A 45427-nucleotide genomic window follows, 5' to 3' on the forward strand; every position below is an offset into this window, starting at 1 on the left:
GTGCCGGTGAGGGCGTCGTAGACGGCGCCCACGGCCGGATGGGGCACCCCGGCGGGCAGGCCGGCCAGGGTCAGGCTGCGGCCGGCGGCGAGGCAGCCGGCCAGCAGGGCGCCGCCCAGGGCCGTGCCCAGCGCGGTCGCGGTGACGGCCCGGCGGCGGCGGACGGCGAGGGCGATCCCGCCGACGGCGAAGGCGACGGCCGCCACCGGCAGCCAGAACCCGGCGACTTCGAGCACGTGGAACCCCTTCCGGAGCGCGGTCAGTTCGCCCGCCGGGAGCACGGCGACCGCGGTGTGCTGCACCGGGATGCGCGCGGCGAGCGGCACATGGTCGTGGGTGAGCTGGCGTTTGACCCGGGCGGTGACGGGGGCCAGGTCGACGGTGACGTCGCGGTCGTCCACCCCGCGCAGGGCGCGCAGGACGGCGTCGTGGGTGACCTGGTTGCCGGTGTCCCAGGCCAGCCGGAAGGCCCGGGTCTGGGTGAAGGAGCGCACCGCGTCGCGCACGAACGGGCGTACGGGGCCGGGTACCGGCGGGACGTCCAGGTGCCGGCCCACCGCGCGCAGGATGCCGTCACCGACCGTGTCCGCCACGGCCTCGCGCACCGCCGGGTCGGCGGCGAGCGGCGCCATCGCGGTGACGTACCGGCCCGTGTCGGCGAGCCCGTACGCCGCCCAGGCCGCCAGCGCGCCGCACGGCACGAGGAGGCCCGACAGGGCGATCAGTACGGCCGACAGGGCGGTTCTGAGGCGTGGGGGCACGCTTCCAGGCAACGGCCTGCGGCGGCGGCGCGCGAGCGGGACGACTGCGTTCGGGCGGCCGGCGACCCGTTCGGCGCAGCCGTGTCCCGCTCTCCGGTGGAGGGTTCGCCCGAATGGGTGTTTCCTGGTGCTGGGGAGAAGCAGGCGGGTGCGGCCCCGTCACCGGGCCAACGCCCGCGCGGCGCCCGGCACTCGGCCCACCGGCGCCGGCCGTACCCGGGACGGGGACACCCCGTGACGCCCCGCACCGGCCGCGACGGAAAGCCCCCGGCGTCGCCCCCCGCGCGCCGGCCGCGGCGGCGGTTACCGGCCGCACCCGTCGCGGTGACGCCGGTCGGCACCGGACGTCGCGGTGACGCCGGTCGGCACCGGACCACCGGCGGGACCCCCTGTCCGGCTCCTCAGGGTCGTGGAGCCGGACAGGGACCGGGGATTCCCGTCCGGTGCGGAGGAGGGGGACACAGGGGAGTGCGGGGGCCCCGGCCACCCGGCCGGAGTCCCCGCACGGCGCGCTCAGCGGATCCGGTGTCCGAACGCGTCCTCATGCGTGTAGTAGCGGTAGAAGAGCACGGCGAAGACGGCCGCGGCCACCAGCACGGACAACAGCGCCGCGGCCACCACCGACACGCCGCTCTGGCTGTAGAGGAAACCGAACGCGCACCCGGCGAACACCGACCACAGCAGCGCGTGCACCTCCCGCCGCAGCCGCGGGGCCAGCGCCAGCAGGGCCGCGCACACCACCGCGAACACCAGCGCGCTCACGAGGCCGAGCAGCACGTTCCAGCCGGTGATCGGGCCGCCGAAGCGGTTGTCGGCCGCGACCCAGTAGCCGTAGACGAGCCCCAGTACGACCGGGACGGCCAGCCGGGCGATCCGGTGGGCGCGCGCGTCGAAGACGTCCGGCGGCCGCTGACGCACGTCGGTGTCGCGCCGCTCCGCCTCGGGCGTGCGGCCGGGCCGGGACATTCCGCCGGGTGCGGGTGCCGCTTGAGCCATGAGAGCACTCCTTCCTGTCCTCTCCCCCGTTCCGCCCCCGCCTTCCAGGGCACACCGGGGCGCACGGCCCGGCAACTCGGCCAGGAGGGTGAGAGCGCCCGGATGCGTGCCCATGGCCGCCGTGGTTCGCTGAAGCAATGGAGGGCTGCCCGCCGTGACGGAGATGGAGTACGGGCGGCAGCGCCCGCTGCTTCGGGTCCGCGGACGGAGCATCGCCTGGCTGCCGCCGCTGCTGCTGCTCGCCGGGGTCATCCTGCTGGACCTCAGTACCAGTGCGGATTTCCGGATCATCACCTGGATCGTTCTGGTCCCGGGCATCGCCGCCGCGATCTGCGGGGTGTGGACGACGGCCGCCTACAGCGTGCTGTCGCTGGTGACGTACGTCGCGGTCGACAGCGTCTGGCCCGACCAGTACCGGGCCGGGTTCGCCAACTTCCTCCTCGTCGCCCTCGGTGGTCTCCTCGCCACCCTGGCCGCGGCCGTGCGCGTCCGCCAGGAACGCAAGGTCCTGCACATCCAGGACATCGCCGAGACCACCCGGCGTACCGTGCTGCGCCCGCTGCCGGCCCCCTGGGGCGGCCTGGAGCACGCGGGGGTGTACCTGGCCGCCGACGTCGACGCCCGGGTCGGCGGCGACTTCTACGACATCCAGCCCGGCCCGCACGGCACCCGGCTCCTCGTCGGCGACGTGCAGGGCAAGGGACTCGGGGCCGTGGAGACCGCCGCCGCGCTGCTCGGCACCTTCCGCGAGGCCGGCTACCACGAACGGGACCTCGCGACCGTCGCCGCCCGTCTGGAGACCCGGATGCTGCGGCACCGCTGCCACACCAACGCGCTCGGCCACCACGACGGGGACCGCTTCGCCACCGCCGTGCTCATCGCCTTCCCCGAGGACAGTCCGGAGACGGTCGAGATGGTCAACTTCGGCCACGAACCCCCGCTCGCCGTCGGTCCGCGCGGCCTGCGCGAGCTGCCCAGCGGCGACGGTGCCCCGCTCGGGCTCGGTGACCTCGCGGGCACGCTGCCGCCCGTGCGCCGGGTGCCGCTGGCCGCGGACGAGACGCTGCTGCTGGTCACCGACGGGGTCACCGAGGCCCGTGACGGGCCCGGCGCCTTCTATCCGCTGGCCCGCGACATCGCCCGCGCGGTCGCCGACGACCCGCGCCGCACCGAACCCCGGCTGCTGGTCCGCCGGGTCCACGACGGCGTCCTGCGCCACACCCGGGGGCGATTGGAGGACGACACCACGGTCTTCGCGGTGCGGCGGGCGGAACACGCGGTGGGCGAACCCCCCGAACGGGGACGTTTGCGTGCCTGAAGCGCCGGTGAGCAGCGCCAGCGGCTACGGTGCTGGCTGGTAAGCGGATCCACAGGTGACAGGGGGAGGCACGATGCCCGGAACCGTGCTGCTGCTCGCGGCGTCGCCGCTGGGCCGGGGACGCCTGGTGGACGCGGCCGGTGTGCTGCCGGTGCTGGCCGCCGTCGCCCCCGCCGTGCTGTCCGGCGCCGACACCGCGAACGTGGTCGAACTCGCCGACCCGCTGGAACCGCAGGCCGTCCTCACCCGGCTGCGCGCCGCCGCCGCCACGTCCGGCCCGCTCACCGTGTATCTCACCGGGCAGCTGCACCTGGACCGCCGCCAGCACCAACCGCATCTGGCCCTGGCCCGCACCACCCCGGCGACGGTCCGCTACACGGCCGTGCCCTGGCACTGGATCCGCGAGGAACTGCGGCTGCGCTCCGCCGCGGACACCGCGCTCGTCGTCGACCTGCACGCCGACGCGGAGGCCTGGCGGTACGTCACCGAGCGCGGCCTCGACTCGGGCCCCAGCACCGCCGTGTACGGCCGCGTCGCCCCGCCGCCCGGGCGGCGGGGTCCGGCCGGGCCGGCGTACATGAAGACGGTCGCCACGCTGCTGCGCAGCGGCCACCGGCCACCGCTGGAGGTCCTGCACCGGCAGGTGCTGGAGCGCATCCCCGAGGAGATCCGCGGCAACGCGCTGCTGGCGGGCGTGGGCGGGGGCTTCGCCGGTGGCGTCATGGGCGGGGTGGCGCCCGCCGCGGCGGCGGCCGTCGTACCGGCAGGGGCCGGGCCGGCCGGCCCTGTGCCGGGCGTCGGCGCCGACGGGTTCCTCGCCGTACCCCGCCCGGGTGGCGGTCCCGGGGCCGGCGCGCACCCGGACGATCCGCACACGGCCATCAGCGACGCCGTACGGGCCGGGCGGCACGAGGAGGCCGACGCGCTGGCCGCGCGGCACGAGGAGGCCGCCGTGCGGGCGCACGGGGCCGGTTCCGAGCAGGCGCTGCACTGGACCGAGGTCCGGGCCGACCTCGCGATGTTCGCCGGGGACCCGGCGCGCAGCTGCCGGGCCTGGCTGGCGGTCGCCGCGGCCCGGCTGGCGGCGGGACAGGCGGCGGACGCGCCCGCCGTGGAGGCGGCCGCGGACCGTGCCCACCACCAGTGGGGCCGTATCGACGACACGGCGCGGGCCCGTGAACTCGGGCCCGCGCTCGCTGAGCTGCGCCTTCGGGTGCCCGGACGCCGGCGCGGCGCGCTGGAGAACGTCCAGCGCCAGCTGTGCCGGCTCCAGGCCACCCGGTAGCGCTACTTGGTGAAGGTGAAGTACTTCCAGGCGCCGTGTGTCGTGGAGTTCACGGTGTCACCGGAGGCGCTGTTGACGTACGACGAGCGGATCCGGAACCGCCGGCCGACGTCCTGGCCGTGGTCGCCGTCGATGCGGACCCTGGAGACGCCGTCGGAGCCCAGCTTGAAGTAGGCGGGGTCGCCCGGGTACCAGCGGCCCTGGTAGTACCCCTCGAACTCGAACTTCTGCGCCCGGCCCGGGTAGTACGGCATCTTCGTCGTGGCCAGCGGATCCTTGGTCCTGTGGAAGAAGTAGTAGGTGTGGCCCCACGCCGACTTCGACCTGTACTGGCCGGTGAGCGACATGGACACGCTGACCTTGGCGCCGACGGTGCTGGACGCGGAGGCGGACGTGTAGCGGGAGTCGCCCGAGAACTTCGCGGTGACCTTGGTGTCCCGCTTCAGGTCCAGGGTGACCGACAGGTTGCCGTCGGAGTCGACCGTGCCGGACTTCACCAGCTTGTCGGGCTTGTCGGGTCCGAACGGGTCGGCCCAGATCTGCACCGTGCGGTTCTTGTAGGTCTTGCCCAGGTGCGCGGTGAACCTGACGTCCTTGCCGTAGGCGTACACCTTGCCGTTGTTGTCGACGCTCAGCGCCGGCCTGGCGCGGGAGACGTCGACGGTGTCCGAGCCGGAGCCGGCCGCGTGGCCGTCGTCGCCCGCGTACGCCACCGTGTACGTCACCTTGCCGCCGGCCGGCGGGGTGTCGGTGAACGAGAACGTGCCGTCGGCCCTGGTGGCCGCCGCGGCCAGGGCCTTGCCCCTCGGCGACTCCAGGTCGGTGCGGGTCACCGCCAGCCTGCTGCCGGCGGGGAGGACCGCCGTGGAGGTGACCCTGCCCGTGACGGTGAGCTGCTTGGCGCGGGCGGCGGTGGTGGGCGCGTCCACGGTGACGGTGGTGGCCGCCTTGGCGGGCGCGGTGAGGACGCGCAGCGAGTAGGCGCCCAGGCTGTTGCGGGTCACCGCGAACAGCCGGGAGCCGTCCGGGGTCCAGGCCAGCCCGGCGGGGGCCAGCAGGTCGGAGCCGCTGCCCTGGCCGGTCCGGGGGAAGTCGTAGCTGCGCAGCGCCTCGCTGCTGCCCGGGCGGAAGATGTAGACGTCCGGGCTGTAGGAGCCGTCGATGCCGGCGGCGACCGTGCCGTCGGCGGCGATGGCGACGGAGTTGGGGTAGGCGTTCGTGACGTACTTGCCGTCCTCGTCGAGGTCGGAGATCCGGAACACCTGCTGGTAGTAGGGCGCGCCGCTGGCCACCACGACGTCCTTGCCGTCGGGGGTGACCTGGAGGTCGCCGAGGTTGTCGCCGGCCTCCCGGGTGCTCGCCAGCTTCGTGGCGGTGCCCGAGGAGACGTCGTAGGAGGCCAGCTCGACCGGGCTCTGTCCGACCGCGCCCGCGATCAGCGTGCCGGAGCCGGGCGCGGCGTCCAGCACCGGAGCCTGGTACCAGCTGCTGTCCTGGTCGAGCGTGACCTCGTGCTGCGCGCCGGTCAGGTCGACGGAGCCGATGTTGCCCGCGGCGGCGCCGCCGTAGCCGAACCACAGCCGGCCGCCCGCGAGGGCGACGCTGAGCGGCTTGTCGCCGACCGGGTACCGGGTGGTCTCGGCGTCGGTTCTCGTGTCGAAGACGGCGATGGTGTCGAGGTCCTGCACGGCCGCGTAGAGCGTGCCGGAGTCGGCGGACAGTTCCAGGCCGCGGACGCCGGAGAGGTTGGTGGCGAGCTGCTTGAGCGTCCTGCCGGTGTAGTCGGTGACCACGATCTTGCCGTTCAGCGGGTCGCTGACGAAGACCTGCTGGTGGACGGCGTCCACGACGATGTCACCGGTCGCCCTGACCGGCAGACTCGCGCTGGAGTCGGCGTGGGCCGCGGTGGCGGTGAGGGCCGCCGAGCTGAAGAGGACCGCCAGAGTGGTGGCAGCCGTGAGAGAGCGCTTGCGCACGCTGATTCGAACCCCCCGGAACGAATGGGAAAGGCATGGGTGCCGCGCGGGCACGGCGTTGCGTGAGCCCCCTGTGCATGAGCCGTGTGTGCCTCGCGTGGTGAGGGTGCAAAGAGTAGGTCATGCCTCTGACAACTGCGCCAGGGGCTGGGGGACTTCAGAGGATGCGGGCCCCCCGGCGAGGGGGCTCAGGGACGCGCCTGCCGGGGCGCCGCCGGTGCCGGTGCCGGGGCCGCCGTCCGCACCACCGGGGCCGGTGCGGAGGCCGGTGCGGGGGTCGCCGCCCTGGCCGGGCCGGCGTTGGCCGCGAGGAGGAGGGTCGTGGCGGCGACGACGGCCGCGATCACCCCCCGGGCGGGCGAGGACGCCCCGGTCGGGCGCAGCGGGGCGTGGGGGCGTGCGTAGGGTGCGGATGTACGTCCGGACACGGCTACCTCGCAACACGAAAGCGGCGTATCAAGCATGCTTGACCCGCCATTTAACCTAGGGGCTGCCGGAGCCGAACGGCAAGAGGCACCGGGCGAGTTGGGGGATGAGGCGCGTGCGGGAGAGGGACGACCCCGAGGTCATCGGACGGCGCGTGCAGCGGCTGCGCGCCCAACGGGGCCTGACCCAGCGGCAGCTGGCCGAACCCGCGTACACCCCGGCCTACATCTCCACGCTGGAGGCGGGGCGGGCGCGGGCCTCCGAGGAGGCGCTGAGGCATATCGCGGGGCGCCTCGGCGTGGCCTTCGAGGAGTTGACCACCGGCCGGCCCGCCCACCTCGCCACCGGCCTCCGGCTGCGGCTCACCGAGGCCCAGCGCGTCCTCGCCGACGGCCGGGCCGAGGAGGCGGGCGCGCAGTACGGGGTGCTGCGGGCGGAGGCCGAGGCCCACGGACTCGGCCGCGAACAGGCCGCCGCCCTGCTCGGGCTCGGCGAGTGCGCCCTGGAGACCGGCGAGCTGACCAGGGCACGGGAATGCTTCGAACAGGCCGAGAAGCAGCTGGCCGGCGAGGCCCTGCCGATGCGTGTGCCCGCCGTCCGCGGCCGGGCGGTCGCCCACTACCTCGCCGGTGAAATCCGTTACGCCGTCTACCTCCTGGAGACCGCCCTGGACGAGCTGAACCGCGGCGGACTGCACGACCCCGACGCCCTCCTGCTGCTCTACGCCGCCGTCATCGGCCCGTACATGGACATGGGCGCCCACGCCCGTGCCGCCCAGGCCGCCGAGTTCGCCCTCGCGCTCGCCCCGCGGGCCGGCGACCCCGCGCTGATCGCCCGCATGCACCGCTCGGTCGCCCGCACCCTGCTCGCCGAGGGCCGGGCCGCCGAGGCCGACGCCTCCCTGGCCAAGGCCGCCGAGCTGTACCGGCAGCTGAGCCTGCGCACCGAACTGGCCAACTGCCACTGGATGCGGGGCTACGTCTGCGCGCAGAACGGCGAACTCGAGCGGGCCGAGACCGAGCTGCGCCAGGCCCACACCATGCTCGCGGAGAGCCGGGCCGCCCTGTACCGCAGCCAGGCCGCGGTCGAACTCGCCGACGTACTGCACCGCCGGGGCAAGTCCGCGGAGGCTGCCGAGCTGCTCCGGGGCGTCGCCGGGGACTTCTCCTCCGAGCGCGGTGCCGTCCACGCCGCCGCCGCGCACCGCCTGCTCGGCATCATCGCCGAGGACGCGGGCGACACCGAGGCCGCCGAGGAGCACTACGTCCGCGCCCTCAGTCTCCTGGAACGCGCGGGTGCCGCCGGTGACCTGGCCGACCTGTGCCGCCTCCTGGGCGACCTGCTGCGCCGTACCGGCCGCTTCGAGGCGGCCCTGGACACCTACCGCACCGGCCTGGGCCACCGCACCGCCCCGGGCACCACCACCCTGGGACCCGCCCCTGCCCACCCGCCCCTGTGAGCCTCACACCTGGGCGCGGCCCTGCCTGCGGATGTCGGCCAGGCGCAGGGCGCCGACCTGCACGGCGGCCTGCGTCGCGTCGTTCATCACGTCGCCCAGACCACCGTTGGTGAGCGCGAAGGAGTCCTCACCCACCCGGACCGCGGCCAGGTCCAGCGTGAGCAGGCTCTCCTCGCCGTCCGTTGTCGTACTCGCCACCGTGATCCTCAGGCCCTGGCGCGCGTCCCCGACCTCGGGCAGCGGCGCGTCGGTCACCTGGACGTCCTCCACGGTCCCCAGCTCGGTGGTGGCCGTGAACCGCGCGCACAGTGCCGGCATCGTCTGCAGCCAGGCCAGCACGCCGTCCACGTCCGCCGGGCGGCGGGTGCCGATCTGGTAGCGGAGCTGGGCGTCGGTGTCGGCGTCGTCCAGGCCGGTGGCGGCGCGGGCCGGTCCGCCGAGCAGTTCGTCGCTGTAGAGGGCGTCCAGCAGCCGCTGGCACTCCCCGGCCGGGGTGGTCGCCTTCAGCAGCCCGTCCCGCCAGGTGGCGGCGCCGCGCGTGGGGGTCCAGGGGGCGCCGAGGTCGGTCTGCGTGAGGAGCGCCGCCTGCGCCTGTTCGTCGCTGAGCGTGGACCCGTCCGGGCGCGCGGACGATCTGGGGGTCGCGGTCGGCCGGTCGATGGTGGGCAGGGGGTGCGGAGCGGACGCGGGTTGGTGCAGAGCGAGGGCGGCGCAGCCGCCGGCGGTGAGGAGACCGGTGCCGATGAGGGACAGCAGGACGGCACGGGGGAGCCGGGCGATGCGGGTGGCTATCGCGGGGGTCATCGGTGCCTCCTGGGCTGCGTACGGCGGAACGCCTGCTCCCACGGCACCACCGCCCCGCCCCGCCCACCAGCGCTCCGGGGCCGTACGGGTGAGACGCACGCGGGAGGCTGCGCGGGGCGCGCCGGGACACCGCGCGGGGGCGCGCCCCGATGCCGTGCGGGCCGCGACGCGCGGGCCCGCCCCGGCCGACCGCCCGAGCGACCGGCCGCGCGGGGTGCGCCGGGTCGCCGTTCGGGTGGCGACGCGCGGGACCGTCCCGCGCGGTCGCCCCGGTGACCGAGACCGCCGCCCGGGCCGTGCGTGCCCGCTCGGGGCCGGCCGGCCGTGCGAGGTGCGCCGGGTCGTCGTACCGGCGTGGCCCCGGTCACGGAGACCGCCGCCCGGACCGCGCGGGGACGCCGTACGGGTGGCGCGGACGGCGGCGTGCGGGGGTGTCCGGGGCTGGCAGGCGTGGTCGCCCCGGTCACGGGGACCGGCGTCGCCCCCTGCTCACCGGGTCCGAGGACGACGGGGCCGGTCGTGCCGCCGGGGGCTGATCTAAGGTCGGCACGACGGAAGGAGTGCGCTGTGACCGGTGAGCCGATCCCCGTGATCATCGACTGTGACACCGGCGTCGATGACGCCCTGGCCCTGCTGTTCGCCGTACGGCACCCCGGTCTCGACCTGCGGGCGGTGACCTGCGTGGCCGGGAACACCGACGTCGACGGGGTGGTCCGCAACACGCTGACCGTGCTGGAGCGGGCGGGCGCGCCCGACATCCCGGTGGCGCGGGGCGCCGCCCGCCCGCTGATCGAGCCGGCCCGCTCGGCCCGGCACGTGCACGGCACGGACGGCATGGGCGACCTGGGCCTGCCCGCGCCCACCCGGGCACCGGCGGCCGTCGACGCCGTCACCCTGCTGCACCGGGAGATCCTCGGCTCCCCGCGCCCGGTGACCCTGGTCCCGACCGCCCCGCTGACGAACATCGCCCTGCTGCTGCGCACCCATCCGGAGGTGACGCGGAACATCGAGCGGATCGTGTTCATGGGCGGGGCCGTGGCCGTGGGCAACGCCACCCCGGTCGCCGAGTTCAACGTCTGGCACGATCCGGAGGCGGCGGCGATCCTGCTGACGGCCGGGGTGCCGATCACGATGTACGGCCTGGACGTCTTCCAGCAGGTGGTGGTGCCCGCCCCGGAGGTGCACCGGCTGCGCGCGAGCGACGAGCCCGGCACCCGCCTGGCGGGCGACCTCCTCGCCCACCGGCCGACCTCGCAGGGCGGACCGCCCGAGGCGGAGGAGGCGGGCGGCCTCGGTGACGCGGGCGCGGTGTGCGCGGTCGCCGACCCGCAGGGCATCACCACCCGGCTGCTGCCGGTGGAGGTCACCCTGGCCCCCGGCCCGTCCCGCGGGCAGACGGTCGTGGACCGCCGGCCCCGCCCCGGCGAGTCCGAGATCCACGAGGGCCGCCGCGAACAGACCCTCGTGGACGTGGCGCTGGAGGTGGACGTGGACCGGTACGTGCGGCTGTACCTGGAGACCGTCGGCCGCTAGGCCCTGTCTAGTCGGCGGTGGCCGGTACCCGTTCCGACCAGCGCTCCTCCACCCTGGCGAAGCGCCAGTACGTCAGCGCCGCCGCCCAGACGACGACGAACAGGCCGACGATGAGGTAGCCGACGTTGTCCAGGTCGAGGCCGGCGACCCAGCCGGTCAGGTCGTCGTGCAGGCCGAACTTCTCGTGCAGGACGCCGACCAGTTCGATGGTGCCGATGAAGAAGGCGACGGCGATGGACAGGCCGGTGATGGCGAGGTTGTAGAACACCTTGCGGACGGGGTTGGAGAACGCCCACTGGTAGGCGAAGTTCATGAACGTGCCGTCGAGGGTGTCGAACAGGCTCATCCCGGCGGCGAAGAGCAGCGGCAGGCACAGGACCGCGTACCAGGGCAGGCCGGCCGCCGCGCCCGAGCCGGCCATCACCATCAGCGTGACCTCGGTGGCCGTGTCGAAGCCGAGGCCGAAGAGGAAGCCGAGCGGGTACATCTGGCCCGGCCGGGTCACGGACTTGGTGAGGCGGCCGAGGAGCCGGTTCATGAAGCCGCGCGAGTCCAGGTGCTGTTCTAGCTCCTTCTCGTCGTACGCCCCGGCGCGCATGGCGCGGAACACCCGGAGGATGCCCACCAGCGCGAACAGGTTCAGGGCCGCGATGAGGTAGAGGAACGTGCCGGAGATCGTGGTCCCGAGGACGCCGAGCACCTGGTGGGTGCTGGATCCCTCGTTCATGACCTTCCCGGCGAGGGAGGTGCCGCCCGCGATGAGCAGCGCCAGCAGGACGACGACGCTGGAGTGGCCGAGCGCGAACCAGAAGCCCACCGACACGGGCCGCTTGCCGTCGGCCATCAGCTTGCGGGTCGTGTTGTCGATGGCGGCGATGTGGTCGGCGTCGAAGGCGTGCCGCATGCCGAGGGTGTAGGCGGTGACGCCGAGTCCGACGCCGAAGACGTCGGTGCCCACCCGGTAGTGCCGGGGGGCGACGAGGAGGAAGAGGATCCCGAAGGCGACGACGTGCAGGGCGACTATCACCGCCATCAGCCCCGCCGTCTTGACGGTGTCCTCACGTCGCCAGCGGAAAGACGCGGCGTCGGTCATCAGGTTCACGCTCCAGCACCTCGTGGATCACTTCGTGAGTGCCGTGGCCGGTCTCCTGGCTTACAGGTCCGCGTCCGCCGTTCCTGCCTTCCCGGTCGCGTACGACCAGTGGCCCGGCGGTTGCCGGACGGAACGGGAACTCCCTGATCACAGTGGCGAGGGCCGCGTCGATCTTGCATCGACTTCCCGAGCACCACGGCCCGCCCACCGTAGAGGGGCGGGCGGTCGTCTGCATAGCTGCGCACCTGCGCAGGTATTCAAGATCACATCGGTGCCTGCGAGGATGGCGTCATGCATCTCGTGCCTGCCGACCGAGCCGACCGTCGCACCATCGACGGTCACCGGGTGTGCGAGGCGATCGCCGCCATCGGCGACGCGGATCACCTGCGCACCTGGGCCGGCCGTTTCTCCCTCCTGGCCGACGCCAACCGGCTCGCGCTGCTGCTCGCCCTGCACCGCACCGGTCCGCTCGCCGTCTCCGACCTCGCGATCGCCACCGGCATGAACGACCCCGCCGTCTCCCAGGCGCTGCGGCTGCTGCGGGCGGCCGGGGTCGTGGCGGGGGAGAAGGAGGGACGGGTGGTGCGCTACCGGGTGGTGGACGCGCAGGTGCGCGGCCTGCTGGAGCACTGCGCCCCCTGACCGGCCGCGAAAAAGGTTCCCTTTCCGGGCAAGGTGGACAGATACAGAGTCCGTACCGTCGTCCGTCCATGGGAGCCCGCATGGCAGACCTCTCGTCCAGGAACCCCGACTGGTGGCGGCAGGCCGTCATCTACCAGGTCTATCCGCGCAGCTTCGCGGACGCCGACGGCGACGGCCTGGGCGACCTGAGGGGCATCACCGAGCGCCTGAACCACCTGGCGACGCTCGGTGTGGACGCTCTGTGGCTGAGCCCCTTCTACCCCTCCGAACTCGCGGACGGCGGCTACGACGTCGCCGACCACCGGGACGTCGACCCGCGCCTGGGCACCCTGGACGACTTCGGCGCCCTGGTCGCCGAGGCGCACCGGCTCGGCCTGAAGGTCGTCGTCGACCTCGTCCCCAACCACACCTCCGACCGGCACCCCTGGTTCCAGGAGGCGCTGCGCACCGCCCCCGGCTCCGCCGCCCGCGACCGCTACGTCTTCCGGGCGGGCCGCGGCGCGCACGGCGAACTCCCGCCCACCGACTGGCAGTCGCTGTTCGGCGGCAGCGCGTGGCGGCGGGTGCCCGACGGCGAGTGGTACCTGCATCTCTTCGCCCCCGAACAGCCCGACCTCAACTGGGACAACGAGGAGGTCCGCGCCGACTTCCGCACCACCCTGCGGTTCTGGTCCGACCGGGGGGTCGACGGGTTCCGGGTCGACGTCGCCCACGGCCTGGTCAAGGACCTCACCGAGCCGCTGCGGGACGTCGGCGACGTCGGCGCGTCCGGCGAGGAGGCCCTGCTGGTGGTCCCGCCCGGCAGCCACCCGTACTGGGACCGCGACGAGGTCCACGAGATCTACCGCGACTGGCGCAAGGTCTTCGACGCCTACAGCCCGCCGCGCACCGCCGTCGCCGAGGCCTGGGTGCCGGGCGCCCGCCGCGCCCTGTACGCCCGCCCCGACGAACTCGGCCAGGCGTTCAACTTCGAGTACCTGGGGGCGCCGTGGGACGCGGAGGAACTGCGGGACGTCATCACCGCCTCGCTGGCCACGGCCCGGGCCGTCGGTGCCTCCGCCACCTGGGTGCTGTCCAACCACGACGTCGTCCGGCACGCCTCCCGCCTCGTGCTGCCGCCCGGCACCGACCCGGCCGCCTGGCTGCTGTCCGGCGGCACGGCGCCCGCCGTCGACACGGCGGCGGGTCTCGTCCGGGCCCGGGCCGCGACCCTGCTGATGCTGGCGCTGCCCGGCTCGGCGTACCTCTACCAGGGTGAGGAACTCGGTCTGTCCGAGGTCGCCGACCTGCCCACCGAGGTGCTCCAGGACCCGATCTGGGAGCAGACCGGGCACGTCCGCAAGGGCCGCGACGGCTGCCGGGTGCCCCTGCCGTGGACGACGACCGGTCCGTCGTACGGCTTCGGGCCCGGCGCCGCCTGGCTGCCGCAGCCGGAGTCCTTCGCGGCGTACGCCGTCGAGGCGCAGGCCGGCACCGAGGGTTCCACGCTGGAGCTGTACCGCACCGCGCTGCGGCTGCGCCGCAAGCTGCTGGAGGGCGAGACGCTGACCTGGACACCCCAGGCGCCCGCCGGGGTGCTGGACTTCACCCGCGGCGAGGCCTGGCGCTGCGTCACCAACCTCGGCGCCGAGCCGGTACCGCTCCCGCCGGGCGAGGTCCTGCTGAGCAGCACCCCGCTCCCGGGCGGCGGCAGCCTGCCCCCGGACACCACCGTGTGGCTGGCCTAACGCACCGTCGGGCTAGGGGTCGCGCCGGGTGCCGGGCCGTTGCCGCCGCCGGCGATGCCGTCGATGTCCACCGGCGTGGAGGTGGCGGTCGGCGGCGGGGTGAGCACCACCTCCGGCTGGCCCGCGGCCGGGGGCGGCGGGGTCAGGTCGGTGTCGGGGAGCTTCGGCGGGGTCGTCTGCTGGAACAGGGTCTGGTCGAAGTCGACCAGGCCCGTCTTCTCCATCACCGTCATGTGGTCGAGCACGGTGTCGTTGGCCTGGTCGGCCAGGGCCCGCACCAGCGAGTTCTTGGTGGTGGACCGGATCTTGGCGATGGTGTTGAAGATCGCGCCGTGGGTCATGCGCAGGATGTTGGCGAAGTCGGTGTCGAACTGCTTGCCGCTGTCCGACTTCAGCGTGTTGACGAACCCCTCCTGCTGGGGGCTCGCGATGTTGGGCAGGGTGATGTTCAGCATGGGCGCGATCTTGCGGCAGGTGGTGTCCAGTGCCGCGTGCCCGTCGATCAGGTGCCGGCTGGCCGTGATCACCCCCTTGGAGCTGCCCTTCTGCAGCCCGATCTGCCCCACCGGGTACTCCCACAGCCCGGCCGCCCGCACCTTGACCACGAAGTCCCGGTCGGACTCGGTGAGCGGGCCCCACTGGGTGTTGGCGATGACCCGGGTGGGGGAGCTGGAGACGGTGCTCAGCCCGAGCATGCCCGGGTAGGCGAGTGCCGCGAGGGTCAGGGCCATCGCACCGCCCACGAAGAGAGTTCCCGTCGCGTTCCGCGAAAAGCGCACCGTGCCTCCTGTCCGGTCGTGGATCCGGCCCGCGGCGGGAGCGGCGGGCGGTGGGGACGTACAGCAGTACGGACGGGAGAGCGATTCGTCTCTGCGGCGCGGGTAAAAACTCCGCAGGCCCGTATCGCCGTACGGGGATTGCCAGGTGTTGGTGACCATGGCGAACGGTTGCCGAAACGTTGACCCTTCCCCGGGGGAAGCCCGGTGGACGCGGCCCTAGATTCGCCGCATGCCCCCACAACCGCCGCCCCGGCCCGCCCCGCTGCCCGTCCTGCCCTACCGCCGGCCCACCCGGGGCCGCGACTACTGGGTGCTGGACGACGTCCTGCCCGGCGTCGACGCCGTACGGGAGCGGTGTCTGGCGAAGGACGACTGGACCGAAGGGTATCCGTACACCTCCGAGAGCTGGCCCGGGCTGCGTGCCATGCCCGGCCTGGAACCGGGTGAACTGGCCCGGATCGAAAGGCTGGTGAAGAAGGCGACCGGCGCGAAGGACCTGTGGGTGCAGCGGGCGCCGGGCGGCGGCACCCTCAACCACAACTGCGTCCAGGTCGTCGGCGAGGGAGAGAGCGAACCCCGCCCGCACACCGACTCCCGCGCCCTGTGCCGGTACGCGGCCGTCCTCTACCTCAACCCCGGCGTGCCCGAGGACTGCGGCACCAGCTTCTACCGCCAGCACCTGTCCGGCGGCCGGCTCGGCGGGAACGTCGTCCAGGCCCCGCACACCAATCTCGTCGAGGCACTCGGCACCCGGTTCGTCGCCCCGGACGCCTTCGAGGAGGACGTCCGGGTCCCGCACCGGTACAACCGCCTGCTCCTCTACCACGCCAACCTCGTGCACAGCGCGACCGGTTACACCGGGCGCACGCTGGAGGAGAAGCGGATGACCGCGGTGTTCTTCTGGATGGCGTGAGCCGCCTGCCGCGGGTGACAGGATGAGGTGATGACCGAACGGGTGTACCAGGCCGGCGAGCGTCTTCCCGACTGCCGGTTCGTGGTGAAGACGGGCCGGCCGGCAGCCGGGGGGCTGCTCCTCGCCGGGGCCGCCTGGGTGGCGCGGGCCGTGTGGGAGGTGCGGCTGGCGCTGGCCGGGGAACCGGCGTCGGGCCCGCCGGACCAGGGCGGCGGGGAACACCGCCCACTGAACTCGCTGGAGAACTCCTACCACCTCGTCACCTCCATCGGGGGCGGCGCGGTGGTCCTCTGCGCACTGCTCTACCTGTCGTGGCTGGCGCGGGTGCGCGACAACGCGCGGGCGCTGTCGGGGGAGGAGCCCAAGTATGCGGGGATCTGGCTCTACCTCGGATGGGTCGTGCCGTTCGTCAACCTGTGGTTCCCCCGGGGGATCGTCGCCGACGCGTTCCGGCGCACGGCGCCGGGGCGGAGGCTGCCCGTCTCCGTCGACGTGTGGTGGGGGCTGTGGCTGGTCGGGATGCTCAGCGGCGTGGGACTCCTCTACGAGGACTCCACGGACGAGATCATCGCCCGCGCCTACACCGAGGTGTGGCCGCTGCTCGCGAGTGACGCGGCCGTTGTCGGCGCCGCCGTCGCCGGGGCGCTCGCCGTGCGGACGGTCACGGCCGTACAGACGGAGCGGATACGGGCGGTGCAGCGGGCGTCCACCACGCCGGCCGGAGCACCGCTCGCCACCTGGCCGCGGGCAGCCGGGCGGCGGAGCGGCGGGGTGCCGGATGGTCCCAGGGACTGATCCGGCCTCCGGGACCGCCACCCTGCGGGGAGTGACTTTGTGGGCCAATATGGTGATATTGGGCGCATCGCTCTTCCGAAGGGGGCCTCCATGGCTGTGGAAATCCCTCCGCTCGTCAAGCCGTCACGGCTCAGGAGCCGCGGCGGGCTGCTGGGCGAGTGTCTGGCGGAGTTCCTCGGAACCTTCGTCCTCATCTCCTTCGGCTGCGGCGTCGTCGCGATGGCCGTCGCCGCACTGCCCGGTTCGGGCCGGGCCGCCACCCCCACCACGATCTTCCTGGCGGCCGGCGACTGGCTGCTGGTCACCTGGGGCTGGGCGATGGCCGTCATGTTCGGTGTCTACGTCGCCGGCGGCGTCAGCGGCGCCCACCTCAACCCCGCGGTGACCCTGGCGATGGCCCTGCGCCGCGGGTTCGCCTGGGCCAAGGTCGTGCCGTACTGGTGCGCCCAGGTCATCGGCGCCCTCACCGGCGCGGCCCTGGTCTACCTCGTCTACCACAGCGCGATCAACGCCTTCGACAGCGCGTCGAAGGGGCCCAAGACGGGCGGGCACACCCTCGCCACGTTCTCGATCTTCGCGACGTTCCCGGCGCCGTACTTCCACGGCGGCGTCTGGGGGCCGCTGACCGACCAGATCGTCGGCACGGCCTTCCTGCTCATGCTGATCGCCGCCGTCATCGATCTGCGCAACCAGGCCGTCAAGGCCAACCTCGGACCGCTGATCGTGGGCTTCGTCGTCGCCGCCATCGGCATGTCGTACGGCGCGAACGCCGGGTACGCCATCAACCCGGCCCGCGACTTCGGCCCCCGCCTGTTCACCTACGCGGCCGGCTGGGACGGGCTGGCGTTCCCGGGGACCGTGCCCGGCGCCTTCAGCGCCTACTGGTGGATCCCGATCGTCGGGCCGCTGGTCGGCGGGGCCATCGGCATCCTCATCTACGACCTGTTCATCGGGGACGTCCTGGTCGCACGGGCGGAGATGGCCGAGCTGCCCGAGCCGGGACGCTCGACCCCGGTCGTCACCAGCGACGAGGAGTAGCCGACGACGGACGGCCGCCGCGCCCCGGCCCGGGCACGGCGGCCGTCCGCACGCGCACCCGGAGACCGGGGGCCCGCGGGGCCGGCGGTTCCGCCCCGGCCGGCGGCGCCCGTCTGCGATAATCGCCCTCCACGCCGGGGCGGGTGTGAACTCGCGGTGACCCAGGGGGGGTTGAGCACGATGAGCACCGGGCGTCGGCGGGCTCTGCTGATCGCGGTGCCCGCCTACCCGCAGCTGGAACAGGTGCCGGAGCTGAAGGACGACTTCCCGGCCCTGCCCTTCACCGCCAGGGACGCGGTGACCCTGCGCAACACGCTGCTGCGCAGCAACTACCCGCCGGAACACGTGAGAGTCCTCGACGAGGAGGACACGACCGACGGCGGCACCGTCCGGGACGAGCTGGGCCGCTTCCTGAACTCCTTGGAGGACGGCGACGTCGGCCTCGTCTACTTCGCCGGCCACGGCGTCCGGTTCGGCGGGACCGACTACCTCCTGCCGAGCGACACGCGCGCACGCTGGGGGCCCGACGGGCAGCGGACCCTGGGCCCGCAGGGGCTCATCGAGGTGGTGCCCGACGAACTGCTGGCGCCCCTGACCTCGACCGCCACGGTGATGCTCTGCTTCGACGCCTGCCGGAGCAGTGGCGGCACCCCTCCGGCCACCTTCGAGGGGGTCAAGGTCAGCCGCGACCGGGACAACGTCGTCATGCTGAGCGCCTGCTCCCCCGGCGAGGACGCCCTGGGGCACCCCGACAGCGGGAGTGTCCTGGCCAGGGCCCTGAGCGAGTCGCTGGCACCGGAGTCCTCGGCCCGTACGTTCGGCGAGGTGATCCGGCGCGTGCGGCGGCGCGCCCCTGAGATCGCGGCGAACTACACCGCCCGCAGGCCGCCCGACATCGACACCCGGTGGCTGAGCTTCGACGGGGCGGCCGGCTCCCACGCCGACGTACCGCTGTGCGAGGCGAGGACGTCCTCCGGTCCCTGGATGGACGCGGTCGTCCAGTCGGACCTGTGGGAGCGGACCGGGGGCACGGACGCCCAGCAGGCCAGGGCGAAGCGGCACCTCGCGGAGGTCGTGACCAAGGTCGGCGAGATCCGCGACGCCAAGCGGGCCGGGTCCGACCCGTGGGACGACCCCCTCGTCCAGGAACGGCTGATCAAGCGGCTCGGCCAGCTCCTGGAAGCCGCCGACGCGCGGCTGAGCCTGATCGAGACCGTGGTCCTCCTGGGCGCCCCGTTCCTGCGCGAGGCCGCGCTGGCCTGCGGACTGCTGGCGCTGCGCAACCTCCACCGGGACGGCCCGGACGACACCGACACTACCGGCGCCACCGCCCGGAACCTGCCCGCGGGCGGCTTCGCGTGGCACCTCGACCGCGACATGGGCGACGTACGGCGCGCCCACCGGCAGATCGAGGCGACCCGCCGGACGCTGCTGCGGCGCGGGCGGAAGGACGACGCCCGCAGCGTGGAGTACTGGCTGCGCCACCGCTTCCTCGCCGACTGGGACCTGCTGTGGGAGAAGCGCGACGACGCGGAGCTGGAGAGCCTGCGCCGCGCGGTCGACCTGCTGGTGCGGGCGGCGGAGAGCGCCGCCGACCTCACACTGGGCACCGAGGCCCGGGACAAGCTGCGGCACGCCGTGCTCCAGGTCGTCTCCCAGCTCGGCACCGGCACCCCGGCGGACACCGTGGCACCCGACGGCAGCGACTGGGAGACCGTTCTGTGCACGTATCTGTGCGGGGAGGAGCGGTGGAGCTGGCGCCCGCACGACCTGGCGGCGCTGCTGCACCTCGCCGGCCTCCTCGCCATCGACCCGCGCATGCTCGACGGCGTACTCATCGACCACCTGGGGCCGCGCGAGCCCACGCAGGTCCGGCCCGACGGCATCATCGGCGAGATCACCACGAACGACGGCTTCCGGCCCAGCACCGACGGATGGCCGGGGCACCCCGCCGCGCCCGTCCAGGGCCCGTCCACCCGCTGGCTGCTGGTGTTCAAGTGCGGCAACGCGGCCCTGTACACGGCGCTGGAACGGCTCACGACCCGGATCGTCACGGTGTCGGGGGCGACCCGGCGCAGCCAGGTCGCCATGCGGGCCGGCGACCTCCTCTCCGGCCTGCCCGAAGTGATCAAGACCGAGGGCCTGATGCCCAGGAACCACGGGTTCGACAAGCCGCCTCCCCGGTTCCGGCTGGCCGAGGACGAGGTCAAGCCGCTCATCATGGGCACCCAGCTGTACGGGGACCGGATGCTGGCGGTGCGTGAGCTGTACCAGAACGCCCTCGACGCGTGCCGGGTGCGCCAGGCACGGCGCCGCTACTCGGACCCCGCGCGGCGGACCGGCGACGAGACCGAGCGGGAACAGCTCGCCGGATGCCGCATCGTCCTCACCCAGGACGTCGACCCGGCCACGGGCCGGGCGTACATCGAGTGCGAGGACAACGGCGTCGGGATGACGGCCGAGGAGCTGAGGGACCTCTTCGCCCAGGCCGGCCGCCGCTCGGAACAGTCCTCGTCCCGGATGCGCGAGATGCGCCGGTGGCGCCGGCGCGGCATCACCACCGAGCTGAACAGCCGGTTCGGCATCGGCGTCTTCAGCTACTTCATGCTGGCCGAGGAGGTCGAGGTGGTCACCCGGCCGGTCAGCCTGTCCGGGAGCGTGCCCATTGAGGACGGCCACCGGGCCAGTGTCACCGCGGGCTCGGGCCTGATGCACCTGAGCAGGGAGCGGACGGGGCTGGAGAACGGGGGCACCAGGGTCCGGCTGTACCTGCACGACGAGCCCGACACGACGGAGGACCGACGCCCCTCCCTCGTCCAGGCGTTGCGCGAGTTCCTCATCTCCACCCCGCTGAAGGTGACCGCCCAGGAGCACGGCCGTGACCCGGTGACCTGGTGGCCGGGCGAGCTGTACGGCGACTCCTCGCTGCCGGGCACGCGCATCAAGGCCACCGAGGGCGTGTGGTGGGTGCAGGGCGCGGGCATGCTGCTGGCCGACGGACTCCTCGTCTCGGAGGAGGACGCGCCGGACGGCTACGTGGTGAACCTGCGCGGCCGGCACCGGCTGGAGCTGAGCGTCGACCGCAACCGCTTCCTCGGGTACGACGAGCACCGCGTCGAGGAGGACCTGGAGGCGGCCGTCCCGGCACTGCTGGGCAAGGCGTGGCGGCCGTTCCCGCTGGAGTGGCTGTGGAACCTGGCCGACACCCACCCGAGGATCGCGGAACAGGTCGTCGGCCGGCTGATGGAGGCCGACATGCCCGTGTCGCTCCCGGCGCAGCCGCGGCGCGACCACTGGACCCTGTTCCGGCGGGACCTCACGCTGGCCGGCGTCGGGTGTCTGCCCGTCGACGAGGCCGTCTACCGCACGAGCATCCCGGAGGCCGACCTCGGTGTGCGCTTCTTCGGGGCCTGGCGCGCCGGCGTGCTGGGCGTGGAGCAGGCGCCCGAGCCGGTCACCACGCCGGCGGGCTTCCCCCGACCGGAGCCCCTCGACGCGCTGCTGTTCCGCAGCGCACCGGGCAGCTCGTGGAGGGAACCGCTGCGCGCCGCCGGGGACACCGGCCGCTCGCTGCGGGAGGTGACCCGCAGACTGCGCCGGTACGCCGTCACGGGCGTGCCCGTACCGGAGGTCGCGGACATCCGTGCCCTGGACGACATCGTCCCGAGTCGTCTGGCCACCACCTTGTACGAGGAGTTCAGGGGCGCGAGGGGCCGGTCCCCCCGGGAGGGCGAGGAGGGCCGGGACCATGCCGTGCGGCAGGCGATGGTGCGCGTGTCGGCCGCCGAGAAGGTGAGCCTGGGGACTCTCGCGCAGCTCCTCGGGCAGTTGTCGGCCGTCGATCCGTCGGTACCCGCACCCCCGGACCTCGGGCCCCTGGGAACCCATCGCGTGGACGCCCGCGAACGGCGCGTCCTGCTGAACGACCAGGCCTCCGGTGCGCACCCCTTGGCCATCGCATTCCAGTTCTCCGGGCCGGTGCGTCCGGTGGACATCGCCTACCGGGCACACCGGACGGGTATCCCGTCGGCCGAGATCGAGGCGGTCGTGCGTCGCTTCGAACCGCTCGGTTACCGGCTCACCGGACCCGGGCTGCCCCACTCCCTGGACGAAGCGCAGCTCGACGCGCTCAGCCGGGATCTGGACGCGGAACCCCCCTTCCTCACCCCGGGTCCGATCGGTCCGCGGCACCTGGTCCGGCTGGCGGCGAAGCGGAAGGAGACCGTCGGGGCCACAGCGGACTGGCTGGCCGGCTGGGCGGGCCCGTTGGGCGTCGAGGTCGCGGCACCGGGCCCGCTCGCCTCGTTCCTGCCGCCCGACTGGTGCAGGCAGCTCCCGGCGGAGCGGGCTGCCGCCCGCGGTGACGGTGACGCACCCGGGACACCGCCGGTCACCACCTGGCAGCTGCTGGGGCGGATCGCCGATCTGGACGACCCCGCGTCGCGGCCACGGCACATCGCCGCGGTGGAGGCGCTCGCGGAAGCGGGCCTGGTCGAGCGCGGGGCGGTCGAGGCGGCCCGCACCTGGCTGTCCCAGCCCCGGTCCGCGCGCCCCCGGAGTCTGTGGGGGCACAGCTCGTTGTCGCTGGGTCAGCGGAGTTCGGGACACCCCGCCGGCCCGGCGCGCACCGGGCGCGACGCCCGGATCGGCCCCGCTTCGCTCATGGCTCTCGCGGCGGAGACCGGTGACGACCTCGGCACCACCGCGAAGAGAGTGCGGGACAAGCTGGCCCCCTACGGCTTCGACGTGCCGGAGATCCCGCACGACGCCTCGGGACTGACACCGGACGAGTCGGTGGTCGGTGTCCTGTCTTCCGGAGGCGGGACGTGGCGGAAGGGCATCTGGCTGCACGACCTGGTCGGATTCGCGCACGGTATGGATACCGACCTCGCCACCGCCGCCGCCCTCCTCAACGCCTACCGCTCCCTGGGCGCCCCCACCGTGCCCGTTCCCCCCGACGCCGTCCGGCCCCGCGCACACGGGGAGCGGGACGAGGCCGCCGAGAACGCGCTGCTCCAGCCCGCCCTGGAGCGGTCCTGGACACTGACGCCGCTCGCCCTGGTGGTGGCCGCCGGCCGGCTGGGCAGCGGGCTGCGGGACACGTACCGCAGGCTGCGGTCCTTCGTCATGATCGGGCTGGACGTCCCGTTCCCCGAGCCCGCGTGCACCCGCGTGCCCGACTGGCGGGACGTCGTCCTGCTCACCGCCCGGCTCACCGGCCGGGAACCCGTCCTGTCCGGTGACGTTCCCGGGGACCACATCCGGCTGGCCGCCGAGGAGACGGACCTGACCGCCGGTGACGTGCGCGCCCGGCTCCTGGACTACGCTCCGCTGTTCGGCTTCCGTCTGCCGCCGTACGAGAGGAGCTGACGTGTCGCACGTCGAGAAGGCGTACGAGGCCACGTACTGGCCGGACCAGCAGGCCGGGTTCGTGTGGGACTCCTCCGGGGGGCGGCTCGTCGTCTCCGGCAGCTGTCCGGCCTGCGCCGGCCCGACCGTGCACCCCGTCCCGGAGGTGATGCCCGGCGCGGTGACTCTGGGCCGGCGGCGCCTCAAGGTGGAGGTGCCGGTCCCGGACGAGGTGTACATGCAGTGCCGGTGCCTGCGGGCGCACGCCGGGGACGAGCAGGAGACCGGGGGCTGCGGCGCCGCCTGGATGGCGGTCCGCCCGGCGGGCACCGGCGCGTGACGGCGCCCGGGAGGAGGTACGCGCCCCTGGAACTGCGGCGCGCCCAGCGGCGGCTGGACGCGATGGTGGAGAACCAGGTGACGATCGCGCGGGCGCAGGCGGAGGGCTGGCGGAACTTCCTCACCCTCGCCACCGGGCTGCTCGCCGCCGTCCTGGTCCTCAAAGGCCGCGAGAACGTCGCCGAACTGCCCGCCGGTTACCGGACGGCGGTCGTCGTGCTGGTGGCGACGGGGCTGGTGGCGCTGCTCGTCGCCGCCTTCGCCGCCGTGTCGGCCGCCCACGGCCGGCCCGGTGACCGGCTGCCGTACGCCCATGCCGTGGCGCTGCTGGACTGGGAGCGCGGGGAGCGGGACCGGATCGCGAAGCGGATCCGGATCACGCGCTGGGCGACCGTGCTCGGGGTGTCGGCCACCGCGCTCGGGATCCTGGCCACCTGGGTGGCACCGGCACCGGACGAGCCGGCGCGGACGGTGCTGGTGCACACCCGCGGGCAGACGGTGTGCGGCGAACTCCTGGCGGCCGACGCCAGCGGTGTCACGGTCAGGACCGGGCAGGGCGGCCCGAGCGGCAAGGACGCCACGACGGTCCGTCACCTGACGTGGCAGCGCGACGCGGTGAGTGTGGCCCCCACCGACACGTGCTGATCCGCCCGCCGGCGCCGGGTCCCCTCACCGGTGACCGTGATCCCGCGTCGCCACGGTCGTGGTCACCCGTACGAGACCGGGCCGGCGGGGTGCCGAACCGAAACCGAACCGCACGGGCGGTACGACCGGGGCGAGCGGTCCGAGGTCCCGGCCGGCGAGGACCACGGTGGCCGACACGACCGGACGGAGGTCGAGCGCGCCGTACCACTCGCGCCGGCCGCCGCCCGCGCTGCCACGGGTGCGCACGCCCAGCAGCCGGGCGGGGAGGTACGTCACCAACGTCCAGGCGGGCCGGGCGGCGAGCCGCGCGGGCACGGCACGCAGGAGCAGGCCCGCCGGGCCGCGCCGGCCCGTGGTGAAGCACAGGGCCAGCGGCCCGGCCGCGACCGTCCACCGCGCCGCCTCCACCCGCACGGAGACGGGCGTGACCCGGACCTCGTCGAAGCGGTAGGTCGTGGCGATGAAGTCCGCGATCCGCCGGGACGGCGCGAGCAGCAGCCGGTGCCCGTCCTCCCGCTCGACCATGACGTCACTGAACGGCCCGAACGGCGACCGCGGCCAGTGCCCCAGCACCGCACGGGTGCCGGACGCCGTTCCCAGACCGGCGATCCAGCCGTCGAAACGCAGCATCGGCTTCCTCCCGGCCGAACGGCACGGTCGCTGGGCGCCGACGATCCCGGCAGGTCACGGCGGCTTCCGCCGTCACGCCGCGCTCCGGTGCGCCGAGCGGGCGTGACGTGCGTTCGTTCCTCCGCCGGGTACCCCGTCGGGGCAGGGCATGTGCGCGCCCTCGGCGGTGTGCGGCGATCGGGCGTTCCCGGTGGCGTCCGGGCGCCGGGACGGCCGGCATGGACCTTCGCACTCGCAGCGTTCGTCCCGTTCCTGGTCCGGCTCGACCCCACCGCCCCGGCCGCCGACCGCAGGCGGTACGCCGAGCCGGCCGTCGCCCGGGCCGCCCCGGGCCACCGACCTGTCCGGCCTGCCGCCCGCCTACCTCGCCACCGCGGGACTCGACCCCGACCCGCGACGAGGACATCGCCTACGCCCTGAGCCCGGCCGGGAAGCGAGCCGGGCTCCGGTCCGCGTCAGCCGGAGGCGGGACGGGTCACAGGCCGCTCCCGGGAGATATGGCCAGGTGCCACACCACGAAGTCGACCAGGGTGGAGATGGACTCCAGGCAGTCCAGGCCCAGGTCCTGGGCCGCCACGTCGACGCCGTAGCGGTCGGTGATGGCGGCCAGCAGGGTCACGCCGCCGAGGGACGACAGCGAGATCTCGGGGCCGAACAGCTTGGTGTCCGAGGGCAGTCGCTCGACGCGGGCCCGTTCCGTACGCGTGGCGTCGGCCAGCATCCCGCGGATCTCGCGCTCCACCCGGATCCGTCGTCCGCGCAGGGTGTCTTCGGTCATGGGGTCGTTCCAATCGGCAGCGGACGCACCTGCAACCAGGCGGGCCAGGGGGGCAGGTCGCCATGAAGGGTCCGGGACAGCGTCACCGTCGACGGCGCCGGACCGCCGCCGTCGGGGCCGGCCCGCAGGCCGGCCTGGCGGAACAGCAGCCGCAGCTCGGTGTTGGCCTCGGTCGGCCGGAGATCCAGCGCGAACGTGTCCGCGCCGGCCGACCGGGCCTGTTCCATCAGCCGGCGCAGGAAGGCCACGGAGGCACCCCGGCCGGCGATCCGGCAGGACAGCGCGAGCAGGGGCACGGACCACTCGGCGGGACCGGGCCGCACCAGCGCCATGCCGATGATGCCGTAGTCCCCGAACCGGTCGGTCATACGGGCCGTGAACAGCCGGTGGCCGCCCCGCTCGACCAGGGCCCGGACCCGCTCGCGGTCCAGGCCCGAGGAGTTCAGCCGGTGGGTGCGCTCGGCGAGTTCCAGTGCCCGTGGCAGTTCCGCACCGCCCGCCGCACCGGCCTCCATCCGCATCCCGCACCACCGCAGGAACTCCTCCCTGCCCCCCTCGAAGCGCTCGGCCGCCCGGCGGCGGGCCTCCTCGGTGCGGTAGAGGCCGGCCCGCGCGCGGGCCTCCGGGGTGACCGGCCGCCCGGCGAGGGCGTCCAGCAGCACGGGCACGTCCTGCGGGGCCGCCGTACGCGCCCCGGGCAGCAGGGCCTCCACCTCGGCCCGCTCGTACGGGGAGTCGTCGACCAGGAGCAGCGACCCGACCGCCACGCCCAGCTCCGCGGCGATGGCCCGCAGCGCGTGGCTCTTGTCCTGCCAGGAGATCTGCGGGGCCAGGAAACGGGAGGCGAGCCGGGGGTCCCGGGTGACGCGCTCCAGCACCTCGGGGGCGCTGCGGCTGGCGATGCTGCTGAGCACGCCGTGCCCGGCGAGCGTGTCGACCGCCGCCAGCATGTCCGGCCGGACCTCGGGCAGCCCGCTGTCGGCGCGTTCCAGGGCCACGCCGTCCCACAGGGTGCCGTCCAGGTCCCACACCACGCACTTGACGCCGTCAGCGCTCGGCATGGCTCGGATCCCGCCGTACGGCCGGCCGGCTGTCGTCCCCCGCCGGCAGGCGCAGCTTCATCACCAGGTTGGTCGGGGTGAAACCGAACTTCCGGTACAGGGTGCGCATCGGGACGTTGGCGACGTGCACCCGGCCGACGACCTCGGTGAGCCCCTGCCGCACGGCGAACTCCAGCCCCGAGGAGATCAGCAGCTCGGCGACCTCGGCCCGGCGCTCCACCGGGGCCACGGCCAGCGAACGGAAGTTCGCGTAGCGGTCGCCGGTCATCGTGTTCTGGTTGACGCTGACCCACAGCCAGCCGATCGCCGGACCGCCGGGCCGGTGGGCGACGATCATCCCTTCTCTGGACTTCTCCATCGCGCGCGCCAGACGTGTGCGGTGCCGCAGGGGATCGTCCACGGCGTCACCGCCGAAGGAGACACGCGCGATGTCGACCTCGAAGGCCCCGATCACCGGCAGGTCGGCTTCGGCGGCCTGCCGGGTGACGTAGGGCGCCGCCCGTTCCTCCAGCAGGAGACGCTCACCGGCGGTGAGGGGCTGCCAGGTCCGGCCGGCGGGGATGTACGGAGCCGGCACCTCGGCGAGGTCGAGTACGGCGGCCTCCTCGGCGAGGTCCGGAACGACGGCCTCCTCGGCGGGATCCGGGGCGGCGGACCGCTCCGCGGCCTCCGGCGCGCCCTGGGGCTGCGGGCCGCCGTCGGTGTCCTGGCCCGGCGCAGCCGGCTGCGGGGCCTGGTCCTCCGCCCCGACGGGCACCAGCGGGCCGGGGCGGAACGGGCCCTTTCCGCAGTTCGGGCAGCCCTCCGCGCGCAGCACGCCGACCGACGCCCACTTCGCTCCCGCGCCGACCCGGACCATCTCACCGCAGGCCACGCACTCGTACATCCGCTGCCGCGAGCGCTTGTCACCCGTGTAGAGGGGGCCCTGGTAGTCGCCCTCCTGGGAGGGCGAGGTCGCGCTCGTGGTCAGCAGATGCTGGAAGAATCCGACCCCGCCGAGAATTCCGCTGCCCTCGTACTCGTTGAAGTTGCGGATGTATCCGTTGGTGACGAGACCGAGCTCCATGATTTCGCGCTGCACCTGGAGCATTTCGTCCGGGCTCTTCCCGCCGAACGACAGGAAAATGCTGTGCGCCGGCCCCTGGCGAAGTCCCTCCACCGCACGCGAAAGAAACAGCCGGGCACCCTCGGGGGTGTACGGCGGATCGGTCATCGCGACATCGAACTGGCGGTGCAGTCCTTCCGGCAGCGGATTGCGCAGATCGTGCTGCACGGTCTCTACGCGGGTACCGAGATCCGCCGATACCCGCTCGATGTAACCGAGGATGTCGGGCGAGATGTCGACCACCGTGACCTGGTCCACGAGTGGTGCCCCGAGCACGTCCCCCACGACGGCGACCGCCAGCGAGATCAGGTCGTCGTCGCCGATCAGGAGCAGTGAACCGCCGGGCAGTGTGCCCGCCGACAGCAGCGCCAGGACCCGCCGCACCTTGGTCTCGGGGGTGCACTTGGACTGGTCGAGCGTCATGTCGGCGGCCGGCCCGTCCCCCATGACGGCGCTGAGCCGGGCGACGGCCTCCTCCAGCACCTCCGGGATCACCAGTTCCCGCCCGTCACAGGTGCGGCAGGTGGCGTCCAGGGTGAGATCCATGCCCAGTTCGGTGACGACGGCCCGGCCGGCGGGGGTGAGCTGCGACGGCCGCTCGTGGGTGATCAGCCCGCGGGTGCGCAGTTCGTTCCCCACGGCCGCCACGATCGGCACCGGCAGACCGACAGCCCGGCTGATGTCCTTGGTCGAGGCCGGAGCGAGCCGGCGGATGGCCCGCAGGATCGACCGCACGCCCGGAGGCCCCTCCTGGAGCCTGACGGCGGCCGCGACATCATTGAGCACTCGGTCGGCGCTGACACTGCGGCGTCGTGGGCGGGCCTTCGTCACAATCGTGCTCCACGTGGGCTGAGAATGGTCGTGCCAGTATACGGGCCGGGCAAAGCGCGACGCCAGGCAGCTAAGGGTGTTCCGGCAATTCCGGGAGACGGCTGTTCGAGCTTTTTTGAGCGGCTGTATCACCGAGAATTACAACGGGGCGGGCCATGGCCGGGATGCCTTTTCATATTCGGAGCGATAAAGGATCGCGTTCGGTCTCCCACTGCCGGGCCGGCGCGTCCGCCGCCGGGCCGCCGACGTGGCGGCAATGCGCTCCCGTGGCGTGGAATCCGGGCGCCCCCCGTTGGTGCACCAGGAAAAAATGCGCCCCTCCGCCGGTCGCCCGACAAGACTTCGGCGGAGGTCGCGGTGGGCGGACCCGCAGGCCACCGCAGCGCACTGCGGTAGGTTACCCTGGGTGCTAGCCTGGTGTGGCTAAGTGTCGGGAGTCGGGATGTCAAGTCCCCGATCCGGTCACCGTGGTCATCGTGAATCCGCGTGGGTGAAATCCGCGTGGTGAATCCCTTGGAGAGGAGATGCGGGAAGCGGCTCAGGCGCGCGCTTCCCGGAGCGCCATGAGTAATCCCGCGGAACTCGCCACCGAAGGTATAGACGTCGACGACCTGTGCTCCTACGCGGTCGACGTATGGGTGAGCGATCACAGCATTCTGACCGACGAGCAGCGCCTTCTGAAGGTGCTGCGCGACGCCGCCGACAAGGGCAACGCCAAGGTTCTCGGGGAGGCGTCGCATGTCTTTCCCAACGGCGCCGTGACCGCGATCCTGCTGCTTTCCGCCTCGCACCTGAGCATTCACACGTGGCCGGAATTCAGCCTGGCCAACGTCGACCTGCTCGCGTACGGCCGGCTGAACGGCGAGCGCATGATGCAGAGCGTCGAACTCGGGCTCTCCCCGACCAGGATCAACGTGACCCGGATGCTCCGGGCCGTGCACTGAGTACCAGTCGTTGTTCGTACCGGGCCCGGACCACCGGCCCGGGGCTCCGGCCTGTCTGCTGAGAACAGGCCGACTGAGCTAGCATGGTGTGGTGTCTAGGGAGTATCGGTCGCGGGGATGACGTACGGGCCCCTGCGCCCGGGCATCTGTGAGGAGATGGATCATGGGACGCGGTCGCGCACGTGCGAAGCAGGCCAAAATCGCTCGCGAGCTCAAATACCGTGCTCCCAGCACCGATCTCAGGGCACTTCAGCAGGAACTGGCGTCCACCGACGACGAGCCACGCCCTGCTGCGGCGGACATCCTGGTCGACGAGGACGACACCGACGAACGGGAACGCCCGCTCGACCCGCAGTGACCTCCCCGCGTCTCCTTCCCGCCCGGCCCTGGCGCTGACACTCCGTCAGACGTATCGCGGCACGCCCGGCGGGAAGCGTCCCGTACGGCGGGTGACGGCCACCGGGCAGGCCCCGGACCCGGCGAAGGCCGGCATATGACCGGCGCCGGGGCCCCGCGGCCCGTCCGGCTGTGGTGGGCCCGGCTGCCCGGCGACCCACCGCGGCTGCGCCGGCTGCTCGACCCCGTGGAGACCGCCCGTTACGAGGCGACCACCGACCCGGCCGACCGACAGCGGTTCCTGGTCGGCTGTGCGCTGAGCCGGCTGGTCCTCGGCCGGATCCTCGGCCTGCCGGCCGCCCGGGTGCCGCTGCGCCGGGTGTGCCCGCGCTGCGGCGGCCCGCACGGCAAGCCCGCCCTGGACCCGGCGGCGGACCCGCCGGGCGGCCTGCGCTTCTCGGTCAGCCACAGCGGCCCCACCGTCGGCCTGGCCGTGTGCCGGGGCGCGGACATCGGGCTGGACGTGGAGCGGGCCGACGACCCGCCCGACGTGGACCTGGTGGCGCCGCACATCCTGTCCGCGGCCGAACTCGCCGTACTGCGCGGACTGGTGCCCGCCGACCGGGCCGGCGCCCTGCTGCGGTACTGGACCCGCAAGGAAGCGGTGCTCAAGGCCCTGGGCATCGGACTGCGGCTGCCGCCGCGCCGCCTGGAGGTGTCGCCGCCCGGGGAGCCGGCCCGCATCGAGCGGTGGCAGGACCGGCCCGGACGCGTCGCGGAGCTGCGGCTGGCGGACCTCGTCGTGGCGGAGGGGCATCCCGCGGCCGTGTGCGTGACCGGCGGTGCGCAGCCCGCGATCACCGAGGAGGACGCGCACGCGCTGCTGTCGGCGGTGGACTAGCAGGCCCCCGCCCGCCGCCCGCGGCCGGCCGGGTGTCCGGCGTCAAAGGACCAGCAGCAGCGTGGCCACCGTGGTCAGCGCGGCGCAGACGGCCAGGGTCATGGCCAGGCAGCGCCGCCGCAGTTCCCGGTAGCGCTGCTCGTACTCGGCCCGCAGCGACATGCACCGGGCCGCGATGCGCTCGAGGTCCGCCCGGGCCCGGCGCAGGCTGTCGGCGGCGTACCGCCGCTCGATCTCCTCACGCTGCGCCGTCGTCAGCCAGTCCAGGGACCCGGTGAACTCCCGCGCCCGCTGCTCGGCCTCGGCGACCCTGGCCTGCCACAGCAGGTACCCCTCCACCTCGTTGCCGAGGTCACCACCGGTGCCGGCCCCCTGCTTCGGCAGTCCGTTCACCCGTGACCCCGGTCGGTGGTCGCAGGGTACCCGCCGCCCTCGTGCTCCGTCAGCGCGATGTCGGGGTGGTGCAGGTCGAACGCCGGGGACTCGCTGCGGATCCGCGGCAGGGTGACGAAGTTGTGCCGCGGCGGCGGGCAGGACGTCGCCCACTCCAGCGAGCGGCCGTAGCCCCACGGGTCGTCCACGTTGACGGGCTTGCCGTACTTGGCCGTCTTCCACACGTTGTACAGGAACGGCAGCATCGACAGGCCCAGCAGGAACGAGCTGATCGTCGAGACCGTGTTCAGGGCGGTGAAGCCGTCGGCCGCCAGGTAGTCGGCGTAGCGGCGCGGCATGCCCTCGGCGCCCAGCCAGTGCTGGACCAGGAACGTGCCGTGGAAACCGACGAAAAGCGTCCAGAAGGTGATCTTGCCGAGGCGCTCGTCCAGCATCTTGCCGGTGAACTTGGGCCACCAGAAGTGGAAACCGGTGAACATGGCGAAGACGACCGTGCCGAAGACCACGTAATGGAAGTGGGCCACCACGAAGTAGGTGTCGGAGACGTGGAAGTCCATCGGCGGTGAGGCCAGGATGATTCCGGTCAGACCGCCGAAGAGGAAGGTGACGAGGAAGCCCGTCGCCCACAGCATCGGTGTCTCGAAGGACACACTGCCCTTCCACATCGTGCCGATCCAGTTGAAGAACTTCACCCCGGTCGGGACGGCGATCAGGAAGGTCATGAACGAGAAGAACGGCAGCAACACCGCGCCGGTGACGAACATATGGTGCGCCCACACCGTCACGGACAGACCCGCGATCGCGATGGTGGCCGCCACCAGCCCCATGTAGCCGAAGATCGGCTTGCGGCTGAACACGGGGATGACCTCGGTGACGATGCCGAAGAACGGCAGGGCGATGATGTACACCTCCGGATGGCCGAAGAACCAGAAGAGGTGTTGCCACAGCAACGGGCCGCCGTTGGCCGCGTCGTAGACGTGGGCGCCGAACTTGCGGTCCGCCTCCAGGGCGAACAGGGCGGCGGCCAGCACCGGGAAGGCCAGCAGGACCAGCACACCGGTCAGCAGCACGTTCCACACGAAGATCGGCATGCGGAACATGGTCATGCCCGGGGCGCGCATGCAGATGATCGTGGTGATGAAATTGACGGCGCCGAGGATGGTGCCGAACCCGGAGAAGGCCAGACCCATGATCCACAGGTCGGCGCCGAGCCCGGGGGTGCGGACCGCGTCGGACAGCGGGGTGTAGGCGAACCAGCCGAAGTCGGCCGAGCCCTGCGGGGTGAGGAAGCCGGCGACGGCGACCAGCGAGCCGAACAGGTACAGCCAGTAGGCGAACATGTTCAGCCGCGGGAACGCCACGTCGGGCGCGCCGATCTGGAGCGGCATGATCCAGTTCGTGAACCCGGCGAACAGGGGGGTGGCGAACATCAGCAGCATCACGGTGCCGTGCATCGTGAGCAACTGGTTGTACTGCTCGTTCGACATGATCTGAAGGCCCGGCCGGGCCAGTTCGGCGCGCATGAGCAGCGCCAGCACGCCGCCGAACAGGAAGAACCCGAACGACGTCGACAGGTACAGCGTGCCGATCGTCTTGTGGTCGGTGGTCGTCAGCCACTTCACCACGACGTTGCCGGGCTGCCTGGGCCTGACGGGCAGCTCGTTCTCGTACGAGTCCTCAGCTGCCGCCGCACCGCCCTGGGGTTCGTTGAGGATGCTCACAGGTCGTCTGTCTCCCGATGCTCGCCGTCCGCCCACGCCGTGGCGGCAGTCACCCGCCATCCTCGCCGTGCGAGCCCGGACCGGACGCCCTGAGCGCCCGGCACTCGGCCGATCGGATGACGGATACACACGGATGGAGCAGCGCTGAGGACCGCGCGCCCGGGTTTCCGGGTGCCGGGCTGCTCGGACCGGTCTGAGCAGTCGTGCTCTGTCCGCCGCCGGGGCGGGCCGCGAGGCTTCGGTCATGCGACAGATACCGCACACGTGTGGCGGGACGAGGGCCACCCGGCGGCCTGACACCCGCCACCACGTCAAGAGCCGCTGGGGAGTGGTGAGTCGGGCGCCCGGACCGTCGCTCAGCGCTCCCAGTTGGCCTGGGCGAGCGCCAGCATGTGCGGGGCCGACAGGGCGTTGCCCGGGTCGGCGGCGGTGGTCAGCAGCCAGCTCGCCGCGCCCGCGGGTTCACCGGGCGGGACGACCAGCAGGTCGCGGCGCCCCAGGGGGCCGCAGTCCAGCGTGATGGTGTGCGCCTCGGTGTCGACGGCGGAGAGGAACACCTCGATGACATAGCCGGGCGCCGGCACCGTACGCGGCACGTCGGGCCAGGCGGCGGTGTCCACGGTGACGCCGACGACCGGGCCCAGTCCCGGGCCCAACGCGCCGAGCAGCGCGGGCAGTTCGAGTTCGAGCGCGTCACAGCGGGGCCACCAGGCGCCGTGCAGCGGGCCGTGGCCGGCGTCGGGGGTGAGGGTCAGCCGGGGGAGGGGCATCCGGTACGTGTGCGCCCCGCCCGGGAATCCGTCCGCGGCGGGCCAACCGTTCGTGTCCATACGTGCGATCCCGTCCCGGACGGCTCCCGGCCGCCCGTTTTCCGTCGTACGCCGGGAACGGCACCGCCGCGGTCGCCGCGCGACTTGGTTCCGGTGCCGTCCAGCGTACGTCCGCCCGTGGCACGGAGCGAGAGCGGGCGGCGGCGACCGCGACGGCCTAGCCCAGCGAGTGGTCGGCCCAGGGGAGGGTCGAGGGGTCGGCCTGGTTCTGGGGGGCGGCGGGCGCCGCCTCGTGGCAGGTGAAGCCGAGCCGGGTCAGTGCCCTGCTCACCTCGGCGGCGGTGAAGTCACGGCGGTCCTGCCGGGTGATGACCTGTCCGACCTGCTTGACCGGGTAGACCCGGCGGTCGATGGTCACGCAGCTGCCGACGGCGGGTTCGGGCCGGATGCCCTCCATCGACTGCTCGACCTCACTCTTGGTCAGGTCGAAGGGGAAACGGGCGATGACACAGCGCATGCTGCCTCCACGGGGAGAGCGGTCAGGGGATGACGGTGAGGACGCCCAGGGCGTAGCCCTGCTCGTCGACCACGGGGGAGACGTCGAGTGTGCGGATCCGCATGGCGGACTCCGCGTCGCCCAGGGCCGAGACGGACGCGGTGAACGGACCGCGGTCCAGCGGTATGTCCCGCAGCCGGGCCCGGTCGCCGTAGGAGGAGGCGGCCCGTTGGGCGGTGAGCTGGGCCCTGGTGACCAGCCCGGAGCAGCGGCCGTCGCCGTCCTGGAGGAGCAGGTGGGTGGCGCGGGCGCCGATGAGCACGGACAGGGCCACGTCGACGCTCATGTGGTCGTCGACCTGGAGGCCGGGGGCGCCCATGGCATCACGGGCGGTCAGCCCGGTGCCGCCGGCCACCGTCACCGGGCGGGGTGCGGCGGCCGGGGACAGGGGTGTCACCTCGGACGGGTTCAAGGGCTTCTCTGCCGCAGCGCCGCGGACCCCGCCCGGGGTGCGGACGGTCAACGGGTCCGGCCGGAGCCGGGACGCCGTGCGCGCCTCGCCCGCCCGCCGCGGGGACGTCCGGCGGAACCCGCGCGCTCGGGGCGTTCGGCCGCCGGCGTGGCGAGGACGACGGGCACGCCGGAGGGGGTCCGGGCGCCGGTGATGCGGCTCAGCTCGGGCTCGCCGGGGCGGACCTGGGTGGCCTGGGCGGTGATGCCGGCGTCGGCCATGAGGCGGTTCACCGTGCGCCGCTGGTGCGGCAGGACGAGCGTGACCACGGTGCCGGACTCGCCGGCCCGGGCGGTACGGCCGCCGCGGTGCAGGTAGTCCTTGTGGTCGCCGGGCGGGTCGAAGTTCACGACGAGGTCGACGTTGTCGACGTGGATGCCGCGGGCGGCGACGTTGGTGGCGACCAGGACCGTGACGTGCCCGTCCCTGAACTGGTCGAGCGTGCGGGTCCGCTGGGGCTGGGACTTGCCGCCGTGCAGGGCCGAGGCCCGGACGCCGACCGACAGCAGGTGCCGGGCGAGGCGTTCCGCCGCGTGCTTGGTGTCCAGGAACATGATCACGCGGCCGTCGCGGGCGGCGATCTCGGTGGCGGTGCTGTGCTTGTCGTCGTCGTGCACGTGGAGCAGGTGGTGCTCCATGGTGGTGACCGTGCCCGCCGACGGGTCGACGGAGTGCACCACCGGGTCGTGCAGGTAACGGCGGACCAGCTTGTCGATGTTGCGGTCCAGCGTGGCCGAGAACAGCAGCCGCTGGCCGTCGGGGCGTACCTGGTCGAGCAGGCCGGTGACCTGGGGCATGAAGCCCATGTCGGTCATCTGGTCGGCCTCGTCCAGGACGGTCACGCCCACGCGGTCCAGACGGCAGTCACCCCGGTCGACGAGGTCCTTGAGCCGCCCGGGGGTCGCGACGACGACCTCGGCGCCGGCGCGCAGCGCGGCGGCCTGCCGGCCGATCGACATGCCGCCGACGACGGTGGCCGGCCGCAGGCGCAGCGCCCGCGCGTAGGGGGTGAGTGCGTCCGTGACCTGCTGGGCCAGTTCCCGGGTGGGTACGAGGATGAGGCCGAGCGGCTGCCTGGGCTCGGCCCGCTGGCCGTGCAGGCGGGCCAGCAGGGGCAGGCCGAAGGCGAGCGTCTTGCCGGAACCGGTGCGTCCGCGGCCCAGGACGTCGCGGCCGGCCAGTGAGTTCGGCAGGGTCGCGGCCTGGATCGGGAAGGGCGCGGTGACGCCCTCGGCGAGCAGCGCGGCGTGGAGCGGCGCGGGCAGGTCGAGATCGGCGAACGTCTCCACGGCCGGCAGCGGCTCGGTGAGACTGACGGGGAGCGCGAACTCTCCCTGCGGCGCCCGACGCGGCTGGGGGCTGGACCCCTGCGGGCTCGTCCTGCGCGAACGGAACCGGGCGGGATCGTTGCCGGTACGACGGGTCTGTTGGGTGCGGCTCACGCGGAACCCTCCTCGATGCGTGCGGCACGTATCGAGGAATTCGTTTCGGCGGTGCGGAACCGCGACGGAATTCGCAAGAACAAGCCGAAAGGAAGCCAAAAAGGCGAGGGCAGGAAAAAGTGGGGAAAACGGGCTGGGGCCCGCGCCCAAGAGCGCGGGCCCCACCACATGCAAATCGTCAGCGTCAGGCGGGAACGATGTTCTCGGCCTGCGGGCCCTTCTGGCCCTGCGTCACGTCGAAGGTCACCTTCTGGCCCTCCTGAAGCTCGCGGAAGCCGGAGGTGGCGATGTTCGAGTAGTGCGCGAACACGTCGGCGCCGCCGCCGTCCTGCTCGATGAAGCCGAAGCCCTTTTCCGCGTTGAACCACTTCACGGTGCCAGATGCCATATTGAATCTCCCTAGGGGCAGTGCCGGGATCCACACTGTGCAGAACCCGAGTCGCCGCGATGATCACCCCTCAAGGGGACCCGGAAATGCCTGGAAAGTTTCACAGGCGATCTCCGGCAATCAAAACTGCAACTGTTATCACGGTAACACAGGCAGCCCCTGGCATCCCAGGCTTTCCTGCATTCGGGTCCCGTCGGCGGGCAATTCTCACCCCACGGGACCGGAGAAACTTCCGGCATCCCGGGGGTAATCCTGCAATGGCGACGACAGATATTCGCCCGGGGCGGGGATGTGACGCTCAGTGACCGCCACCGGCCCCTGCGCCGCCGCCCAGCCCGTGGCGCATCGTCTCGTTCAGCCGCAGGGCCTCCTCCAGCTGGTCCTCCAGGATGATGATGCGGCACGCGGCCTCGACGGGCGTGCCCTGGTCGACCAGCTCGCGGGCGCGGGCGGCGATGCGCAGCTGGTACCGGGAGTAGCGGCGGTGGCCGCCCTCCGAACGCAGCGGGGTGATCAGTTTGGCCTCGCCGATGGCGCGCAGGAAGGCGGGCGTGGTGCCGAGGATGTCGGCGGCGCGGCCCATCGTGTAGGCGGGGTAGTCGTCGTCGTCGAGGTTGCCGGCGGGTGAGTTCTCGGCGGGCATGGCACCTTCGTTTCGGGGGCACGGGTCCGTCTGGCGCCCCGGTGGACACAACCCTAACGTCGACGCGCTCGGATATGTGGCGCTGCCCCGACAGATTTCCGGCCTCCGTGACGCGCGTGATCCGAAACCGCCCCGATCGGGCGTCGATCGGGGCTGCGCCAGGGGAGTGACCCATCGCACGTCCGGCGTGGCGACCGGTCCGTACGGGGGTGCCGGCGTGGCCGGTGACTCCCGTCGCCGCCCGGCCCGCGGGCGTTCGGCCGGTTGCGTCGGCCGGAGCCTGGTTACTCGCCGTCCAGGGGTTGGGAAAGCAGCCCCGACCGGGTTCTCCGGGCCCCCGCTCGGAGAACCCGGGTTCCGCGAACGCGCGCGAGGCCCGCCGCGGGGCTCCGGCGGCCCCGGACCCGACCGGGACCCGCGCGTGCAGGTCCTAGGAGAACCCGACGTCGGCCGCGTGCCGCTCCCCGAGCTGGGCGCCGTGCCAGTCCAGGACCATGATGGTGGCGTCGTCGGCCAGGACGCCCCCGCACACGTCGTGCACCGAGTCGGCCAGCGCGCGCACGACCTCGCGGGGATGCTCGCCGAGGGTGTCCCGCAGCAGGGCCGCCATGTCGAGGGTGGCGGCCTCGCGCTCGCACATGCCGTCGGTGAGCAGCAGCAGGCGGTCACCGGGGCGCAGGTCGATGTCCTGTGCTTCGTAACGGACGGGGAGCGGCACCCCGAACGGCAGGTTGATCCGCAGGGGGACCTCCTCCACCAGCCCGTCGCGCACCCGCAGGGGCCAGGGGTGCCCGGCGTTGACCAGCCGGCAGCGCCCGCTCTCCAGCTCGATGTGCAGCAGTTGCCCGGTGGTCATGCCGTGGCCGTGCGTCCGGATCGCCTGATGGGCCGCGTGGGCCTGCTCGGTGAGGCCGAGCCCGGCGCGCCGGGCGCCGCGCAGGGCGTTGACGGTGAGGGTGGCCAGCAGGGCGGACGCGGTGTCGTGCCCCATGGCGTCGGTGATCGACAGGTGCAGCGCGTCGGCGTCGAGGGTGTAGTCGTACGTGTCGCCGCCGACCTCGTCCGCCGGGAGCAGGCCGCCGGCGAGGGTGAACTGCGGGGCCTCGCAGCAGGAGGCCGAGGGCAGCAGCTGGTGCTGGATCTCCGCGGCCAGGCTGATGCTGGTGGTGCGTCTTCCCCAGTGGTACAGGTCGGTGAAGCGCCGGTCGGTGACCACGATGTACGCCAGCGCGTGCGCGGCCTTCTCGATCTCGTCCCGTACCTCGTCGTCCAGACGGGGGACCCACAGCTCCAGCACCCCGATGCAGTCGCCCCGGTTCGTCACCGGCGCGATGACCCGGAACCCTTCGTCCGCGTCGTACTCGTGATGGAGGCGCTGACTGCGCAGGACCTGGTCGTACACGCTGCCCCGCAGGCCGGCCCGCTGTGTGCCGTCGCGCAGGGACTCGCCGGCGCGCGGCAGCCGCACGGCCTCCCGCCCTATCAGGTCGACGAGCCAGAACGACACCGTCCGCACGCCGAACCGCTTCTCCAGGTTCCGGGCGACGACGTCGACCGACTCCGTCGGCGTGGCCTCCTCCGCGGCCCGCAGTACTTCTCCCAGCCCCAAGCCCTCGTCTCCCACCACGTCCACCTCCCTCCCTCCGGATGCCCCGACCCCGCTCGCGGCACGCCGGGGGCCACACCGACGAGGGACGCGGATGCCGTCCGGGAGCCGCCCGCCGTCTCCCGGCGAGGTGCTCCGGACTCTTCGGGCCAGGTCCGGATCAGGTCGGACGAGATCGCTGACACGGCCCGAGACAGTGGGAGAACCTGCTGGTCACGGGAATCACGCGGTATCGGAAGGGCTCAGGCGTGAAGCGCTCGCGGGCGGCTGCGGGGGAGGCGGGCCGCGTTCCCGCCGGCCGCGCGGCACAGCGAACGGACGCGCTCGTACGGGCGCTGTGCGGCCGGTCGCCGTCGCGTGTTCCGGCCGGCCGCGCGGCCCGTGGAAACGCGGTTGCCGTCGCGCCGCCGCTCGACGAAGCTGCCCGGGTAGCCAGCCGGCCCGGCCCGTGGGGACGCCGATGTTGTCCGACGCAGAGATCGAGTCCTTCGTCGCGGACGGTTTCGTCCGCGTCCCGGGAGCCGTCCCCGGGGCCACGGTGGAGGAGTGCCGCGCGCACCTGTGGGCGGCGAGCGGCTGCTCCCCCGACGATCCGGCCGGCTGGACCGAGCCGGTCGTACGGATCGGCGCCATGGCCACTCCGCCGTTCCGCGAGGCGGCCAACGCCCCGGCGCTGCACGAGGTCTACGACCGGTTGGTGGGAGCGGGGCGCTGGCGCGCTCCGCTCGGGCTGGGCACCTTCCCGCTGCGCTTCCCGAGCGAGAAGGACCCCGGTGACGACGGTTGGCACCTCGACGCGGGCTGGACCGCGGAGTCGGGGGAGTACCGGGTGAGCCTGCGTTCCCGTGGACGGGCCCTGCTGATGCTGTTCCTCTTCTCCGACGTCGGCCCGGACGACGCGCCCACCCGCATCAGGTCCGGCTCGCACCTGGACCTGCCGCCGCTGCTCGCCGCCGCGGGCGAGGAGGGCCGGGCGTGGTTCCCGCTGTGCGCGGAGGCCGTCCCGGCCACCGCGGGCTGCCGCGAGGTGGCCGCCACGGGGAAGGCCGGCGACGTGTTCCTGTGCCACCCGTTCCTGGTCCACGCCGCCCAGCGGCACGGCGGGCACACACCGCGGTTCCTCGCGCAGCCTCCGCTGGAGCCGACGGGCGTGCTCGACCTCGACGGCCCGGAGCCGTCCCCCGTCGAGCGGGCCGTACTGGCGGGCTTGCGCCGGGCCTGAGGGTGCCTACGCCTCTACGGCCCAGACCGGCGGCACGGCGGGAGCACCCTCACCGGGTGGCGGGCCGGGTGGCGGGCTGGAGCCGGAACGACACGGCCTCCGTCAGGCGCTTGTGCCGGGTCTTCTGGACGGCGGCGATCAGCCACTCGCCCCCGCCCTCGGTGCCGCGCTCGCGCACGACCGTGTAGGTGGCGAGTTTCCCCAGCCGTCCGGGCCGGCCCTTGCCGACATCGCCGCGGGTGACGACGACAGCGGTGTCGGGGCCGTGGAACCGGAGGTCGGTGATGTCGAGGGCCAGCTGCGTGCCCTTGAGGAATCCGGCGAAGAGCGCCTGGTGGGCGCGGCCGATCTCCGCACCGCCGCGGTAGACGGTGCCGGTGTACGTCACGTCGGTCGCGTCCCGGGTGAAGCACCGGCCGTACGCGGTCCCGTCACCGCGGTTCCACGCCGCGCGGCTCTCTTCCAGGAGGTCACGGATCGCGGCCACGTCGCTCTCACGGGCGGGGCCGGCAGGGGTGTGGGTGCTCATCTCTGTGCCTCCGGTTCGCTGGACGGACCCCACGACGGGATCCACGGGGAACGCCGGCGACGCTCCTCACCCTCTCCGTGATAGCTTCACCAGAGAAGTAAGTGCTTTGAAGAGTTATCTGCGTCAAGGAAGAGATTACGGGGAAGGGAGAACCATGTCAACGCCGCCGCCCATGCGCCCCGACGCGAGCCAGGTCTACCGGCACTACCTGAGCGCGGTCATGCTCCACGGCCACGCGAGCGCCCGTGCCTGCGAACTGGGCGCCACCGACCTGTACGCGCTGAACATCCTCCAGCTGTCCGGCCCGATGTCCCCGGGCGAGCTGGCCGGACGCACCGGTCTGACGACCGGGCCGACCACCCGGCTGATCGACAGGCTGGAGCAGGCCGGCTACGCCCGCCGCGAGGCCGACCCCGGAGACCGGCGCAAGGTCGTCGTGCGACCGCTGGGCGAACCGGCCGGCCTGGACCTCGCCATGGCGCCCGCGCGACGGAAGATCGGTGAGATCCTCGCCGGCTACACGTCCGAGCAACTGACCGTCCTCTTCGACTACTTCACCCGCGCCACCCAGGCCTACCAGGCCGCGGCGGACGAACTGCGCGACACGGGGCCGGGCCGCTGACGTCCGTACGGACGCCGGCGGGGGACGAGGGCCGCCCGCGGCGCAGGCCCGGCCGGGGCGCACCGTCCGACACCGGTCTCCTCCCCCTGCGGCCGCCCCCACGCCGACGGCCGCCGGGTGTGATCCGGCGCCGACGCCGTTTCGGCATGCTCGTCGCGGCGCTCACGCAGTTCGCAGTCGCCCTGTACACCGCGTGACCGGGACGGCCGACCCGTCGAAACGTGCGCCACCGCCGTAGGGCAACCCGGGACGGAGGGGGCGCATGTGGAGGGAGCAGAGGGCGCATGGGCGGTCCGCCGGGACGCTCCCGACCACCCGTTGTGACGCCTGCCACACCGGCGGTATCCTCCAACTTCGGCTCCTCGGCCGCCTCCTCTCACCTTCTGTCCCCCGACCGAACGCGTGGGCACCGGAGTCGGCCAGGAGCCGGTGCCGATTCCCGGCGCACGTCGTGCAGGTCGAACACGGGGGAAGTTCCGCATGACCGCACCGCTCGACAGTCCCAGATTCCCCAACGACCAGGCCACCGCGTTCGTCCGGGAGTTCCGGGTGACCGTGGCCCCCACGTACGAGAACCGGGCGAAGCTGGCGACCAGTCCGCCGCTGTTCCTCCTGCGTGTACCGCGCGAGTCGTACCGCACCGGTGTGGACCGTGTCGTCGCCGCCCTGGCCGGAGCGCTGCGGCAGCGGGTGCCGTTCGCCCACCTGCCGACGGGGACCGGTGACGGAGCCGACGCCCGGCTGCTCTCCGCCGGCGCCGGCACGCAGCTGTACCGCAGTGCCCCGCAGCACATGACTCCCGACCGCTTCCCGCACTTCCGCGTCATGTGCGACCTGGTGGAGTACATCAGGAGGCACCCGGAGGAGTGGGTGACGAACGCGAACCAGGAAGCGGAACTGCGGACCTACGCCGGTGAGCAGCGGGCCCAGCGCGGCGGTGCGCTGGCCTTCACCAGGATGGAGGGCCCGGCCCTCGACGGGATCGCCGGTTTCCTGGCGGGTCTCAGCTGGCTGTCGTTCGTCCAGTTGCTCCCACGACGGATCTGGGCCCACCGCACCTCCCGCACGGTGATGCGCGGCTGGCTCGGCGCGGAACCTGTGGCCCAGGGCAGCAACAACCTCTTCCGGGTGATGGACCACCTGGCCGCCGAGCGCTCCGTCCAGCTCACGGACGGCGCGTCCCAGGAGGAGGCGCTCCAGGAGTTCGACTGGCTCGTCCTGCGCGCCCTGCTGGAGGACCTGCGCCGGCCCGCGATCGGCCGCATCCTGCCCGGCCGGCGCCGCAGGACCAGCCGCCCGGTCCTCTTCCTGGAACTGCCCCCGCCGGGAGAGCCGGGTGCCCGCGCCGCCGAGCGCTTCCTGCGTTCGCTGCGCCGGGCCCAGGCCACCGCCGGACCGCCGGGCCCGCTCGTCGTCGCCGTGGGCGTCCCCTCGGAGGCCCTGCTGCGGGAACTGGGCGATCCGGCGGAGAGCACGTGGCCGGAGGCGAGTGTCCGGCTCGCCGCCGACGCCGCCGAAGGCGAACCCCCGGTCCTGGTCACCGTCTGCGAAGCCGACCTGACCGCGCGCGGCGTACCCGTCCTGCCCGTCGGGCCGCGCACGTTCAGGTTCAGCCGGTACGTCCCGACCGCGGTCATGGGCGGGGTGACCGTACTCGCCCTGCTCGCGGGGGGACTGCTGCTCCGGCCGGTCGTCTTCCCCCCGCCCCGCGACTGCCTCGGCGGCACCGGCTCCGTGGCGGAGTCCGCCCCCACCGAACCGGTACCGGTGCACGCCACCGCCTGGTACAAGGCGGCCGTGCGGACCATCGACCGCCAGAACGCCCGCGTCGAGCAGTACGCCGCCCAGGGCCGCACCGTGCGGACGGTCGTCGCCTTCGTGTCCGACCCGCCGACGACCGACGACCAGACCCGCTTCGACGGGACGATCCCGGAGCTGCGCGGCATCGCGATATGGCAGGAGAAACTGAACCGCGAGGCCGCCGCCGACAACTCCCTGATACCCCTGCGCGTCGACGTACGCGGGGCCGGAGTCGCCTTCCGAGACGCCGAGAGCGCGGCGCGGAAGCTCGCCGCGCAGGTGGCGGACGAGGGCAGCGTCCCGGCGCCCGACCGGGTCGTCGGGGTACTGGGCTTCGCGCAGAGCCGCCGCGAGACCCAGGCCGCCCTCCGGGTGCTGGGCGACGCGCGCATCCCCACCATCGGCACCACGGCGACCGCCGACGAGATGCTCACCGGTCCCGCCGCGCTGACCTACTGGCCGTCCACGCCGTTCAACTCGCGCGAGGCCAGGATCGAGGCGGACTTCGCGGCCACCGAGAACATCGTGGCCCAGCCCGGTCACGAGGACCGCTGCACCCCGGCCGGGAACGCGATCGTGATCGAGAGCTCCGCGGACCTCTACAGCGACAGCCTCGCCCGCCGGTTCGTCGGCGACTTCCACGGCACCCACCAGGTTTTCGACTTCAACCAGGAGGGCGTCTTCGGCGCCGCTCCGCTGAGCGGCGCGGTCAGCGAGCACGGCGCCGACCCGCTGGCCCGGGCGCTGTGCGACGCGCTGGGGAACCGCCCGGACTCGGTGGTGTACTGGTCGGCGCGGGCCAAGGACTTCACCGCCCTCATCAACTCCATGGACACCGCCGGGACGTGCACCTCACGCGACGTGACGGTCCTCGGCGGCAACGAGCTGACCAACGTGGCGCAGACCGGCGCTTTCGCCGACAAGGACTGGCTGCGCCTGTACTACTCCGCGCACCGGCTGCCGACCGACGACCCGGGCGCCGGCGACAGGACCCGGCAGTTCGTCGCCGACTACGACGCCTATGTGAAGGCCACCGCCCCGGGCACGGACCCCTGGCGGCAGGACGGCCACTCCGCGGTCTCCTACGACGCCTTCCACGTCCTCTCCGAGGCGGTCCGCCAGGCCGGACTGGCCGACCCGGACATCGAACGCAAGTCCGTGCTGCTGGTGCTCCAAGCCGGCATCGCCTTCAACGGGGCCACCGGTTACGTGTCCTACGACGGCGCCAACGCCCCGCCCAGGGACAAGACCCTGGTCCTGCTGCGCCAGACGGGCGACAAGCCGAAGGCGGTCCTCGCCTGCGGCGCCTACGACCAGCACCAGTCGAGCGAGGCCCAGGGACCGCCCTGCGCGGGCTGACCGTCCGCTCGCCGCGCCGGCGTCCACCACGGCTCCCGAGGTCACGGAGACGTGCCCCGGGGCCCCGGGGCACGTGATCCAATGAGCCGATGGGGGATACGAGTACGACCCTGGGCCCGCTGGAACTGTGTGACGGCCGCTGGGTGGTGGGGGACACCGGCAAGGCCCACTGGCTGGAGTTCCGCACGGACGGCCTGTACCAGCACGAGCCCGACTCCGAAGGGGAGCTGATCCCGTGGGCCCGGATCATGCTGGGCATGAACCTCACCATGGGCGGCGAATTCCCGGCCCGGGGGTCGAACGGCTTCGGAGGCATCCTCGGTGGCCTGCCCGGCCCCTGGCGGGGACGCGGCAGCGGTTACCTGCACATGACGCTGCGCCACCCGTACGAGAACCGGATCGCCCGCTTCGACCGGCACCCCCGCCCCTATCCCGGTTCCCACCTCGTCTTCCTCCAGACGCTGACGACGCGGGCCATCGACGCCGGGCAGGCTCACCTCCTGGGCGACCCCGAGTGGCTGGGCCGCGTGGTCGCGCGCCTGGCACCGCAGCGGCCCCGGGGATGGCGCGGAATGAGGGAGGCGGTGACGCGTGCCATGGAGGCGGAGACGCAGACGGGGGCGTGAGGAACGGGACGTCCAGGCGCGGCCCCACGCGGTGGCGCACGCGGTGCCGCCGCGCGGCGGCACCGGGCCCCCGTGAAGGAGGGTGCCGGTGCGGCCGGACGGCGGCTGTGCCAGGGGACGCGGTGACGGTTACCAGACGAGTGCGTCCGCCGGGTTGTCCTGCCAGTAGGTGACGGCGGCGGCACTGTTGAAGAAGACACCGCCGTTCGGCAGCTTCAGGGTCTTCTCCTTGCCGGCCGCGCCGGCCTTCTTGTCGACGAAGAACACGCCCAGGGTCGTCTCGGTGGCGCCCCCCTCACCGTCGGGGGTGTACGTCGCGATGCCGGCGTACGCCGACTGACCGGGCTCGAGCGTCAGGACGGCCTGCGGGGTCGACTCCCGGACCCACGGCAGCGGGGCCTGGGCGTCGGCGCCGGCCCTCAGGTAGGGGGCGCTGTAGGCGTAGCAGGGCTTGGTGCCGGTGTTGGTGGCCTTGAGCAGCAGGTGATTGATCGGGCGGGACACCTCGGTGACGGTCAGCGCGGTGTTCGCCGTGGTGCAGGTGACGACCGAGGACGCGTCCTTCGTGGCGGCGGAGGCCGTCTGCCCGGCCGCCTGGATGCCGACGAGCGCTAGGCGGTGTCTTCAATTGTCACGCCCACATCAGGAGCGAGGCGAGTGTGACGGCTGCTTGGTAGGACTCGGCGGTCTTGTCGTATCGGGTCGCGATGCCGCGCCACTGCTTCAAGCGGTTGAAGCACCGTTCCACCACGTTGCGCCGCTTGTAGAGCTGTCTGTCGAAGGCCGGCGGCCGCCCGCCGCGGCTGCCGCGGCGGAGCCGGTTGCGAATCTGGTC

At 73.3% G+C, this 45427-nt stretch carries 42 protein-coding genes and 1 riboswitch (1 of these 43 only partly in view); of the genes, 19 read left to right on the plus strand and 23 right to left on the minus strand.

Annotation, left to right across the window (positions count from 1 at the left end; translation table 11 throughout):
• Nucleotides 1-761, minus strand: partial view of a hypothetical protein gene (locus AB0F03_RS13055; RefSeq protein WP_361989867.1) — the 5' portion only. It extends 163 nt beyond the left edge of the window; 761 of the gene's 924 nt are visible here — the first part of the coding sequence; its start codon is at nucleotides 759-761; the stop codon falls past the left edge of the window.
• Nucleotides 762-1274: 513 nt separating this feature from the next.
• Entirely contained in the window at nucleotides 1275-1757 is a 483-nt protein-coding gene (locus AB0F03_RS13060; RefSeq protein WP_361989870.1) for a hypothetical protein, read from the minus strand.
• Nucleotides 1758-1920: 163 nt separating this feature from the next.
• On the opposite strand from AB0F03_RS13060, the gene AB0F03_RS13065 reads away from it, so the two are divergent.
• Both AB0F03_RS13065 and AB0F03_RS13070 read left to right on the plus strand, forming a co-directional pair.
• Nucleotides 1921-3075, plus strand: a complete 1155-nt coding sequence (locus tag AB0F03_RS13065) for a PP2C family protein-serine/threonine phosphatase (protein WP_361990010.1) — start codon at nucleotides 1921-1923, stop codon at nucleotides 3073-3075.
• A gap of 73 nt (nucleotides 3076-3148) precedes the next feature.
• Nucleotides 3149-4360 carry a hypothetical protein gene (locus AB0F03_RS13070; RefSeq protein ID WP_361989873.1) on the plus strand — a complete coding sequence of 404 codons (1212 nt, stop codon included), beginning with the start codon at nucleotides 3149-3151 and terminating at the stop codon, nucleotides 4358-4360.
• Between the two features lie 2 nt (nucleotides 4361-4362).
• On the opposite strand, the gene AB0F03_RS13075 is transcribed toward AB0F03_RS13070, so the two are convergent.
• Both AB0F03_RS13075 and AB0F03_RS13080 read right to left on the minus strand, forming a co-directional pair.
• On the minus strand, nucleotides 4363-6336 hold the full coding sequence (locus tag AB0F03_RS13075; RefSeq protein WP_361989876.1) for an Ig-like domain repeat protein: 1974 nt from the start codon (nucleotides 6334-6336) through the stop codon (nucleotides 4363-4365).
• Between the two features lie 188 nt (nucleotides 6337-6524).
• Entirely contained in the window at nucleotides 6525-6764 is a 240-nt protein-coding gene (locus tag AB0F03_RS13080) for a hypothetical protein (protein WP_361989878.1), read from the minus strand.
• Nucleotides 6765-6877: 113 nt separating this feature from the next.
• Between AB0F03_RS13080 and AB0F03_RS13085 the strand changes: the two genes are divergently transcribed.
• On the plus strand, nucleotides 6878-8221 hold the full coding sequence (locus tag AB0F03_RS13085) for a tetratricopeptide repeat protein (protein ID WP_361989881.1): 1344 nt from the start codon (nucleotides 6878-6880) through the stop codon (nucleotides 8219-8221).
• A gap of 3 nt (nucleotides 8222-8224) precedes the next feature.
• On the opposite strand, the gene AB0F03_RS13090 is transcribed toward AB0F03_RS13085, so the two are convergent.
• Complete coding sequence (locus tag AB0F03_RS13090; RefSeq protein WP_361989884.1) at nucleotides 8225-9025, minus strand: hypothetical protein; 801 nt, start codon at nucleotides 9023-9025, stop codon at nucleotides 8225-8227.
• Between the two features lie 567 nt (nucleotides 9026-9592).
• On the opposite strand from AB0F03_RS13090, the gene AB0F03_RS13095 reads away from it, so the two are divergent.
• Entirely contained in the window at nucleotides 9593-10558 is a 966-nt protein-coding gene (locus AB0F03_RS13095; protein WP_361989887.1) for a nucleoside hydrolase, read from the plus strand.
• A gap of 7 nt (nucleotides 10559-10565) precedes the next feature.
• On the opposite strand, the gene AB0F03_RS13100 is transcribed toward AB0F03_RS13095, so the two are convergent.
• Nucleotides 10566-11651, minus strand: coding sequence for a HoxN/HupN/NixA family nickel/cobalt transporter (locus tag AB0F03_RS13100; RefSeq protein WP_361990013.1), 1086 nt, complete (start codon nucleotides 11649-11651; stop codon nucleotides 10566-10568).
• Nucleotides 11652-11678: 27 nt separating this feature from the next.
• Nucleotides 11679-11864: riboswitch (cobalamin riboswitch) on the minus strand.
• A 78-nt stretch (nucleotides 11865-11942) separates the two neighbouring features.
• On the opposite strand from AB0F03_RS13100, the gene AB0F03_RS13105 reads away from it, so the two are divergent.
• Nucleotides 11943-12293, plus strand: a complete 351-nt coding sequence (locus AB0F03_RS13105; RefSeq protein ID WP_361989890.1) for a metalloregulator ArsR/SmtB family transcription factor — start codon at nucleotides 11943-11945, stop codon at nucleotides 12291-12293.
• A gap of 80 nt (nucleotides 12294-12373) precedes the next feature.
• Nucleotides 12374-14020, plus strand: coding sequence for a glycoside hydrolase family 13 protein (locus AB0F03_RS13110; RefSeq protein ID WP_361989893.1), 1647 nt, complete (start codon nucleotides 12374-12376; stop codon nucleotides 14018-14020).
• Here AB0F03_RS13110 and AB0F03_RS13115 read toward each other — a convergent pair.
• Complete coding sequence (locus AB0F03_RS13115; RefSeq protein WP_361990015.1) at nucleotides 14017-14763, minus strand: DUF4142 domain-containing protein; 747 nt, start codon at nucleotides 14761-14763, stop codon at nucleotides 14017-14019. The genes AB0F03_RS13110 and AB0F03_RS13115 overlap by 4 nt on opposite strands.
• Before the next feature lie 265 nt (nucleotides 14764-15028).
• Here AB0F03_RS13115 and AB0F03_RS13120 point away from each other — a divergent pair, with 265 nt between their 5' ends.
• The 6 genes from AB0F03_RS13120 (at nucleotide 15029) to AB0F03_RS13145 (ending at nucleotide 23878) form a co-directional block, all read left to right on the plus strand.
• Complete coding sequence (locus tag AB0F03_RS13120) at nucleotides 15029-15712, plus strand: DUF6445 family protein (protein ID WP_361989896.1); 684 nt, start codon at nucleotides 15029-15031, stop codon at nucleotides 15710-15712.
• Between the two features lie 30 nt (nucleotides 15713-15742).
• Nucleotides 15743-16507 carry a DUF4328 domain-containing protein gene (locus AB0F03_RS13125; RefSeq protein WP_361989899.1) on the plus strand — a complete coding sequence of 255 codons (765 nt, stop codon included), beginning with the start codon at nucleotides 15743-15745 and terminating at the stop codon, nucleotides 16505-16507.
• Between the two features lie 90 nt (nucleotides 16508-16597).
• Nucleotides 16598-17545: an MIP/aquaporin family protein gene (locus AB0F03_RS13130; protein ID WP_361989902.1), complete on the plus strand. Its 948-nt coding sequence runs from the start codon at nucleotides 16598-16600 to the stop codon at nucleotides 17543-17545.
• A 180-nt stretch (nucleotides 17546-17725) separates the two neighbouring features.
• Nucleotides 17726-22915 (plus strand): caspase family protein, encoded by a 5190-nt coding sequence (locus tag AB0F03_RS13135; RefSeq protein ID WP_361989905.1) that lies wholly within the window; start codon nucleotides 17726-17728, stop codon nucleotides 22913-22915.
• A 1-nt stretch (nucleotide 22916) separates the two neighbouring features.
• Nucleotides 22917-23234 carry a hypothetical protein gene (locus AB0F03_RS13140; protein WP_361989908.1) on the plus strand — a complete coding sequence of 106 codons (318 nt, stop codon included), beginning with the start codon at nucleotides 22917-22919 and terminating at the stop codon, nucleotides 23232-23234.
• Nucleotides 23231-23878: a hypothetical protein gene (locus tag AB0F03_RS13145; RefSeq protein ID WP_361989911.1), complete on the plus strand. Its 648-nt coding sequence runs from the start codon at nucleotides 23231-23233 to the stop codon at nucleotides 23876-23878. Before AB0F03_RS13140 ends, AB0F03_RS13145 begins: the two co-directional genes overlap by 4 nt.
• Nucleotides 23879-23902: 24 nt before the next feature.
• On the opposite strand, the gene AB0F03_RS13150 is transcribed toward AB0F03_RS13145, so the two are convergent.
• The 4 genes from AB0F03_RS13150 to AB0F03_RS13165 all read right to left on the minus strand — a co-directional run bounded on the left by AB0F03_RS13150 (nucleotide 23903) and on the right by AB0F03_RS13165 (nucleotide 28187).
• Entirely contained in the window at nucleotides 23903-24508 is a 606-nt protein-coding gene (locus AB0F03_RS13150; protein ID WP_361989913.1) for a hypothetical protein, read from the minus strand.
• Between the two features lie 475 nt (nucleotides 24509-24983).
• Nucleotides 24984-25286, minus strand: a complete 303-nt coding sequence (locus AB0F03_RS13155) for a phosphopantetheine-binding protein (RefSeq protein WP_361989916.1) — start codon at nucleotides 25284-25286, stop codon at nucleotides 24984-24986.
• Complete coding sequence (locus AB0F03_RS13160; protein ID WP_361989919.1) at nucleotides 25283-26347, minus strand: HAD-IIIC family phosphatase; 1065 nt, start codon at nucleotides 26345-26347, stop codon at nucleotides 25283-25285. Before AB0F03_RS13160 ends, AB0F03_RS13155 begins: the two co-directional genes overlap by 4 nt.
• Nucleotides 26334-28187, minus strand: coding sequence for a GNAT family N-acetyltransferase (locus AB0F03_RS13165; protein ID WP_361989922.1), 1854 nt, complete (start codon nucleotides 28185-28187; stop codon nucleotides 26334-26336). The genes AB0F03_RS13160 and AB0F03_RS13165 overlap by 14 nt, the downstream gene beginning before the upstream one ends.
• A 659-nt stretch (nucleotides 28188-28846) precedes the next feature.
• Between AB0F03_RS13165 and AB0F03_RS13170 the strand changes: the two genes are divergently transcribed.
• The 3 genes from AB0F03_RS13170 (at nucleotide 28847) to AB0F03_RS13180 (ending at nucleotide 30464) form a co-directional block, all read left to right on the plus strand.
• The gene (locus AB0F03_RS13170; RefSeq protein ID WP_121791121.1) at nucleotides 28847-29227 is read left to right on the plus strand and encodes an S-adenosylmethionine decarboxylase; all 381 of its coding nucleotides are present in this window, start codon (nucleotides 28847-28849) and stop codon (nucleotides 29225-29227) included.
• Between the two features lie 163 nt (nucleotides 29228-29390).
• A complete protein-coding gene (locus tag AB0F03_RS13175) occupies nucleotides 29391-29585 on the plus strand; it encodes a DUF3073 domain-containing protein (RefSeq protein ID WP_356818894.1) in 195 nt (64 codons plus the stop codon).
• A 135-nt stretch (nucleotides 29586-29720) separates the two neighbouring features.
• The gene (locus tag AB0F03_RS13180) at nucleotides 29721-30464 is read left to right on the plus strand and encodes a 4'-phosphopantetheinyl transferase superfamily protein (protein ID WP_361989925.1); all 744 of its coding nucleotides are present in this window, start codon (nucleotides 29721-29723) and stop codon (nucleotides 30462-30464) included.
• Nucleotides 30465-30506: 42 nt separating this feature from the next.
• Here AB0F03_RS13180 and AB0F03_RS13185 read toward each other — a convergent pair whose 3' ends face one another.
• The 9 genes from AB0F03_RS13185 to AB0F03_RS13225 form a co-directional block, all read right to left on the minus strand.
• Nucleotides 30507-30857, minus strand: a complete 351-nt coding sequence (locus AB0F03_RS13185; protein ID WP_361989927.1) for a cytochrome C oxidase subunit I — start codon at nucleotides 30855-30857, stop codon at nucleotides 30507-30509.
• Nucleotides 30854-32578 carry a cytochrome c oxidase subunit I gene (gene ctaD, locus AB0F03_RS13190; protein WP_361989930.1) on the minus strand — a complete coding sequence of 575 codons (1725 nt, stop codon included), beginning with the start codon at nucleotides 32576-32578 and terminating at the stop codon, nucleotides 30854-30856. Before ctaD ends, AB0F03_RS13185 begins: the two co-directional genes overlap by 4 nt.
• A gap of 356 nt (nucleotides 32579-32934) precedes the next feature.
• Complete coding sequence (locus AB0F03_RS13195) at nucleotides 32935-33408, minus strand: DUF5994 family protein (protein WP_361989933.1); 474 nt, start codon at nucleotides 33406-33408, stop codon at nucleotides 32935-32937.
• A gap of 157 nt (nucleotides 33409-33565) precedes the next feature.
• Nucleotides 33566-33865, minus strand: coding sequence for an SCO5918 family protein (locus AB0F03_RS13200; RefSeq protein WP_361989936.1), 300 nt, complete (start codon nucleotides 33863-33865; stop codon nucleotides 33566-33568).
• A gap of 22 nt (nucleotides 33866-33887) precedes the next feature.
• Nucleotides 33888-34316, minus strand: a complete 429-nt coding sequence (locus AB0F03_RS13205; protein WP_361989939.1) for a hypothetical protein — start codon at nucleotides 34314-34316, stop codon at nucleotides 33888-33890.
• Between the two features lie 47 nt (nucleotides 34317-34363).
• Nucleotides 34364-35797, minus strand: coding sequence for a DEAD/DEAH box helicase (locus AB0F03_RS13210; RefSeq protein ID WP_361989942.1), 1434 nt, complete (start codon nucleotides 35795-35797; stop codon nucleotides 34364-34366).
• A gap of 184 nt (nucleotides 35798-35981) precedes the next feature.
• Entirely contained in the window at nucleotides 35982-36185 is a 204-nt protein-coding gene (locus AB0F03_RS13215) for a cold-shock protein (RefSeq protein ID WP_007383480.1), read from the minus strand.
• A 298-nt stretch (nucleotides 36186-36483) separates the two neighbouring features.
• Nucleotides 36484-36828 (minus strand): MerR family transcriptional regulator, encoded by a 345-nt coding sequence (locus AB0F03_RS13220; protein WP_361989945.1) that lies wholly within the window; start codon nucleotides 36826-36828, stop codon nucleotides 36484-36486.
• 430 nt (nucleotides 36829-37258) lie between these two features.
• Nucleotides 37259-38452, minus strand: a complete 1194-nt coding sequence (locus tag AB0F03_RS13225; protein ID WP_361990018.1) for a PP2C family protein-serine/threonine phosphatase — start codon at nucleotides 38450-38452, stop codon at nucleotides 37259-37261.
• A gap of 442 nt (nucleotides 38453-38894) precedes the next feature.
• On the opposite strand from AB0F03_RS13225, the gene AB0F03_RS13230 reads away from it, so the two are divergent.
• Nucleotides 38895-39656 carry a phytanoyl-CoA dioxygenase family protein gene (locus tag AB0F03_RS13230; protein ID WP_361989948.1) on the plus strand — a complete coding sequence of 254 codons (762 nt, stop codon included), beginning with the start codon at nucleotides 38895-38897 and terminating at the stop codon, nucleotides 39654-39656.
• A gap of 49 nt (nucleotides 39657-39705) precedes the next feature.
• Here the strand turns inward: AB0F03_RS13230 and AB0F03_RS13235 are convergent, their stop codons facing one another.
• Nucleotides 39706-40185, minus strand: coding sequence for an SgcJ/EcaC family oxidoreductase (locus AB0F03_RS13235; RefSeq protein ID WP_361989951.1), 480 nt, complete (start codon nucleotides 40183-40185; stop codon nucleotides 39706-39708).
• 154 nt (nucleotides 40186-40339) lie between these two features.
• Here AB0F03_RS13235 and AB0F03_RS13240 point away from each other — a divergent pair, with 154 nt between their 5' ends.
• The 3 genes from AB0F03_RS13240 to AB0F03_RS13250 all read left to right on the plus strand — a co-directional run bounded on the left by AB0F03_RS13240 (nucleotide 40340) and on the right by AB0F03_RS13250 (nucleotide 44592).
• Nucleotides 40340-40807, plus strand: a complete 468-nt coding sequence (locus AB0F03_RS13240; protein ID WP_361989953.1) for a MarR family transcriptional regulator — start codon at nucleotides 40340-40342, stop codon at nucleotides 40805-40807.
• Between the two features lie 480 nt (nucleotides 40808-41287).
• Nucleotides 41288-43966: an ABC transporter substrate-binding protein gene (locus AB0F03_RS13245; protein WP_361989957.1), complete on the plus strand. Its 2679-nt coding sequence runs from the start codon at nucleotides 41288-41290 to the stop codon at nucleotides 43964-43966.
• Nucleotides 43967-44055: 89 nt separating this feature from the next.
• The gene (locus AB0F03_RS13250; protein ID WP_361989960.1) at nucleotides 44056-44592 is read left to right on the plus strand and encodes a hypothetical protein; all 537 of its coding nucleotides are present in this window, start codon (nucleotides 44056-44058) and stop codon (nucleotides 44590-44592) included.
• A gap of 129 nt (nucleotides 44593-44721) precedes the next feature.
• Here the strand turns inward: AB0F03_RS13250 and AB0F03_RS13255 are convergent, their stop codons facing one another.
• On the minus strand, nucleotides 44722-45192 hold the full coding sequence (locus tag AB0F03_RS13255; protein ID WP_361990021.1) for a DUF4232 domain-containing protein: 471 nt from the start codon (nucleotides 45190-45192) through the stop codon (nucleotides 44722-44724).
• 31 nt (nucleotides 45193-45223) lie between these two features.
• Nucleotides 45224-45427: transposase (locus tag AB0F03_RS13260; protein ID WP_361989963.1), on the minus strand; the 204-nt coding region annotated here is incomplete at its 5' end.

Origin of the sequence: Streptomyces sp. NPDC028722 (assembly GCF_040637655.1) — a bacterium.
Lineage (GTDB): Bacteria > Actinomycetota > Actinomycetes > Streptomycetales > Streptomycetaceae > Streptomyces.

Excerpts from the sequence above, each read along its gene's own strand:
- AB0F03_RS13060 (WP_361989870.1), bottom strand. The coding sequence starts at position 1,757 with ATGGCTCAAGCGGCACCCGCACCCGGCGGAATGTCCCGGCCCGGCCGC.
- AB0F03_RS13065 (WP_361990010.1), top strand. The coding sequence starts at position 1,921 with ATGGAGTACGGGCGGCAGCGCCCGCTGCTTCGGGTCCGCGGACGGAGC.
- AB0F03_RS13070 (WP_361989873.1), top strand. The coding sequence starts at position 3,149 with ATGCCCGGAACCGTGCTGCTGCTCGCGGCGTCGCCGCTGGGCCGGGGA.
- AB0F03_RS13090 (WP_361989884.1), bottom strand. The coding sequence starts at position 9,025 with ATGACCCCCGCGATAGCCACCCGCATCGCCCGGCTCCCCCGTGCCGTC.
- AB0F03_RS13100 (WP_361990013.1), bottom strand. The coding sequence starts at position 11,651 with ATGACCGACGCCGCGTCTTTCCGCTGGCGACGTGAGGACACCGTCAAG.
- AB0F03_RS13105 (WP_361989890.1), top strand. The coding sequence starts at position 11,943 with ATGCATCTCGTGCCTGCCGACCGAGCCGACCGTCGCACCATCGACGGT.
- AB0F03_RS13110 (WP_361989893.1), top strand. The coding sequence starts at position 12,374 with ATGGCAGACCTCTCGTCCAGGAACCCCGACTGGTGGCGGCAGGCCGTC.
- AB0F03_RS13120 (WP_361989896.1), top strand. The coding sequence starts at position 15,029 with ATGCCCCCACAACCGCCGCCCCGGCCCGCCCCGCTGCCCGTCCTGCCC.
- AB0F03_RS13125 (WP_361989899.1), top strand. The coding sequence starts at position 15,743 with ATGACCGAACGGGTGTACCAGGCCGGCGAGCGTCTTCCCGACTGCCGG.
- AB0F03_RS13130 (WP_361989902.1), top strand. The coding sequence starts at position 16,598 with ATGGCTGTGGAAATCCCTCCGCTCGTCAAGCCGTCACGGCTCAGGAGC.
- AB0F03_RS13135 (WP_361989905.1), top strand. The coding sequence starts at position 17,726 with ATGAGCACCGGGCGTCGGCGGGCTCTGCTGATCGCGGTGCCCGCCTAC.
- AB0F03_RS13150 (WP_361989913.1), bottom strand. The coding sequence starts at position 24,508 with ATGCTGCGTTTCGACGGCTGGATCGCCGGTCTGGGAACGGCGTCCGGC.
- AB0F03_RS13155 (WP_361989916.1), bottom strand. The coding sequence starts at position 25,286 with ATGACCGAAGACACCCTGCGCGGACGACGGATCCGGGTGGAGCGCGAG.
- AB0F03_RS13160 (WP_361989919.1), bottom strand. The coding sequence starts at position 26,347 with ATGCCGAGCGCTGACGGCGTCAAGTGCGTGGTGTGGGACCTGGACGGC.
- AB0F03_RS13170 (WP_121791121.1), top strand. The coding sequence starts at position 28,847 with ATGAGTAATCCCGCGGAACTCGCCACCGAAGGTATAGACGTCGACGAC.
- AB0F03_RS13175 (WP_356818894.1), top strand. The coding sequence starts at position 29,391 with ATGGGACGCGGTCGCGCACGTGCGAAGCAGGCCAAAATCGCTCGCGAG.
- AB0F03_RS13180 (WP_361989925.1), top strand. The coding sequence starts at position 29,721 with ATGACCGGCGCCGGGGCCCCGCGGCCCGTCCGGCTGTGGTGGGCCCGG.
- AB0F03_RS13195 (WP_361989933.1), bottom strand. The coding sequence starts at position 33,408 with ATGGACACGAACGGTTGGCCCGCCGCGGACGGATTCCCGGGCGGGGCG.
- AB0F03_RS13200 (WP_361989936.1), bottom strand. The coding sequence starts at position 33,865 with ATGCGCTGTGTCATCGCCCGTTTCCCCTTCGACCTGACCAAGAGTGAG.
- AB0F03_RS13215 (WP_007383480.1), bottom strand. The coding sequence starts at position 36,185 with ATGGCATCTGGCACCGTGAAGTGGTTCAACGCGGAAAAGGGCTTCGGC.
- AB0F03_RS13220 (WP_361989945.1), bottom strand. The coding sequence starts at position 36,828 with ATGCCCGCCGAGAACTCACCCGCCGGCAACCTCGACGACGACGACTAC.
- AB0F03_RS13230 (WP_361989948.1), top strand. The coding sequence starts at position 38,895 with ATGTTGTCCGACGCAGAGATCGAGTCCTTCGTCGCGGACGGTTTCGTC.
- AB0F03_RS13235 (WP_361989951.1), bottom strand. The coding sequence starts at position 40,185 with ATGAGCACCCACACCCCTGCCGGCCCCGCCCGTGAGAGCGACGTGGCC.
- AB0F03_RS13240 (WP_361989953.1), top strand. The coding sequence starts at position 40,340 with ATGTCAACGCCGCCGCCCATGCGCCCCGACGCGAGCCAGGTCTACCGG.
- AB0F03_RS13245 (WP_361989957.1), top strand. The coding sequence starts at position 41,288 with ATGACCGCACCGCTCGACAGTCCCAGATTCCCCAACGACCAGGCCACC.
- AB0F03_RS13250 (WP_361989960.1), top strand. The coding sequence starts at position 44,056 with ATGGGGGATACGAGTACGACCCTGGGCCCGCTGGAACTGTGTGACGGC.